This window comes from Aeromonas sp. SER, from assembly GCF_038739615.1.
Lineage (GTDB): Bacteria > Pseudomonadota > Gammaproteobacteria > Enterobacterales > Aeromonadaceae > Aeromonas > Aeromonas jandaei.
The window spans coordinates 1-55,512 of sequence record NZ_JBCGFC010000020.1; the positions used below are offsets into that span (position 1 = coordinate 1).

The 55,512-nt window shown below is 59.4% G+C and carries 47 protein-coding genes; 30 read left to right on the forward strand and 17 right to left on the reverse strand.

Features of this window, described 5'->3' with window-relative positions; all coding sequences use genetic code 11:
- From AAHA41_RS20635 to htpG, 7 genes are all read left to right on the forward strand, one after another.
- Window positions 1–2,042: type VI secretion system tip protein VgrG (locus AAHA41_RS20635; RefSeq protein WP_342697339.1), on the forward strand; the 2,042-nt coding region annotated here is incomplete at its 5' end.
- Window positions 2,018–2,848, forward strand: a complete 831-nt coding sequence (locus AAHA41_RS20640) for a DUF4123 domain-containing protein (protein ID WP_323068987.1) — start codon at window positions 2,018–2,020, stop codon at window positions 2,846–2,848. The genes AAHA41_RS20635 and AAHA41_RS20640, both read left to right, overlap by 25 nt.
- Window positions 2,849–5,926 carry a hypothetical protein gene (locus tag AAHA41_RS20645; RefSeq protein ID WP_323068985.1) on the forward strand — a complete coding sequence of 1,026 codons (3,078 nt, stop codon included), beginning with the start codon at window positions 2,849–2,851 and terminating at the stop codon, window positions 5,924–5,926.
- Window positions 5,913–6,935: a hypothetical protein gene (locus AAHA41_RS20650; protein ID WP_323068983.1), complete on the forward strand. Its 1,023-nt coding sequence runs from the start codon at window positions 5,913–5,915 to the stop codon at window positions 6,933–6,935. The genes AAHA41_RS20645 and AAHA41_RS20650 overlap by 14 nt, the downstream gene beginning before the upstream one ends.
- A gap of 353 nt (window positions 6,936–7,288) precedes the next feature.
- Window positions 7,289–8,311, forward strand: a complete 1,023-nt coding sequence (locus AAHA41_RS20655; RefSeq protein ID WP_323068981.1) for a hypothetical protein — start codon at window positions 7,289–7,291, stop codon at window positions 8,309–8,311.
- Window positions 8,312–8,602: 291 nt separating this feature from the next.
- Complete coding sequence (recR, locus tag AAHA41_RS20660; protein ID WP_005346280.1) at window positions 8,603–9,205, forward strand: recombination mediator RecR; 603 nt, start codon at window positions 8,603–8,605, stop codon at window positions 9,203–9,205.
- A 165-nt stretch (window positions 9,206–9,370) separates the two neighbouring features.
- A complete protein-coding gene (gene htpG, locus AAHA41_RS20665) occupies window positions 9,371–11,284 on the forward strand; it encodes a molecular chaperone HtpG (protein WP_323068979.1) in 1,914 nt (637 codons plus the stop codon).
- 105 nt (window positions 11,285–11,389) lie between these two features.
- Here the strand turns inward: htpG and AAHA41_RS20670 are convergent, their stop codons facing one another.
- The 6 genes from AAHA41_RS20670 to pspF form a co-directional block, all read right to left on the reverse strand.
- A complete protein-coding gene (locus AAHA41_RS20670) occupies window positions 11,390–12,175 on the reverse strand; it encodes an ABC transporter ATP-binding protein (protein WP_033114706.1) in 786 nt (261 codons plus the stop codon).
- Between the two features lie 32 nt (window positions 12,176–12,207).
- The gene (locus AAHA41_RS20675) at window positions 12,208–13,206 is read right to left on the reverse strand and encodes an oligopeptide/dipeptide ABC transporter ATP-binding protein (protein WP_041210364.1); all 999 of its coding nucleotides are present in this window, start codon (window positions 13,204–13,206) and stop codon (window positions 12,208–12,210) included.
- Complete coding sequence (locus AAHA41_RS20680) at window positions 13,206–14,099, reverse strand: ABC transporter permease subunit (RefSeq protein WP_033114661.1); 894 nt, start codon at window positions 14,097–14,099, stop codon at window positions 13,206–13,208. The genes AAHA41_RS20675 and AAHA41_RS20680 overlap by 1 nt, the downstream gene beginning before the upstream one ends.
- 35 nt (window positions 14,100–14,134) lie before the next feature.
- Entirely contained in the window at window positions 14,135–15,094 is a 960-nt protein-coding gene (locus AAHA41_RS20685) for an ABC transporter permease subunit (RefSeq protein WP_041210362.1), read from the reverse strand.
- Window positions 15,095–15,096: 2 nt separating this feature from the next.
- Window positions 15,097–16,692, reverse strand: a complete 1,596-nt coding sequence (gene sapA, locus AAHA41_RS20690) for an ABC transporter substrate-binding protein SapA (protein ID WP_042032023.1) — start codon at window positions 16,690–16,692, stop codon at window positions 15,097–15,099.
- Between the two features lie 83 nt (window positions 16,693–16,775).
- Window positions 16,776–17,816, reverse strand: a complete 1,041-nt coding sequence (gene pspF / locus AAHA41_RS20695) for a phage shock protein operon transcriptional activator (RefSeq protein WP_323068977.1) — start codon at window positions 17,814–17,816, stop codon at window positions 16,776–16,778.
- 196 nt (window positions 17,817–18,012) lie between these two features.
- On the opposite strand from pspF, the gene pspA reads away from it, so the two are divergent.
- The 11 genes from pspA (at window position 18,013) to AAHA41_RS20750 (ending at window position 27,754) form a co-directional block, all read left to right on the forward strand.
- The gene (gene pspA, locus AAHA41_RS20700; protein WP_041210359.1) at window positions 18,013–18,687 is read left to right on the forward strand and encodes a phage shock protein PspA; all 675 of its coding nucleotides are present in this window, start codon (window positions 18,013–18,015) and stop codon (window positions 18,685–18,687) included.
- Between the two features lie 3 nt (window positions 18,688–18,690).
- Complete coding sequence (pspB, locus tag AAHA41_RS20705; protein WP_041210358.1) at window positions 18,691–18,927, forward strand: envelope stress response membrane protein PspB; 237 nt, start codon at window positions 18,691–18,693, stop codon at window positions 18,925–18,927.
- Window positions 18,924–19,328 carry an envelope stress response membrane protein PspC gene (gene pspC / locus AAHA41_RS20710; protein WP_323068975.1) on the forward strand — a complete coding sequence of 135 codons (405 nt, stop codon included), beginning with the start codon at window positions 18,924–18,926 and terminating at the stop codon, window positions 19,326–19,328. The genes pspB and pspC overlap by 4 nt, the downstream gene beginning before the upstream one ends.
- A 173-nt stretch (window positions 19,329–19,501) precedes the next feature.
- A complete protein-coding gene (locus tag AAHA41_RS20715) occupies window positions 19,502–20,908 on the forward strand; it encodes a YcjX family protein (RefSeq protein ID WP_208736030.1) in 1,407 nt (468 codons plus the stop codon).
- A 53-nt stretch (window positions 20,909–20,961) separates the two neighbouring features.
- A complete protein-coding gene (locus AAHA41_RS20720) occupies window positions 20,962–21,996 on the forward strand; it encodes a TIGR01620 family protein (RefSeq protein WP_185227270.1) in 1,035 nt (344 codons plus the stop codon).
- Between the two features lie 393 nt (window positions 21,997–22,389).
- Complete coding sequence (gene phhA / locus AAHA41_RS20725; RefSeq protein ID WP_323068973.1) at window positions 22,390–23,184, forward strand: phenylalanine 4-monooxygenase; 795 nt, start codon at window positions 22,390–22,392, stop codon at window positions 23,182–23,184.
- A gap of 53 nt (window positions 23,185–23,237) precedes the next feature.
- Window positions 23,238–23,576, forward strand: a complete 339-nt coding sequence (locus tag AAHA41_RS20730; RefSeq protein ID WP_042032032.1) for a 4a-hydroxytetrahydrobiopterin dehydratase — start codon at window positions 23,238–23,240, stop codon at window positions 23,574–23,576.
- Between the two features lie 134 nt (window positions 23,577–23,710).
- Entirely contained in the window at window positions 23,711–25,258 is a 1,548-nt protein-coding gene (gene tyrR, locus AAHA41_RS20735; RefSeq protein WP_041210348.1) for a transcriptional regulator TyrR, read from the forward strand.
- A gap of 182 nt (window positions 25,259–25,440) precedes the next feature.
- Window positions 25,441–26,001: a YfiR family protein gene (locus AAHA41_RS20740; protein ID WP_323068971.1), complete on the forward strand. Its 561-nt coding sequence runs from the start codon at window positions 25,441–25,443 to the stop codon at window positions 25,999–26,001.
- Complete coding sequence (locus AAHA41_RS20745; protein ID WP_323068969.1) at window positions 25,998–27,239, forward strand: diguanylate cyclase; 1,242 nt, start codon at window positions 25,998–26,000, stop codon at window positions 27,237–27,239. The genes AAHA41_RS20740 and AAHA41_RS20745 overlap by 4 nt, the downstream gene beginning before the upstream one ends.
- A 26-nt stretch (window positions 27,240–27,265) precedes the next feature.
- Complete coding sequence (locus AAHA41_RS20750) at window positions 27,266–27,754, forward strand: OmpA family protein (RefSeq protein ID WP_042032037.1); 489 nt, start codon at window positions 27,266–27,268, stop codon at window positions 27,752–27,754.
- A gap of 78 nt (window positions 27,755–27,832) precedes the next feature.
- Here the strand turns inward: AAHA41_RS20750 and AAHA41_RS20755 are convergent, their stop codons facing one another.
- Entirely contained in the window at window positions 27,833–28,567 is a 735-nt protein-coding gene (locus AAHA41_RS20755) for a TerC family protein (RefSeq protein WP_041210344.1), read from the reverse strand.
- Between the two features lie 108 nt (window positions 28,568–28,675).
- On the opposite strand from AAHA41_RS20755, the gene AAHA41_RS20760 reads away from it, so the two are divergent.
- From AAHA41_RS20760 to AAHA41_RS20770, 3 genes are all read left to right on the forward strand, one after another.
- Window positions 28,676–29,791, forward strand: coding sequence for an ATP-NAD kinase family protein (locus AAHA41_RS20760; RefSeq protein ID WP_323068967.1), 1,116 nt, complete (start codon window positions 28,676–28,678; stop codon window positions 29,789–29,791).
- A 99-nt stretch (window positions 29,792–29,890) separates the two neighbouring features.
- Window positions 29,891–30,169, forward strand: coding sequence for a YfcL family protein (locus AAHA41_RS20765; protein ID WP_041210342.1), 279 nt, complete (start codon window positions 29,891–29,893; stop codon window positions 30,167–30,169).
- Window positions 30,170–30,266: 97 nt separating this feature from the next.
- On the forward strand, window positions 30,267–31,931 hold the full coding sequence (locus AAHA41_RS20770; RefSeq protein ID WP_042032040.1) for an AMP-binding protein: 1,665 nt from the start codon (window positions 30,267–30,269) through the stop codon (window positions 31,929–31,931).
- Between the two features lie 87 nt (window positions 31,932–32,018).
- On the opposite strand, the gene AAHA41_RS20775 is transcribed toward AAHA41_RS20770, so the two are convergent.
- From AAHA41_RS20775 to AAHA41_RS20785, 3 genes are all read right to left on the reverse strand, one after another.
- A complete protein-coding gene (locus AAHA41_RS20775) occupies window positions 32,019–33,182 on the reverse strand; it encodes a PLP-dependent aspartate aminotransferase family protein (protein ID WP_323068965.1) in 1,164 nt (387 codons plus the stop codon).
- Between the two features lie 51 nt (window positions 33,183–33,233).
- On the reverse strand, window positions 33,234–34,361 hold the full coding sequence (locus AAHA41_RS20780) for a 2-oxoglutarate and iron-dependent oxygenase domain-containing protein (RefSeq protein WP_323068963.1): 1,128 nt from the start codon (window positions 34,359–34,361) through the stop codon (window positions 33,234–33,236).
- A gap of 444 nt (window positions 34,362–34,805) precedes the next feature.
- Complete coding sequence (locus AAHA41_RS20785) at window positions 34,806–35,444, reverse strand: NAD(P)-dependent oxidoreductase (protein ID WP_323068961.1); 639 nt, start codon at window positions 35,442–35,444, stop codon at window positions 34,806–34,808.
- 101 nt (window positions 35,445–35,545) lie between these two features.
- Between AAHA41_RS20785 and AAHA41_RS20790 the strand changes: the two genes are divergently transcribed.
- The gene (locus tag AAHA41_RS20790) at window positions 35,546–36,430 is read left to right on the forward strand and encodes a LysR family transcriptional regulator (protein ID WP_323068960.1); all 885 of its coding nucleotides are present in this window, start codon (window positions 35,546–35,548) and stop codon (window positions 36,428–36,430) included.
- A gap of 28 nt (window positions 36,431–36,458) precedes the next feature.
- Here the strand turns inward: AAHA41_RS20790 and AAHA41_RS20795 are convergent, their stop codons facing one another.
- The 3 genes from AAHA41_RS20795 to AAHA41_RS20805 are packed head-to-tail and all read right to left on the reverse strand — an operon-like array spanning window position 36,459 to window position 39,315.
- Window positions 36,459–37,685, reverse strand: a complete 1,227-nt coding sequence (locus AAHA41_RS20795) for an MFS transporter (protein WP_323068959.1) — start codon at window positions 37,683–37,685, stop codon at window positions 36,459–36,461.
- Complete coding sequence (locus AAHA41_RS20800) at window positions 37,682–38,518, reverse strand: pirin-like C-terminal cupin domain-containing protein (protein ID WP_323068957.1); 837 nt, start codon at window positions 38,516–38,518, stop codon at window positions 37,682–37,684. Before AAHA41_RS20800 ends, AAHA41_RS20795 begins: the two co-directional genes overlap by 4 nt.
- Window positions 38,519–38,577: 59 nt before the next feature.
- Window positions 38,578–39,315 carry an isochorismatase family protein gene (locus AAHA41_RS20805; RefSeq protein ID WP_041210334.1) on the reverse strand — a complete coding sequence of 246 codons (738 nt, stop codon included), beginning with the start codon at window positions 39,313–39,315 and terminating at the stop codon, window positions 38,578–38,580.
- A gap of 192 nt (window positions 39,316–39,507) precedes the next feature.
- On the opposite strand from AAHA41_RS20805, the gene AAHA41_RS20810 reads away from it, so the two are divergent.
- Complete coding sequence (locus AAHA41_RS20810; RefSeq protein WP_323068956.1) at window positions 39,508–40,437, forward strand: LysR substrate-binding domain-containing protein; 930 nt, start codon at window positions 39,508–39,510, stop codon at window positions 40,435–40,437.
- A 5-nt stretch (window positions 40,438–40,442) separates the two neighbouring features.
- Here the strand turns inward: AAHA41_RS20810 and AAHA41_RS20815 are convergent, their stop codons facing one another.
- Window positions 40,443–41,351, reverse strand: coding sequence for a LysR substrate-binding domain-containing protein (locus AAHA41_RS20815; protein ID WP_323068954.1), 909 nt, complete (start codon window positions 41,349–41,351; stop codon window positions 40,443–40,445).
- A gap of 291 nt (window positions 41,352–41,642) precedes the next feature.
- Between AAHA41_RS20815 and metE the strand changes: the two genes are divergently transcribed.
- Window positions 41,643–43,907 carry a 5-methyltetrahydropteroyltriglutamate--homocysteine S-methyltransferase gene (gene metE, locus AAHA41_RS20820; protein ID WP_323068953.1) on the forward strand — a complete coding sequence of 755 codons (2,265 nt, stop codon included), beginning with the start codon at window positions 41,643–41,645 and terminating at the stop codon, window positions 43,905–43,907.
- Window positions 43,908–44,095: 188 nt separating this feature from the next.
- Window positions 44,096–44,833 (forward strand): transporter substrate-binding domain-containing protein, encoded by a 738-nt coding sequence (locus AAHA41_RS20825; RefSeq protein WP_242526656.1) that lies wholly within the window; start codon window positions 44,096–44,098, stop codon window positions 44,831–44,833.
- 98 nt (window positions 44,834–44,931) lie between these two features.
- Here AAHA41_RS20825 and AAHA41_RS20830 read toward each other — a convergent pair whose 3' ends face one another.
- Both AAHA41_RS20830 and AAHA41_RS20835 read right to left on the reverse strand, forming a co-directional pair.
- Window positions 44,932–46,047, reverse strand: a complete 1,116-nt coding sequence (locus tag AAHA41_RS20830) for a glycosyltransferase family 9 protein (RefSeq protein WP_323068950.1) — start codon at window positions 46,045–46,047, stop codon at window positions 44,932–44,934.
- 70 nt (window positions 46,048–46,117) lie between these two features.
- The gene (locus tag AAHA41_RS20835) at window positions 46,118–46,999 is read right to left on the reverse strand and encodes a LysR substrate-binding domain-containing protein (protein ID WP_323068948.1); all 882 of its coding nucleotides are present in this window, start codon (window positions 46,997–46,999) and stop codon (window positions 46,118–46,120) included.
- Window positions 47,000–47,156: 157 nt separating this feature from the next.
- Between AAHA41_RS20835 and AAHA41_RS20840 the strand changes: the two genes are divergently transcribed.
- From AAHA41_RS20840 to pflA, 5 genes are all read left to right on the forward strand, one after another.
- Entirely contained in the window at window positions 47,157–48,590 is a 1,434-nt protein-coding gene (locus AAHA41_RS20840) for a glycoside hydrolase family 1 protein (RefSeq protein ID WP_323068946.1), read from the forward strand.
- Window positions 48,591–48,807: 217 nt separating this feature from the next.
- A complete protein-coding gene (gene ycaO / locus AAHA41_RS20845; protein ID WP_323068944.1) occupies window positions 48,808–50,568 on the forward strand; it encodes a 30S ribosomal protein S12 methylthiotransferase accessory factor YcaO in 1,761 nt (586 codons plus the stop codon).
- A 392-nt stretch (window positions 50,569–50,960) separates the two neighbouring features.
- Window positions 50,961–51,809: a formate transporter FocA gene (gene focA, locus AAHA41_RS20850; RefSeq protein ID WP_041210327.1), complete on the forward strand. Its 849-nt coding sequence runs from the start codon at window positions 50,961–50,963 to the stop codon at window positions 51,807–51,809.
- Between the two features lie 46 nt (window positions 51,810–51,855).
- Window positions 51,856–54,138, forward strand: a complete 2,283-nt coding sequence (gene pflB / locus AAHA41_RS20855) for a formate C-acetyltransferase (protein ID WP_342697340.1) — start codon at window positions 51,856–51,858, stop codon at window positions 54,136–54,138.
- Window positions 54,139–54,329: 191 nt separating this feature from the next.
- On the forward strand, window positions 54,330–55,070 hold the full coding sequence (gene pflA / locus AAHA41_RS20860; RefSeq protein ID WP_000111043.1) for a pyruvate formate lyase 1-activating protein: 741 nt from the start codon (window positions 54,330–54,332) through the stop codon (window positions 55,068–55,070).
- Window positions 55,071–55,151: 81 nt separating this feature from the next.
- Here pflA and AAHA41_RS20865 read toward each other — a convergent pair.
- Window positions 55,152–55,512: NAD(P)H oxidoreductase (locus AAHA41_RS20865; protein WP_342697341.1), on the reverse strand; the 361-nt coding region annotated here is incomplete at its 5' end.

The following is a 55,512-nucleotide window of genomic DNA, read 5'->3' on the forward strand; positions in this document are numbered from 1 at the left end:
TGCCCGAGAGCACCTTCGTGGTGGCGAGTTTCCAGCTGGACGAGGGGCTGAACCGGCCGTTCAACCTGCGCCTTGAGCTGGCCAGCAGCCAGCCCGATGTCGACTTTGGCGCCGTGCTGGACCAGCCCTGCGAGCTCATGGTGTGGTACAACGGCGAGCTGCAACGCCGGGTGTGCGGGGTAGTGAGCGAATTTGCCCAAGGGGACAGCGGCTTTCGCCGTACCCGTTACCGCATTGAGGTGAAACCTGCCCTGTGGCGACTGGGCCTGCGCCAGAACTCCCGCATCTTCCAGGCGCAGAAGCCCGATGAAATCCTCAGTATCCTGCTGCAAGAGCACGGCATCACCGACTACGCCTTTGCGCTCAAGAACGAGCACGCCCAGCGGGAATACTGCGTGCAGTATCGGGAGACTGACCTCGACTTTATGAACCGCCTTGCCGCCGAAGAGGGGATGTTCTACTTCCACGAGTTTGAAGCAGGCAAGCACCGCATCGTCTTTGCTGACGATGCGGCAGCCCTGACTGCTGGCCCCGAGCTCTTCTTCAACCTTGGCAACCGTTCGCTGGAACAAGGGCCCTATGTGCGCCAGTTCCACTACCGCGAGGCGGTGCGTCCTTCGGATGTGGAGCTCAAAGACTACAGCTTCAAGACGCCAGCCTATGGTCTCTCCCACAAGAAGATGGGCGCAGAGCTCGACCATCAACGGGATACCTACCAGCACTTCGACTACCCGGGCCGCTACAAGCAGGACCCGAGTGGCAAGGCGTTTGCCCAACATCGGCTCGATGCGCTGCGCAACGATGCGGTAGCAGGCAGCGGCAAATCCAACAGCGCCGCATTGCTACCGGGCCAGCACTTTTCACTCACCGAACATCCGAACGGCAGCCTCAACACCGACTGGCAAATCGTCCATATCCGCCACACCGGCGAGCAACCGCAGGCACTGGAAGAGGAGGGCGGCAGCGGTCCGACCGTCTACCACAACGAATTTGGCGTGGTGAAGGCGAGTACCACCTGGCGCGCCCGCATCGGCAGCCCCGAGGCACCCCACAAGCCGATGGTGGATGGCCCGCAAATCGCCATCGTAGTCGGCCCCGAGGGCGAGGAGATTTACTGCGACGAGCACGGTCGGGTGAAGCTGCAATTCCCGTGGGACAGATATGGCAGCTCCAACGACCAGAGCTCCTGCTGGGTGCGAGTATCGCAAGGCTGGGCTGGCGGTCAGTACGGCATGATGGCCATCCCGCGTATCGGCCACGAGGTCATCGTGAGCTTTCTGGAAGGAGACCCCGACCAGCCCATCGTGACGGGGCGCACCTTCCACGCCACCAACCGGCCACCGTATGAGCTGCCTGCCAACAAGACCCGCACCGTGCTGCGCACCGAAACCCACAAGGGCGAAGGCTTCAACGAGCTGCGTTTTGAAGACCAGGCGGGACAAGAAGAGATTTACATCCACGGTCAGAAAGACCTGAACGTGCTGATTGAAAACGATGCGGCTTGGCATATCAAGCACGACCAACACACCGACATCGATAACGAACGGGTGACCCGCATCAAGGCCAACGACCACCTGACGGTGGAGGGTGAGAAGCGTGAGCACATCAAGGCGGACTATTCGCTGACGGTGGATACCTCCCTGCACCAGAAACTGGGTCAATCCCTGTTGGTTGATGCAGGTCAGGAGGTGCATCACAAGGCTGGCATGAAGATCGTGATGGAGGCGGGTGCCGAACTGACCCTCAAGGTGGGCGGCAGCTTTGTGAAGCTCGACTCCGGTGGCGTCACGCTAAGCGGTGGATCCATCAAGATGAACTCCGGCGGTAGCCCTGGCTCGGGCTCAGGGTGGGCGGGTCAGATGCCCGGTCTGCCGATGGGGGTAGCATTAGCGCCTTATGTTGTACCGCCAACACCAGAGATGATCCCGGCCATGTTGGTCGCGGCAAAAGCAGGTGTGGTAGCAATGCCCATGTGTGGCAAGCGCTCTAATGGCACATGTGAACGGGGGGACTGCACATGCAAACTCGATGGGAACAGTTAACGTCTCTACATCGGTTATCTCCTGATAGCTTACCAATCAACTATTTGCTGATTGATGTGGCACGTTGGGAAGAGGCGCAAGAGGTGATCCATCAGCTCATTGAGCAGCCCGAATTAACTCTGCTGTTTGCTGGTACGCACCACCAAGCCTTATTGGATGTGAGTCCCCTTTTGCTTAGCCTCCCTTCCGAGCGCACTGTCAGGGAAACGTTGCTTACGGAAGTGCGAGAGAGGCGCGCAGGCGTTGCGCTGCGCGCATCACTCTCTTGCGAAGAGCTAGCCAACCATTTCAGACAGTTTCTGACGGTGCCTGATGGGCAGGGGCAAAGCTATCTGCGCTTTTACGATCCGGCCATTTGGCTGGCTATCTATGCCTGCCAGTATGATGCCCCCTTGGTGAGCTCAGCGTTGGAGGCGGTGTACTTGCCTGACTGGTGCTCTGCAACGTGGTGTGAAATTGTCAGCGCTGAGCACGAAGCTGCCTTTGAGCAACCGGTGTGTTTGAGTTCGGAATTGCTGACGATGGCTCAGAAAACCCGTCTGCTTTATAGCTTGCAAGCAGCTCGGATTGACCCTGTTTTGTGTTATGGTCTTGCATCTTCGCTTGCATACCTGATTGAGAAAGGCTTGACAGAGCAGTGGGAGCTTATGCCTTGGCTCACCCTGCTTAATGATTATCCTGCTCCCGTGTTGGATGGTCGCATGGCCCAGTGGTTGGCCACCTTCGATATTGAGTGCCATGAGCCGCTGGCTGTGGCAAACCGTTTTTGGCAGCATCAGACCCATCAGCCAGTGGAGGCGTTATAGATGTCCGCACCAACCACGACTACGTCACCTGTAGTTAACAATGTCATTGATGAAGGGCTCTGTCAGTCGCCGACCATGTTGCCTTTTGTTCCGTTGCCAGCTGCTGCATCAAATGAGTCGTTTGCAGCGGTTAAATCCCCCTGCTCGTCAAAAGAGTTTGAAGACATTTTCTACGTCAGCGGCTCCAACTGTTTTTGGCTGGTCGAGAAAAAAGCCTTCAAGAAGATAAAAATGGTGGTCAGTGAGTTTGAAGCCAAGGTGCTTGGCTCATCCAGCAAGCTGCAAGCACTGGCGGCACAGGGTATTCAACTCGATAGCCTGATGATTAGCCCGACACCATATAGCTTCTTGACCCCGGCTCAACAGCAAGAATGGAGCAACATTCAGGCGAGCAGGCCAGCCAGCCCTACCTTTTCGCCCTACGGAGATAACAGCCAGGCTGCGGTTCAAAAGCAATTTATCAATCGTGCCGCTGAAGATGCCAAATGTATCGAGCAACTGGAAAAGCTCAAACGCCAAGGGATTGAGCAAGCCAAGGCGCAAGGGTATGAAGTCGATAAAAATGGCCACTACTATGACCCGCGTCAGGTCAAAATCGGCAAATTGCTGGCGCAATACAACAAGGCCCGTGCCACGTTTGTAGCAGAAAAGCCTCCGGCAGAGCAGATTGAATCGCTACGACAGGCGGTGCTGAAAACCCAGACCCTGATGCAGGAACACAGCAACGATCTGATGTGGCCGAGTGACGATTGGTTTAGCCATCGTCAGGAAACCCTGGCCAAGATGACTACGGCCCAGCAGACCCTCAATCGCTGCATCAGCGAGCTTGGCGCGCTTGGGGTCGCCGTGCCAGAGTTTGCTCTGAGCGGCATAGAGGGGTGCGTGGCCGGTGATAAGTGCTACGCCAGTTGGTACGCCTATCTGGCGCAGAAAAAGCAGGCCGAAGAGGAGCTGGAGAAGACCACCAAGGCCTTTTTGACCGCGCTCGATAGCGGTTATGCCGCCAGCAGCGACAAAGAGAATCCCTTGTTGCCACCCCAGCAGATGTTTCAGCGTCAGCTCGATGCCATTAATGCTGCTCACAAGCAAGCGAACGAGCTGTACGAAAAGGCACTGCTGGCCTGCTCCCGCCAAGTCCCGCCTCGGGTATTGGCATGGGAGGGGGAATATCAGCGCCAACCCATGGACGTATTGACCAAGGGGGATTATCCGCTGCGCGAGATCTGCTCGGCGGCGTTATCGGCAGAGCCGCTCAGCTACTTCAGCCTCTGGCAGTTGCCGGTAGACAAGGTCAAGGAGCGGGCGGGTGACCTGCTTAAACTGGAGCAGGATCCGGTGCTGCTCGCCCTGCTGGCACAAGATGGCATTACCCCTCTCCCCCTACAAAAGGGCTGGTTCTACAAAGAGAGCGGCGCCCTCAATTTTGACAAGGTGGCCGACTACCTGGAGCAGAAGAACATCAAGGTGAAGGCGCTGGATTCATGGCGTAGCCGCTTTGCTGGACACCTTGGCACACTGCTCTATCGCTCTGACAAGCAGGTGGAGTTTGGTCCCTTTGATGAGTCACCCCAAGCGCAGCTGATGCGGATGATGAGTTACAGCGACTGGAAGGGCAAACTCAGCAGTTCCGGCAAGATAGACCCCCCGCCGATGACACTGACCTATCAGGACGGCACCGTCTCCATGCCTGGGCCGAGCGCCAGCTTGTCGGTCACGGCGGAGTTTTATCCTCTGCGCGGCGAGATCGACCTGTTCAGGATCACCTTGCCACGAGGCGCGAAACCCACGATAGCAACCCTGATCGCCCCCAAGAGTGGCAACAAGTACCAGATCAATCTGGGTACCTGGGCCGTAGATGTCCACGCCAAGGCGTGGGGCAAAGCGGGCGCCATGCTCAAAGCGGGCCGTGAGGCATCGCTCAATGCCAGCGTCGGGGGCATTAGCCTCAGCGGGCTCGATGTGGCGGTCAAGGCTGAAGAGAAGGGGGAATTTACCGCCGAGGTTGGGGCTGAGGTGGGCTGCAGTCTGTCAGGACGCCTGCTTTGGACGCCGGATAACAGCATGATCCAGCGTCTGGGGATAGATGGTCAAGCCGCCAAGCTGCCACTGCAGTTGTGCAAGGCCACCACCGAGCTGAAGGCCGAAATCAAGAACACGCTGAGCGAGTTCCCCTTTATCCTGAGCTGGCGCAATAACCGGATGCGGCTGGGGGTCAAAGCCGGGGTGCTGGGGGGCAGCGCCAAGGCCAAGGGCTATTTTGAATTTGAAGTGGATTGGCAATCTACCGGTTATGTGGTGACCATGTTTCAGGATCTGCTACGCCGCTGCAACTACGAGCGGGTCGAAGTCTTCGCCGATGAGGAGAGTTATCAGCGCCTCTCCAGGGCCAGTCAGTTGGCACTGCTGCTGGGGGTCAATATTGGTCAGATAGTGGCGGCTGAGAAAGACTTTGTCGACCGGATTTATGGCAAGCTGAATCGCAGCCAGAATGCGGGTCTGGTGGCGTGGACGTTGTCTCATCACTTGTTGCCGAAACAGGCTAATCCCAATCCGGCTTTACGCCCGGATACGGCTGGCGATGCCAAGGTCAATGCAGCAACGGAGGCCAAGTTAAAAGAGTGGGCCAACGGTCTACTGCCAGAGGCATTGGGGTCGTTATTGGGAACCTTGGTGGCTAATGCTAAAGATCTGCGTGTTAAGTCGTTAAATGTCGATTTGCCCGATACACAAGTTCATGTGTTACAGCAATTGACCATCGCTCGCTTGGTTGATTGGCTCTATAGCGGTAAAGCCACTCCTGATAATCGCCATAAGTTTCAAGAGGCGATAAGCCGTATGAGCGATATCAATGTGCAAGATCAGATTTACTCTTATAAGAGTAACCTTAGCACACTAGATAAATATATGAATTCGCCTGCGGATAGTAGAAATGACGACCTTAAGTCAACATTAATTAAATATTGGCGAGCTCGCAATTCATTATCAAATGTTGATTGGGAAAAAGCGCAGCGTAAATACAAGATTTCTAATATGTATGGTCGTTCTCAGATTCAGGATGGGTGGAATGTTAAGAGTTAAGCAGTTTTCAATACTTGTGTTGAACGCACTATTCGCAGTCTCATTTGCAAACGCAGCTGTTGATAAGGTGGCTACAGCAGATGAGCTTTATCAACAAGCGGTTATCCCTTATGAGCAAGGTTGGCGGAAAGGTGTTGACCTGATGATCCAAGCCGCCGATTTAGGCAGTGAGCAAGCGCAATGCTGGATTGCAAAAAGTGCAGTTGACTCGGTCTGGGTTTGGTCTGATATGTCTTACAAATATTTTAAGATGGCAGCAGATCAAAGTGCACTATGTGGTTTGTTAGCCTTATCTGTTGATGAAGAAGGTGGCATTGCAATTATGCGCCCAAAGGCATTTATTGTTGATGGGGTAAGTGTCAATGCATATAAGGAAAGATTTAATGCCGCTTTATCGTTAGGTATCTCTAAAAATAATATAGAAGCACTGAAATTAAAAGGTTTTCTTAGTGACAATAAAAATGAAGAGTGCAAGTGGTTTGAAAAGGCTGCGAAGTTTAATGATGCTGACGCCCAATTCCGCCTTGCTAATAAAATAAAGAGTGGCTGTGGATGGTACGTCATCCCTGGCTCCCGTGAAAAAGCTGTACGCCACTGGATTGAACAAGCCGCCAATCATGGTAATCCAAGAGCTATGGAGGTTATGTCCAGCTATGCTGAGAAAGACAACGATATTGTAGAGATGCTGGCTTGGCTCGAACGTGCAGCCAATACAGGGAATATTAACTCGATAAGGATCTATAGCACTTATCTGATGGGAGGCGATGAGTTTACCATTCCAATTCCTGCTGATATGCAAAGCAATAAAAAAGCTTACGCTTGGTTATATATATTAACCCATCAACTACCGCCAGAAACTGAGGAGTCAGCCTATTCCCGCTCTGTTAAAGAACTCAGTGTTCTTGAAAAAAAACTCTCAGTGAACGAAATGGAAGAGGCTAAATCCTGGGCTAATGAATGGATGAAAACGCATCAAGTTAGAAGTTACTTCCTAGAATTCGGAATGTAACAAAGCTTGTTATTACTGTAAAAACCACCTGACAGGCAAGGCTAATGGCCAGGGAAGGCGCTTCATTAGCTTATAGCGGTCATGTCACTCCTGATAATCGCCATAAGTTTCAAGAGGCGATAAGCCGCATGACCGATATCAATGTGCAAGATCAGGTTGACGCTTATAAAAAAAATTAATGCTTCTCGATGAATACATGAATTCAATAGTGAAAGGAAGTAGTGAATCACGTATTGCATCATCTATGTATCACAGGGCAAGAAATGCACTGTCAAATATTGATTGGGAAAAAGCGCAGCGTAAATATAAGATTTCTAATATGTATGGTCGTTCTCAGATTCAGGATGGATGGAATGTTAAGAGTTAAGCAGTTTTCAATGTTGATGTTGATTACGTTATTTTCAATGTCATATGCAAACGCTATGGAGGATAAGGCTGCAAGCGCCGAGGCCCTTTATCAGCAGGCGGTGATCCCTTATGAACAAGGTTGGAATAAAGGGCTTGATTTGATGTTGCAAGCTGCTAATGCAGGAAATATCAAGGCGCTATGCCTGATTGCCAGAGGTTATCAAGGTACATCTTTGATTGTTAATGCTGATGCACAAACATATTTTAAAAAAGCAGCAGAATTAGGCGGGCTATGTGGCATGCAAGCATTATCTAATCTCGGTAGTGGCCCCATTTTAGATGCGTCATTATCAGATCATTCCGGCGATCAAAATTGGACCGAAGTTTTGCTTGAGACAGCTAAAAAAAGAGCAGACGAAGATCAGTTGGATGGTCTGCGGTCGTATGCGTTGATACAGGCAGCCAAAGGGAATGGCAATGGTTTCTGTAAATGGATGGAAAAAGCGGCAGATTTAGGGGATGCTGATGCCATGAACCAATTGGCAGGAGCAATTCGTGATGGCTGTGGCTGGTATATTATTCCTGGCTCACGTGATAAGGCTGTGCGTCACTGGATAGAACAAGCCGCCAACAATGGAAATCCAAGAGCAATGGATCAATTAGCTGTCTATTATCAAGAGGCTGGAGATATAAAATCGATGCTTCATTGGTATGGCATGGGGGCAAACATTGGCAATGTAAACTCCATTTTATTTTATTCTGGTTATTTAATGTCCGCACTTGAGTTAGGTGTTGAGGTTCCCCTTGAATTACAAGATAAAGTAAAGGCCTATGGGTTGTTGAATGCCGTTGTAAGCCAAATTACTGAGGATGATAATGTGTTCTCCGCTTATCATCAAGCTATTGAACGTATGCGTTTTTTAGAGAAAGTTTTGACTGCTGAAGAACTGGATGAAGCGAAAAAGTGGTCCAATGAATGGATGAAAACACATCAAGTAAGAAGTTACTTCCTAGAATTCGGAATGTAACAGAGCTTGTTGTTACTGCAAAAAACACCAGATAGGTGTACAGATCTGGTTATCACAAGACACCGGCCTTAAACCGGTGTATTTTTTACGCTACTTTCATGCGCTCCTCCTTCGGTATCAATTTCAGACCCTTTTTGAACATGTGGGCTGACCACTACAAAGGGTTTTCAGTCTCATCGGATAGCGCGCTGGCACGGGCTCGGGTATAGTCCTGCGCCAGTTGCGTTATCCAGTTCAGCTGACCCGCGGTTATCCAGAGAGTGGTGCGGGTTGGCCAGTGTGAGGTGTGTTATGAAATTCAGTCCCCTGCTCGACGAGATGATGAAAGCCCTGCAGGTACTGCCGGGGGTAGGGCCCAAATCGGCACAGCGGATGGCCTTTACCCTGCTCGAGCGCGAGCGCAGCGGCGGTTTGCGGCTGGCCCAGCTGCTCTCCCGCGCCCTGACCGAGATTGGCCACTGCAGCCACTGCCGCACCTTTACCGAGAATGATCGCTGCGATATCTGCGCCAATCCCAAGCGGGAAGAGAACGGTCTGCTCTGCGTGGTGGAGAGCCCGGCGGACGTGGCTGCCATCGAGCAGACCGGCCAGTTTTCCGGTCGTTACTTCGTGCTGATGGGCCATCTGTCGCCGCTCGATGGTATCGGCCCTGAGGAGCTGGGGCTCGATATTCTGGAGCGTCGCCTGAAGGATGAGGCGATCAGCGAACTGATCCTCGCCACCAACCCCACCATCGAGGGGGATGCCACCGCCTGGTATATCGCCGACATGGCCCGTGCCGCCGGGGTGGAGGTGAGCCGCATTGCCCATGGGGTGCCGGTGGGGGGCGAGCTGGAGCTGGTGGATGGCACCACGCTCTCCCACTCCCTGATGGGGCGCCAGCGCCTCAAATAAGGGGCTGGATAGGATTGTGCCATTACGGCCTGATCAGAAAATCGGCAGTTGAATGGAAAAAGGGGGCGAATGAGCAGGATTGCACATTCACCCCCTTGATATTTGGATCCCTGTCCCCATCTAGGTTGGGCGTATGTTCAACCCGATGTTTCTGAGGATTGGTCAATGACCCAAAGTGTTCATGCCGAAACCCACGGCTTTCAAACTGAAGTCAAACAACTGCTGAGCCTGATGGCTCACAGCCTCTACTCCAACAAAGAAGTATTCCTGCGCGAGCTGATCTCCAACGCATCCGATGCGGCGGACAAGCTGCGCTTCAAGGCGCTTTCCGATGCCTCTTTGTTCGAAAACGACGGCCAGTTGCGTGTGCGCCTGGTGGTGGACAAAGAGAAGCGTACCCTGACCATCTCCGATAACGGGATCGGTATGACCCGTGATCAGGTGATCGAGCACCTGGGTACCATTGCCAAGTCCGGCACCGCAGAATTCTTCAAAAACCTCTCTGGCGATCAGGGACGCGACTCCCAGCTGATCGGCCAGTTCGGGGTCGGTTTCTACTCCGCCTTTATCGTTGCCGACAAGGTGACCGTGGTGTCCCGCGCCGCCGGTACTGCTCCGGAGCAGGGCGTGCAGTGGGAATCGGAAGGCGAAGGTTCCTTCACCGTGGCTGACGTGACCAAAGCCGGTCGCGGTACCGACGTTATCCTGCACCTGCGTGCCGAAGAGGACGAGTTCCTCGACGACTGGCGTCTGCGCTCCGTGGTGAGCAAATATTCCGACCACATCAGCGTGTCGGTCGAGATGTACAAAGAGGGCACCCCGGATCGTGAAGAGGATGGTGAGACCATCGTCGGCACTCCGGGCGAGTGGGAGCAGGTCAACCGCGCGACTGCACTGTGGACCCGCAACCCGAAAGATATCAAGGACGAGGAGTATCAGGAGTTCTACAAGCACGTCGCCCACGACTTTGAAGATCCGCTGCTCTGGGGCCACAACCGGGTGGAAGGGGCGCAGGAGTATACCAGCCTGCTCTACGTACCGGCCCGCGCACCGTTCGACCTCTACAACCGCGAGCAGAAGCACGGTCTGAAGCTCTACGTACAGCGCGTCTTTATCATGGACGACGCCGAGCAGTTTATGCCGACCTACCTGCGCTTCGTCAAAGGGGTGCTGGACTCCAACGATCTGCCGCTCAACGTCAGCCGTGAAATCCTGCAGGACAACAAGGTGACCGCCTCTCTGCGCAAGGCTTGCTCCAAGCGCGTTCTGACTATGCTCTCCAAGCTGGCGAAAGACGATGCCGAGAAGTACGCCAAGTTCTGGAGCGAGTTCGGCAATGTGCTCAAAGAGGGCCCGGCCGAGGATTACGCCAACCGCGAAGAGATCGCCAAGCTGCTGCGCTTTGCCAGCACCGCTGGTGAAGGCGAAGCCCAGACCGTCTCTCTTGAGGATTACGTTGGTCGTATGAAGGAAGGTCAGCAGAAGATTTACTACATCACCGCTGACTCTTATGCCGCAGCCAAGAACAGCCCACACCTCGAGATCTTCCGCAAGAAGGGCGTCGAAGTGCTGCTGATGTGGGAGCGTGTCGATGAGTGGCTGATGAGCCACCTGACCGAGTTCGACGGCAAGCAGCTCATCTCCGTTACCCGTGGCGAACTGGATCTCGGCGATCTGGAAGATGAAGCATCCAAGCAGGCGCAAGAAGAGGCCGAAAAAGCCAACGCAGGTCTGGTTGAGCGGGTCAAGAAGAGCCTCGGCGAAGCGGTTAAAGAGGTGCGTGTCACCCATCGTCTGACCGACTCCCCCTCCTGCATCGTGACCGACGCCTACGGCATGAGCACCCAGATGATCAAGCTGATGCGCGCGGCCGGCCAGCCAGTACCGGAGCAGAAGTATATTCTGGAGCTCAACCCCGACCATGCGCTGGTGAAGAAGCTCGATACCATTCAGGACGAGGCGCTGTTCGGCGAGTGGGTCACCCTGCTGCACGAACAGGCCCAGCTGGCCGAACAGGGTGGGCTGAACGATCCGGCGAGCTTCGTCTCCCGCATCAACCGCCTGCTGCTGCAAGCCTAAGCTGCGACTCCGATAACAAAAAGCCCACTGCATGCAGTGGGCTTTTTTGATCCTGCCGTGTGAGAACGGTGAAACACAGCAGTAGGGGAGGCGGCCAGCTCCTCTCTATTTGCGATATTCGTTGTTGTAGTTCTGGATGAGACGGCGGGTCACCTCGTGCTGGGGATCGGCAAACACCTTGAGGGTCTTGCCGCGCTCCACCACCCGCCCTTCATGCATTACCAGCACCTCGTCGCTGATATGGCTGACGATGCCCAAATCGTTGGCCACCAGCACATAGCTCAGCCCCATGGTCTCCTGCATCTCCAGCAGCAGGTTGATGATCTGGGAGCGTACCGAGATATCCAGGGTGGTGAGAGCTTCGTCGGCCACCACGATTTTGGGGTTGAGGATCAGAGCCCTCGCCAGTGCGACCCGCTGCTGCTGACCGGAGGAGAGCATCTGCGGGTAGAAGAGGGCGTGATCGGGCAGCATGCCCACCATGCGCAGGGTCTGCACCACCTTTTCACGGCGCTCCTCTTCGGTCATTTCGGTGTTGAGGCGCAGCGGCGTCTCCAGAATTTGGCCAACCCGGATCTTGCGGTTCAGCGAGGTATTGGGATCCTGAAAAATCATCCGCAGCAGCTTGCAGCGAGTCTGGTAATCCCCGTGCACCATCAGCTGGCCGTCGATGGCGATGTCGCCGCTGGTGGGCTCGATCATCCCGGCCAGAATGCGGGCCAGGGTGCTCTTGCCGGAGCCCGCTTCACCGACGATGGCGAGGGTCTGGCCCACTTCGAGATCGAACGAGAGGGGCTTGATCGCCTCCACGGCCTGACGACGGAACAGGCCGGTACGGTTCTGGTAGGTTTTGCTCAGGCCCCTCACTTGCAGCAGGGAGGGCTCAATCACATGCGCCTCTCTGGCGGGGGCGTTGCTGGTCATCATTTTTTCGGCTCCTCCATGTTCAGCGGGAAGTGGCAGCTGAACTGGTGTCCCTTCACCTTGTTCATCACCGGGGTCTGCACGCACTGCTTCTGGGCATAGGGGCAGCGCGGGCCGAGCCGGCAGCCGATGGGCAGATGCTGCAGCGGCGGGATGACGCCGGGCAGGGTTTCGAGGCGCGACTTGTGGCGCACCAGCTTGTCAAAGTCGGGGATCGACTTGAGCAGCGCATCGGTATAGGGGTGATGCGGTGTCTCCAGGATCTGCTCGCGGGTGCCAACCTCCACCATCTGGCCACAGTACATCACGTTGATGGTATCGGTCAGGTTGGCGATGGCAGCGATGTCGTTGCTGATGATCAGGATGGTGGTGTTGCCCAGCTTGTTCATCTTGTCCAGCAGCCGCAGGATCTGCGAATGGGTGGTGGACTCCATGGCGCTGGTGGGTTCGTCGGCAACCAGCAGGCGCGGTTGGTTGGCAATCGCCATGGCGATCATCACTTTCTGGCACATGCCATCCGACAGCTCATGGGGATAGGCGCGCATCACCTTGCGGTGATCCTTGACCCCGACCCGGTGCAGCAGGGCAATCGCCCGCTTCTTGCGCCACTGGAAGCGCTGCCAGAACTGTCCCTCGAACGAATCGGTCGGGATCGCCTCTTCCAGCTGGGTGCCGATCTCCTCGGAGGGGTCGAGACAGCTGATGGGATCCTGAAAGATCATGGCGATCTCGCGGCCCATGATGCGGCGTCGCTCGCGGGGCGCCATGGTCAGCAGATCCATGTCGTTGAAGCGCATCCGGTCGGCGCGCACCGTCCAGTTATCCTTTTCGATGCCGACGATTACTTTGGCAATCAGGCTCTTGCCCGAGCCGGATTCGCCGACCAGTCCGCGGATCTCCCCCTCGTTGAGGGTGAGGCTCACCTTGTCCACCGCCTTCACCTTGCCCTGTGGGGTGTCGATCTCGATGGTGAGATTGCGAATATCTAGCAACGGCATCAGTCATTCCCCTCTTTGAGCGCTTCGCGGATGCCCTCACCAACCAGGTTGGTCACCAGCACGCTGAACAGAATGGCGATGCCGGGCAGGGTGACGGTCCAGGGGGCGAGATAGATGAGATCGCTCGAGTCAGCCAGCATGGCGCCCCACTCCGACTGGGGCGTCTGGGCGCCGAGGCCGAGAAAACCGACCGCGGAGATATCGAGGATGGCGGCCGAGAGGGTGCGGGTGGTCTGGGCCACCAGGGTCTCGACGATATTGGGCAAAATGGCCAGCCGCATGATCCGCAAGGGGGGCGAACCGTCGAGCCGGCTGGCGATGATGTACTCCTTCTGCATCTCGGCATGCACCGCGTTGTAGGTAGCCCGGATAAACGGCGGGATCAACGCGAGGGTGATGGCGATCAGGGTGTTGCCAAGGCCCGGCCCCATGATGGCAACCATGATGATGGCCATCAGCAGGGAGGGGATGGAGAGCAGGGTATCGAGCAGGTGGTGCAACACGCTCGATTTGAGCCCCTTGCTCATGCCGCCGAGGATGCCTATGGCAGAACCCACTACCATGGCGATCACCACCACGATGAGGGCGCAGCCGAAGGTGAGCCGCGCGCCGACCACCAGCCGGGAGAGGATATCCCGTCCCAGATCGTCGGTGCCGAGGAAGAAGTCGATATTGCCGTTGTTGGCCCAGGAGGGGGCCAGCAGCAGATGCTCGGCATGCTGCTCATCGATGCCGTAGGGCACCACCAGCGGGCCGAACAGGGTGATGATCAGCAGCAGCAAAAAGCCCCACAGTCCTGCCATGGCAAGCGGATTACGGCTGTAGGAGGCCCATGTCTGCTCCAGCGGCGAGAGGATCTTGAGCTCGGGATAGATGTTCGATTTATCTTGCATAGGGTACCTGGCTCCTGGTCACGCCATGAGCGCGTTCAATCTTGTTTGGCATAGAGCTCTTTGCGCCGTGCCGGATAGATAAGGGTGGTGAGCAGCTCGGTGCTGACACTGATCAGGATGACGAAACTGGCGATGACCAGGGTCGCGCCGCGAATGGCAGCATAATCCTGCAGGGCGATGCTGCTGACCAGCCAGCGACCGATGCCATGCCACTCGAACACCACCTCGGTGATCATGGCGGAGGTGAGCACGCTGCCCAGCTGCAGACCGAGCAAAGGCAGTACCGGGGGCAGGGCGTTTTTCAGGCCATGGCGCCAGACGATCTGCCACTTGGAGAGGCCACGGCTCGCTGCCGCCCTGATGTAGTTCTGTTTCATTACGTCGATGAGCGAGCTGCGCACATGGCGGATCACCTCGGTCGTCGGCACCACCGCCAGCACCAGCGAGGGGAGGATAAGGTGGCGCAGGGCATCGTGCAGCGCCGCCTGACGCCAGGGCTCCTGACTCAGCAACACGTCGATGACGGCGATCCCGGTGATGGGCGGCACATCATAGAGCAGGCTGATCTGGCCCGATGCCGGCAGCCAGCCGAGATCGAGCGAAAAGAGCATCACCACCAGCAACGCCAGCCAGAACACCGGCACCGCATAGCCGATAAGGCCGGCGGTCATGATGGAGAGATCCAACGGCTTGCCTTGTGACAGGGCGGCCAGGGTACCGAGCGGGATCCCCACCAGCAGCGAGACGGTGAAAGCGGCCAGACAGAGGATCAGGGTCGCCGGGAAGTAGTGGCGAATTTCGTCCAGTACCGGCAGGCCGGAGACGCTGGAGAGACCGAGATCCCCGGCCAGAATATGGCGCAGGAAGTCGGGGTAGCCGCTCCAGAAACTCAGCTGATGGCCGAGCAGGCGATAGTCCAGCAGGTAGGCGACGAATGTCAGGGCCAGCAGGGTGATGAGCAGCAGGTTGATGCGACGCAAGGTGTATAAAAGCATGCTTACTCCCGGTGAGCCTGATTGAAGGAGGTGCCGCCAAAGGGCATCAGGATCAGCCCCTCGATGTCACTGCGGCTGACCTGGGTGCGCAAAGCGTGTGCCAGCGGAATGAGAGGCAGCTGCTCGTTGAGCAGGGTCTGGGCGTAGTAGTAGTTGCGCAGCCGGAAGGCCAGCTGGGGCGTGGTGACCGCATCGTCCAGCAGCTGATCGAAGGCCGGGCTGCACCAGCGGCTGTAGTTGTTGCCCCGCTCGACCGCCGAGCAGCTCAGTAGCTGGCGGAAGAAGTTGTCCGGGTCGGCGTTGTCGGCAATCCAGCCAGAGAGCAGGCTGTCGTACTGACCGGCGGCCAGGCGCTTCTCGATGACCGGCCACGCCTGCTGGACAATCTTGAGCTTGATACCCACCTTGGCCAGATCGCTTCGCATCAGCTGGGCGGTCTTGAGCGCATCCGGGTTGTAGGGGCGGGCGTCCGGTTGCACCAGCACCTGCATCTCGAATCCCTTCTCGAGCCCTGCTTCCTTGAGCAGCTTGCGGGCCAGCGCCAGATCTGGCTTGCGCATCGGCAGGCTGGGGTTATAGCCCCACGAGAGCGGTGGCAGCAGGCTGTTGGCCGGTAGACCGGTATCGAAATAGACCGCTTGCAACAGGTTGTCGATATTGATGGTGCTGGCAATGGCCTGACGCACCTTGACGTTGTTGAACGGCGGCTTGCGGGTATTGAGGGCCAAAAATGCCACGTTCATCCCCGACTGTACCGAAAGGCTGAGGTCGGGATGTTGCTTGATCACCGAGAGCTGGCTGGCGGCTGGCGTGCTCATCACGTCGCACTCGCCGGTCAGCAGTTTGGCCAGCCGCTTGGACGAGCGCGGGGTGATGTCATAGACCAGTTGCTCGATCTGGGCTGGGCCGTTCCAGTAGCCGGGATGGCGCAGATAGCGGATGAACTCGTTGTGGCGATACTCCTTGAAGCTGAACGGGCCGGTGCCGATGGGGCGGGTATCGAGCAGCGCCGGGGTTCCCGCCTTGAGCATCTGCTCGGCGTATTCGGCGGAGAGGATCACCGCATAGTCGCTTGCCAGGGTCGCGAGGAAGGAGGCGTTGGGCTGGTTCAGCTCGAACACCACCTGCTGCGGCCCCTTCTTATAGACCCGCTTGATCAGCTGATCCTGCCCCAGGCTGTAGAAGAAGGGGTAGTCGCCGCCCGAGACGTTGTGATAGGGGTGGTGCTCGTCGAGTTGACGGGCATAGGTAAAGACCACGTCATCGGCATTGAGGGTGCGGCTTGGCTTGAACCAGGGGGTGTGGTGGAAACTCACCCCCTTGCGCAGAGTTAGGGTATAGGTGAGGCCATCCTCGCTCACATGCCAGTTGGTGGCGAGCGCCGGCTCCAGTGCCAGAGTATTGGGGTTGACCTCCAGCAGACGGTCGTAGAGTGGACGAGCGCTGGCATCCAGCGTAACCCCGGTGTTGGAGACATGGGGGTTGAAGGAGAGGGGAGAGCCCTCAGCGCAGTAGATGAGTCCGGTCTTGGAAGCTTCGGATTGCTTGTTGCAGCCGGTGAGCAGAACCAGCAGACCGAGCAGCAAGGGTGTGAGCATTCTCATTGTTGAACCATGTTTTTGATACGCATCTGTTTTTATATGAATACGCCAGCACTGTGCTGGCTTTGTCGGTGCCGGTGTCAGTCGGACTCTTTCTGGTCTTGTTCCGTATCGTTGTCGCCATCCTGCAGCTGATACTTGCGTAGCATGCCACGAAACTGGTGATAGCTTAAGGCCAGCAGTTGGGCGGCTTTGCGCTGATTATACTGGGATTGCTGCATCGCCTGCTTGAGTAAATTAATCTCGAACTCCGCCACCGCCTGCTTGAGATCGAGCGGCAACGCCCCGGTTGTCACACCTTGCGGCTCGCTTTTACTCTCCTGACTGCGAGCGGCTACGGGCCGCCAGGGGGAGTCAAACGGATTGATCACCAGCTCGGCCAGCGGCAACTGGGGATTGCCCTGGCGGTAGATGCTGCGCTCCACCACGTTTTTCAGCTCCCGCACGTTGCCAGGCCAGGGGTAATCGAGCAACAGCTGGGTTGCTTTACGCGAGAAACCGGCAAAGAGCGGATAGCCCAGCTCCCGGGTCATGCTGTGGGCGAAGTGCTCCGCCAGCATCAGGATATCTTCCCGCCGCTCCCGCAAGGGGGGGAGGGTAATCACATCAAACGCGAGTCGGTCCAGCAGATCGTGGCGAAACAGCCCCTTGTCGGCCAGTGCCGGGAGATCTTCGTTGGTCGCGCAGACCAGCCGCACATCCACCTTGAGGGGCTTGGCCCCACCCACTCGCTCGAACTCGCCATACTCGATGACCCGCAGCAGCTTCTCCTGCACCCGGGCGCTGGTGGTGGCCAGCTCGTCGAGGAAGAGGGTGCCGCCATCGGCCCGCTCGAAGCGGCCCTGATGGCGCTTGGCCGCACCGGTAAAGGCGCCCGCCTCGTGACCGAACAGCTCGGTCTCCAGAAGGCTCTCGCTCAGAGTGGCGCAGTTGATGGTGACAAAGCTTTGATCCCAGCGCGCCGAGAGATAATGTAGGCGGTGGGCGATGAGCTCCTTGCCCGTTCCCCGCTCACCGATGATCAGCACGGGTTTGCGCAGCGGGGCGAGCCGTGAGGCCTGCTCGATGATCTCGAGGAATGCGTTGGATTCCCCCAGCAGGCTTTCCGTGGCCGTGGTCATAGTGATCCCTGTTGGTTGTTAAAGCTGGTCAATCTTACCAAAAGTTGGTGATTTTTATCACCACTTGCATGGCATCTATTGAAACGGGGCAAAGCAGCCCCATATAAATCAACAAGTTAAATTTCGCTCCAGATTGGCACACAAGTTGCCATTGTCAATGGAGAAACAACGCCATGCCATTAACAGGAGTGCAATCATGAGTATTTTTTCCCGTCTGGCCGACATCATCAATTCCAACCTGACGGCCCTGCTCGACAAGGCAGAAGATCCCCAGAAGATGGTGCGCCTGATCATCCAGGAGATGGAGGACGAGCTGGTCAAAGAGCGCTCCAATCTGGCCCGCTTCCTCGCCAGCCAGAAAGAGATTGGCCGTCAGGTCGCCCGTCATCAGGAGCGGGTCGATGAGTGGCAGGCCAAGGCCGAGCTGGCCCTGACCAAGGGGCGTGAAGATCTGGCCCGCGCCGCCCTTATCGAGAAGAAGAAACAGAGCGAGTTGTCAGAGACCCTCTACCGCGAGCAGCAGGCGGTCGACAGCGGCATCGAGAAGCTGGGTGAAGAGATCCGCCAGCTCGAAGCCAAGCTGGAAGATGCCCGTGCCCGCCAGAAAGCGATGGCCATTCGCAGCGAAGCGGCCAGTAGCCGTCTCAACGTGCAGAGCCAGGTTGCCCGTGGTGACAGTCAGGCGGTGGTGAGCAAGTTCGAGCGGATGGAGCGTCGCATCGACGAGATGGAGGCTCGCGCCGATCTGGGTCAGTCTGACAAGGCGCTGGCGCAGCAGTTTGCCGAACTGGAAGTGGACGATCAGATAAGCAAAGAGCTTGAGGCGATGCGCCAAAAGCTGGGTCAGCGTGATGGCCAGCAGGGGGAGTAAGCGATGGAGAGTCTGCTGGGTGTATTGATGGTTCCCATGGTGGTCTTCATGGTGGTGGTGGCACCCATCTGGCTGGTGCTGCACTACCGGGCCAAGGGGCGCATCGGCGCCGGTCTTGCCGATAGCGAGCGGGAACAGCTGCAAGGGTTGCTGGCCCGTACCGAAAAGATGCAGGAGCGAGTCGGTGCGCTGGAGTCGATTCTGGATGCGGAAGTGCCCGGTTGGAGGAACAAGGTATGAGCAGTACAAGTCGTGAGGGGCGCAACCTCTATCGCGATCCCCGGCAGGGTAAGATTGCCGGAGTTTGCGCCGGTTTGGCAGAGTATTTCGGGGTAGAGACCTGGATCGTGCGGCTGCTCGCCATCAGCGGCCTTATCTTCGCCGGGTTCATCACCTTCACCGCTTACATTGCCGCCTGGTTCTTGCTCGACAAAAAGCCGGTCACCCTCTATTCCCACGAGGATGCCGATTTTGCCGAGGTGCGGATGAAGGCGCGCAGCTGGCAGGCGGGGGTCACCCCCCAGCAGGTGCTGAGCCGTGTCGCGCAGGAACTGGATGCACTGGAGCCCAGAGTTCAGCGTATCGAGAAGCTGGTGACCTCCCGCGAGTTCACCCTGCAGCGGGAATTTCGCAAGCTGTAGTGCCTGTACGAAAGTGCCTGCCGAAGCACTCAATGTCGATGGTGGTGCCTTCAGTGATGCCCCATCATCGACGCCACTCAGGCTGATTGACCATCCCGATGCGGATAGCCAGTTTGCCTTGTCGCACGGCCAATCACGCCGGATGCAACCACCAAGGGAGAACGGGTCAAGCCTTGATACTCAATAAACTGGAACAGAAGTTGACTCGCCTGCAGAGCAAGGCGAACGACGTGGTGAACCGGGTGCGGGATCGCCATATCCGGCTGGCGGTAACCGGCCTCTCTCGCAGCGGCAAGACCGCCTTTATCACGGCGCTGGTCAACCAGCTGGAACATGCGGCCATCGATGGCCGCCTGCCCCTGTGGGATGCCCTGCGTCAGGGGCGCATCCTCGGTGCCCGCCGGGTGCCGCAGCAAAATGCCCATATCCCCACCTTTGCCTACGAGCGTGGCCTCGACTCCCTGTTTGGCGATCCGCCTGCCTGGCCTGAGCCCACCCGCGGCGTGGCGGAAGTGCGCCTCGAAATTCGCTACCGCACCCGTCACCCCCTGCGCAAGCACCTGGGTGAGATCTCCACCCTCTACGTGGATCTGGTGGACTACCCCGGGGAGTGGCTGCTCGACTTGCCGCTCCTTGAGATGAGCTACGAGCAGTGGAGCGAACAGGTGCGCGAGCAGCTGAGCCGCCCCGAGCTGCAGGCGCTCGCCGCCAGCTGGCTGACCCCCGGGTGGCAGGCAACGCAACCTTTTGCCGAGCGACCGGTGGCAGAGCTGGCCGAGCGCTACACCGCCTATCTGCACGCCTGCAAACAGGAGCTGGGGCTACACCTCATTCAGCCCGGCCGCTTCGTCTTGCCGGGGGAGTATGCCGGAGCCCCCATGCTGCAATTTGTCCCCTGGGTGTGGGAGATGCCTGCCGGCGAGCCTGCCGATGGCACCCTCTACGCCACCCTCAGGCAGCGCTTCGAGCAGTACAAGCAGCATCTGGTGCAGGGTTTTTATGAGCAGCACTTTGCCGGCTTTGATCGCCAGATCGTGCTGGTGGATTGCCTGCAGCCCCTCAACGCAGGAGCGGCCAGCTTTGGCGATATGCAGCAGGCCATCGCCCGCATCATGGAGAGCTTTGCCTACGGCAAGAGCAACTGGTGGCGGCGACTCTTCTCGCCCCGTATCGACAAGCTGCTGTTTGTGGCGAGCAAGGCCGATCACGTCACCCCCGAGCAGCATGGGCCCATGGTCTCCCTGCTCCAGCATCTGGTGCGCAGCGGCCGCGGCCAGGCCCGCTTTGAGGGGATCACCACCGAGTGTCTGGCGCTCGCCGCCATCAAGGCGACCGAGGTGGGCAAGGGGGTGGCCAATGGCCGCGAGTTCCCTGCCATCCGTGGCACCAGCCTTGAGGGTGAGCCGCTGCTGCTGTTCCCGGGGGAGGTGCCGCCCCATATTCCGCCTGCGCAGTGGTGGAACAGTCAGGGCTTTGATTTTCAGGCGTTTCGCCCCATGCCCATGAGCGCCCATCAGGCGCTGCCCCATATCCGGCTCGATGCGGCGCTGGAGTTTCTGCTCGGGGATCACCTCGAATAACGGTGTGCGGTCTTGGCACCTGAGCCGAAGGCTGCGCACAGGAGAACAATGCGATGAACGATCAGATAAAAGAGCGGCCACCGTTGCAGGGCAAGGTGATCCTTGAGCCTGCCTTGACGGTGGCCAGTGACGAGCGCCCGCCCGCACCGGCCCAGCGGCTGGAGGAGGCGAGCTTCGAGCGCCTCGACGAGCTGGACGATTTCACCGAGGTGGAGAGCGCCCTCGTCATCAAACCGCGTCGCCGTCATCGGCTACTGGCGTGGGGGCTGGGGGCGGTCGGTCTGCTCTCGTTGGGCCAGTATGGCGCCTTTCTTTACGATCAATTTCTCACCACCCCGCTCTGGGGCAGCGCCTGGCTGACGGCCTCGGCGTTGGTGGCGGCGGGGACCGCCAGCGTGGTGGGGCGCGAGTGGCTGCGGCTGCGCACCCTCAAGCGGCGTCAGGATGTGCGCTCGCGCGCAGAAGATCTGCTGGCCCATCAGGGGGTCGGCCAGGGCCAGGCCTTCTGCGAAGGGTTGGCGGTCAAAAGTGGCGACAAGGGGCGTGAGGGGTATCAGACCTGGCTGGCCCAGCTCGACGAGAGCCACAGCGATCGGGAGGTGCTGACCCTCTACAGCCAGCTGGTACTCGGCGAGCGTGACAAGCTGGCGCAGGCGCGGGTGGCCAAATGGTCGGGGGAGGCCGCTGTGCTGGTGGCGCTGAGCCCGCTCGCCACCGTCGACATGATGCTGATGCTGTGGCGCAACCTGCGGATGATCGAGGACATCGCCGATGTCTATGCCATCGAACTTGGCTACTGGAGCCGCATACGCCTAATCCGTCAGGTGTTTCGCAACATGCTTTACGCCGGTGCCACCGAGCTGGTGACCGAGGTGGGGATGGACTTGCTGGGGGCCGAGCTTACCGCCAAGCTCTCTGCCCGCGCGGCGCAAGGGGTGGGGGCGGGCCTGCTCACCGCTCGCCTTGGCCTGCGCACCATAGAGGCGTGCCGCCCGCTGCCCTGGTGTGCGGACGAGAAGCCAAAACTGGGCGAGCTGCGCAAGCGGCTGGTGGGTCAGCTGGCCGGTTATCTCAAGGGGACGAGCTAACCCCGGATCGGAGCTCGGCAGTTGGCGCATCCTGATGGGGCCCGGTATGTCGAGGATTTACATTGTTTTACTGGTGAAACGCGCATCCACTTTTTTCGGCGTTTTTTGCAACAATCTGCGCCGGGTGGATGGGCTATCACGGTATAACGCGGGCAACGGGCTTGCTCCGCTTTTATCCCGTCTCCTTCAGGGATGAGGCTTACAAGGGGTACCAAGGGTTTGGCTCACTCTGAATGAGTCAGCTCGCCATCAGGCTTGAATGTCACATTTTATTTACATATCTCGCCAGCAGCCGACCACCGGGTCAGCTGCTTTTTTTGTTGCCGGTTCGTTACAGTGATCCTATGACCCAATGGCAAGGCGCCTCAACCGGCGCAGAGGATGGAACCGCTTATGGCAACCCTTTATACCGCTCACCAGCCGGATGCCCGGGGGATGATCCACTACTCGGCCGAAGAGCACGGCACCTGGCAGATCCTGATCGAACGCCAGCTGGCTGCGCTTGAAGGCAAAGCGTGTGACGAGTATCTGGCGGGCCTTGAAAGACTGACGTTGCCGCGAGATCGCATCCCCCAGCTGGCGGAGCTCAACGAGGTATTGCTGGCGACCACCGGCTGGTCGGTGGCAGCCGTGCCTGCGCTTATCTCGTTTGACCGCTTCTTTGCCCTGCTGGCCAACCGCCAGTTCCCGGTCGCCACCTTTATCCGACGCCGCGACGAGCTCGACTACCTGCAGGAGCCCGATATCTTTCACGAGATCTTTGGCCACTGCGCCATGCTGACCAATCCCGCCTTTGCCCACTTTACCCACCTCTATGGCCAGCTTGGCCAGCAGGCGAGCAAGGAGGAGCGGGTCTTTCTGGCCCGCCTCTACTGGTTCACCGTGGAGTTTGGCCTCCTGGCCACGGCGGACGGGCTGCGTATCTACGGCGGCGGCATTCTCTCCTCCATCGGCGAGACGGCCTATGCCCTCTCCGGCAAGCCGCTGCTGCAACCCTTCGATCTGCTGGAGGTGCTGCGCACCCCCTATCGCATCGACATCATGCAGCCCACCTACTTTGTGCTGCCCGAGCTCGATGCCCTCTACCGGCTGGGGGAGGCGGAGATCATGAGCGGGGTGGCGCAGGCGCGCCAGCTTGGTCTGCATGCGCCGCGCTTTGAACCGGTTGCAGGCAAGCAGGCGAGTTGAGTTATCCGTTATTTCACATCAGATATTGCACATTCAGAACAGAGGAGAGACCCATGTCCGAACTGGCCAGCCAGCAGTGTGAAGCGTGCCGCGCCGATGCTCCCAAGGTGAGCGATGAGGAGCTGCGCGAGTTGATGCAGCTTATCCCCGACTGGCAGCCGCTGGTGGTGGCGGGGGCGTTGCAGCTGCGGCGGGAATTTGCCTTTCGCAACTTCAAGGAGGCGCTGGCGTTTACCAACCGCCTGGGGGAGCTGGCGGAGGCGGAGTTCCACCATCCGGCCATTTTGACCGAGTGGGGCAAGGTAACGGTCAGCTGGTGGACTCACAAGATCGGTGGGCTGCACCGCAACGACTTCATCATGGCGGCACGTACCGACCAGCTACTCAAATAAGCGGCAACAACTGACTCGGGCCTGCCCGGCGAAAGCGGGGCAGGCCCGCATTTTTGTGGGCTAGCGCTCGCACTGGGGGGATCGAGTCTGTATTATCCGCTCATTCATAGAGTTAGCTAGGAAGTGTGTCCCGAATGCGTCTTGAAGTCAGCTGTGAAGACCGCCTGGGCCTGACCCGGGAACTGCTCGACCGCCTGGTGGAGCACAATATCGATCTGCGCGGCATCGAAATCGATACCTCAGGCATCATCTATCTCAACTTTCCCGAGCTGGAGTTCAGCGATTTTCAGCATCTGATGCCGGAGATCCGCCGCATTCCCGGCGTCTATGACGTCAAGACCATCCCCTACATGCCCTCCGAGCGGGAGCACCACGAGATTGAGGCGCTGCTCAAGGCGCTGCCGGATCTGGTCTTCTCGCTCGATGCCAAGGGCAAGGTGACCCAGGCCAACCAGTCGGCCCTCACCACCCTCGGCTTGCCGGTGGAGGAGGTGCGCGGCGTGGCGCTCGGCTCGCTGGTCAAGGGCTTCTCCTTCAGCCGCTGGCTGGAAGCGAGCGACATCCGGCCACAAACCTGCAAACTCAGCTTCAATGGCGAAGAGTATCTGGCGGATCTGCTGCCGCTCTTTGTCGATGAACAGAAGGGTAAGCAAGCGCTGGCGGGGGCCGTGGTGGTGCTCAAATCGGCCCGTCGGGTTGGTCTGCACTTCAGCGCGCTCCACGCGGTGGAGGCGGAGGGGTTCGAGCATCTGCAGGGTGAGAGCCCCAAGATGAAAGAGGTGCTGGCGCAGGCGCGCAAGCTGGCGATGCAGGACGCGCCGCTGCTCATCGTCGGCGAGACCGGTACCGGCAAGGAGCTGCTGGCCCGTGCCTGTCACGCTGCCAGCCTGCGATCCAGCCACCCCTTCATGGCCCTCAACTGCGCCGCCATGCCGGATAACGTGGCCGAGAGCGAGCTGTTCGGCTATGCCCCCGGCGCCTTTGGCAACAATACCGAGGGCAAGCGCGGCGTGCTGGAGCTGGCGAGCGGCGGCACCCTGATGCTGGACGAGATCGGCGACATGTCGCCCCATCTGCAGACCAAGTTCTTGCGGGTGCTGCAAGATGGCGTGTTCCGCCGGGTCGGTGACGAGCAGGAGGTGAAGGTCAATGTGCGCTTTATCTGCACTACCCAGAAACAGCTGCTCGATCTGGTCAACGATGGCTCCTTCCGTGAGGATCTTTACTACCGTCTCAACGTGCTGAGTCTGGCGCTGCCGCCGCTGCGCGAGCGCAAGGCGGATGTCATGGTGCTGGCCCAGCAGTTTGTCTCGCGCTTTGCCAGCGAACTGCAGCGTCCGCGCCCGCGTTTTACCCGCAACATGGCCGACTATCTGACTGCTTATCGTTGGCCGGGCAACGTGCGCCAGCTGCGCAACTGCCTCTATCGCGCCATGACGCTGCTGGAGGGGGACGAGCTTGGTCCCGAGCAGATCGATCTGCCGGTAGCGGCTGATACGGCACCGCTTATCGACGAGTGGTTCGAGGGCAACCTCGACGATGCGGTGAAGCGCTTCGAGAGCCAGCTGCTGGCACGGCTCTATCCGGCGTTTCCCTCGACTCGCCAGCTCGCCAAACGACTGGGTGTGTCGCACACCGCCATCGCCAACAAATTGCGGGAGTACGGGATCAGCAAAAAGTGATACCCTGTCCGTTGAGGTGAACAGAGAGCCCGTTGCAAAACGGGCTCTCTGTTTTTATTTACAGCTCTGTCAGCTGAGTCTCACGTCAAGGCTTGTCAGGCTGTTGTCCGGCCACTTACTATCTGAGTTCATGTACCCGAACCGCGCTGCTGCGGTGTTGTAGAGGCGCCTATCCCCTGATCATGTCGTCACACTTCTCATTTCGACTCGTCGTTGCGTTGCTGGTGCTATTGCCCGGGCTGGTTTGCTCCCGTGCCGCGCTTGCCGACGCTCAGACCACTGCAGAGAGCCGGGCCAATGCGGTCAAGGAGCTGGTGCTCGATATTCTGAGCTACACCCGCTGGCCAAAGGAGCCGCCGGTGCTGCATCTGTGCATCGCCGCGCCCACTGAATATGCCGGTGTGCTCTCCACCATTACCCGGCAGGGCAACGGCCGGCCGGTGCAGGTCAATCGCTATGAGGTGACGGATCCGGCCATTGCCGGCCAGTGCCATGTGCTCTATCTGGGGGTGATGGACGAGTCAACCCGGCTGGCGCTCTTCTCCCGTTTGAAGGGGCATCCCGTGCTCAGCATCAGTGAGCAGAACCCGGAGTGCAGCAGCAGTCCCGTCTTCTGTCTGCAGCCGGACAGTCGTAGCGGGCGGTTGCGTTTCAAAGTGAATCTGGATGCGCTGGCGCTCAGCGGTGTGCGGGTGCATCCGGCCGTGCTCAAGCTGGCCATGGCTGATCGGGGTGTGCCATGACGCCATCGTCCGATCGTCATGACGCGCGGCTGACCCTGCGCCAAAGTCTGGGGCGTACCCATCTGGTGACCGCCTTTACCTCGGCTTGCGTGGCGGGGATCCTGCTGACCCTGACCGCCCTGCTGGTGATGCGTTTTTACGCCGACCACAATCTGGAGCTGGTGGCACGCGCCATCAGCTATACCACGGAAGCGGCGGTGGTGTTTCAGGACGAAGAGGCGGCGGGTGAGGCGCTGCGGGCCATTGCCGAGCGCGAGGAGGTGGCCGAGGCGCGCATCTATCTGCCCGATGGCAAGTTGCTGACCAGCTGGTCGCGCACCATGAACACCCCGATCGCCGAGCTGGAGGGTTATCTTGCCCAGTTGATCCTGCCCGGGCCGGTGCGTGAGCCCATGCTGCGTGGCAGTGAAAAGATCGGCGAGGTCGAGCTGATCGGCCATGGCGAGTCGCTGCTGATCTTCCTGATTGCGGTGCTGCTGGTGATGCTGATATGCCTGCTCTTGAGCGCCATGGGGGCCCTTTACGTGGCGGGGCGGATGCAGGTCTCCATCATTGGCCCCCTGCGAGAGCTGGCCCGAGTGGCCCACTCGGTGCGCCGCCAGCGAACTCTGGGGATGCGGGCACCGCCCGCCGGTATTGTCGAGCTCAACGAGCTGGGGGATGACTTCAACTCCCTGCTTGACGAGTTGCAGGCGTGGCAAGCCCATCAGGCGCGGGAAAATGCCAGCCTGCTTCATCAGGCCACCCACGATGTGTTGACCGGATTGCCCAACAGGGTCTTGTTTGACGCCAGGCTGGCACAGGCGATCACCGAGGCTGAACAGGGTGAGGGGGACTTTGCGCTGCTTTACCTCGATTGCGATCGCTTCAAACAGATTAACGATACCCTGGGCCATAACGCCGGTGACGATGTGCTGATCACCCTGGCAAGGCGGGTGGAGCATCAGCTGCGGCCGCAGGATCTGGTGTGCCGTCTGGGGGGGGATGAGTTCGCTATCCTGCTGAGCCCTGTGCATCTGCAACAGGATGTGGAGGAGGTGATCAACCGCATCCAGCAGGCGATGAGTGAACCCGTGGTATTGCGGGATGGGCAGCAACTGGTGGCTGGGATCAGCATCGGTTATGCCATTCATCAATCCGGGGTCAGTGCCAGCGAGCTGTGCGAGCTGTCAGACAAAGCCATGTATTTGGCAAAACGTGCGCGCCGCGAGGAGGTGGATGCCACCGAACCGGCGTGAATTGATGTCGTTAAGGAGACATAACAATGAAAATATCCCTCTCCCTCAAGACCTTGCTGCTGGGGTTGATCTTCTCTCTGCTGGCAGGTTGTCAGAGTGCCCCGAAGGGGCTCACCCCTGAACAGCTGGCGGTATTGAAGGAGCAAGGTTTTTATCTGACCGACGAGGGTTGGACGCTGGATCTGGCCAACCGGGTGTTGTTTGCCAACAACGTCGGGGAGCTCAATCCCCAAACCCGTCAGACCGTGGAAAAGCTGGGCAAAGCCTTGCTTGGGGTAGGGCTCGACAAGGCGCGGGTTGACGGTCACACCGACAACACCGGCGAGAGCAGCTACAACCAGCAACTCTCCCTGAAGCGGGCCCAGTCGGTGGCGGATGTGCTCGTCTCGGTCGGGATGAAGCCAGCCAACCTGGAGGTCCGTGGTCGCGGCGAAACCGCGCCGGTGGCGGACAACAAGAGTGCTGCCGGACGGGCCGAAAATCGCCGGGTGGCCATCGTTATCGCCAACCAGTAAGCGACTGTCCCGCCAAGCGTGCCGTGTGCATAGCAAAAGAGCGCCAAAGAGGCGCTCTTTTTGATCCGGCCGGCGAGCTTATGATTCGCTCTGCTCGTTGGCGTCGGTGTGCTTGCGCAGGCGGATGTTGATCATCTCCACCACCAGCGAGAAGGCCATGGCGAAGTAGATGTAACCCTTCGGAATGTGCAGATCCATCCCCTCCGCCATCAGGGCGAAGCCGACCAGGGTGAGGAAGGAGAGGGCCAGCATCTTGATGGTAGGGTGGTTATCGACGAAATCGCCGATCGCCTTGGCGGCAAACATCATGATAAAGACGGCGATCATGATGGCCAGCACCATGACAGGAACGTGATCAGCCATGCCGACGGCGGTGATCACCGAATCCAGACTAAAGACGATGTCGAGAATGGCGATCTGGATCAGGGTGCTGATAAAACCGGAGGCCGCTCCTGCGACCTTTTCCGGCTCTGCCGCCCCCTCAAGGGTGGCGTGGATCTCCAGCACGCTCTTGCCGATCAGGAACAGACCCCCCAGCAGCAGGATGAGATCGCGGCCCGAGATGGCCTCGCCCAGCACGGTAAAGAGCGGAGCCGTGAGACGCATGACCCAGGCCAGCGAGAGCAGCAGCAGGATGCGGGTACCCATGGCGAGGGCCAGACCCAGAATGCGGGCGCGCTGGCGCTGTGCCTCGGGCAGACGGCCGACCAGAATGGAGATAAAGATGATGTTATCGATGCCCAGCACGATCTCGAGCAGGGTCAGGGTGGCGAGCGCCACCCAGGCAGAGGGATCCAGAACCCATTCCAGCATGATTGAACCTTGGTTGAAAAAAAGAAGCGGAACATTTTAGCAGGGGGGAACCGCTTGTCCCAGTGGGGCGAAAAGATAAAAATGGTCGCCATCGCAAGGGAGGAGTGCATGTTTCGATTAGGGCTCATCATAAATCCGGTCGCCGGAATTGGCGGCGCAGTAGCGCTCAAGGGGAGTGACGGCGTAGTGGCCGAGGCGCTGGCTCGCGGCGCTGTGCCCAAAGCGCAGGAGCGCACCCGTCAGGCTCTGCTGCCGCTGTGTGAAGTGACTGCGCCGTTCGAGCTGCTGACGGTGGCTGGCGACATGGGGGAGCAGGTGGTGCGTGAACTGGGCTTGCCGCATCGCATCGTCTATCAACCGGCCGGGGAGCGTACCTCTGCCGCCGATACCCGCCATGCGGCAGAGCGGATGCGGGATGCGGGCGTCGATCTGCTGCTGTTTGCCGGTGGCGATGGCACGGCGCGGGACATCTGTGCCGCGGTGGGGGAGTCCTGCCATGTGCTGGGGATCCCGGCTGGCTGCAAGATCCACTCCGGCGTCTACGGGGTGACGCCCGCCGCCAGCGGGCGGGTGGCGGCGCGGATGATCGCAGGTGAACTGCTCAGCCTTATCGATGCCGAGGTGCGCGATATCGACGAAGAGGCGTTTCGCGCCGGCAAGGTGCGGGCTCGTCACTATGGCCAGCTGCTGGTGCCCGGCGATCTGCGGTACGTGCAGGCGGTCAAGCAGGGAGGGCGGGAGTCCGAAGAGCTGGTGCTGGCGGATCTGGCGGCCGGCGTGGTCGAGCAGATGGAGTCAGATACCCTCTATCTGATGGGCTCTGGCAGCACGGTGGCTGCCTGCATGGCTGAGCTCGGTCTGGAAAATACGTTGCTCGGTGTGGATCTGGTGGAAAATGGCAGGCTTATCGGGCAGGATCTCAGCGCCGCCGAGATCCTGACCCGGATCCGTGGCCGTCGCTGCCGGCTGATCATTACCCTGATTGGCGGACAGGGACATCTGTTCGGGCGCGGAAATCAGCAATTGAGTCCTGAGGTGATTCGGAGTGTCGGGCTGGAGAACATCCAGGTGCTGGCAACCAAGAGCAAGCTGGCTTCCCTGCAGGGGAGACCACTCCTGGTCGATACCGATGAGCCTGAATTGAACCGGGCGTTGAGTGGTTATCTGCGCATAACCACGGGATACAAGGATCAGGTCATCTACCCGGTGGCCAGCCCGGAATAGGACGCCATGGAAGCTGCTGGCCTGGCGCCAGAGAGCTGCATTCAACCCGAGTGCGGTTCCATACCCCCGAATTATTTGCCGCAAATGAGGCTGCGTTACATGACGATTCACGATTTTGAGCACAAGTTGTTGGGACTGATCGACGGCATGGTTGCTACTGCGAGCGAAGATGAACTCTTTGCCGGTGGTTACCTGCGAGGCCATATTTCGCTGGCGGTCGCCCGTGCCGAGCTGGAGGGCAAGACCCTGGTGCGGGATGTCAAAAGCTATGTGTTGCGCAGCCTCAACGAGGCGATTTTGCAAGGCGAGCTCTCCGAGCAGGACGAGCAGCTGGTGCAAGCGATGTGGATTCGTTTGCAACAACAGGCAGAAGCTTGATCGGATACACATTTCAAACTGAAGTTTGAGTTTATTCTTCCCTGAAGTTAGTGAAAGGTTAATAATAAGTTTCGCCTTTTGTTTCAGGGATTAAACTATGGCTTCAGCCTCACGTATTGCCAAAAAACTGCCGCTCGAGATGCTCTATCACTGGGAGCGGCAGTGTCCTGATCGAACCTATCTGCGTCAAACCATCAACCGCGAATATGTCGATTTCACCTGGGGTGAAGTGGCCGATGAAGCGCGGCGCATGGTGACGGCCCTGCGTCATCTGGGGCTGGTTGCCGGCGATAAAGTGGCGCTGCTCTCCAAGAATTGCGCCCAGTGGTTTATCGCCGATCTGGCAATGCAGATGGGGCAGTACGTGAGCGTGCCCATCTACCCGACCGCCAACGTCGATACCATCGAATATGTGCTGCGCCACAGCGAGGCCAAGGCGATCTTCGTTGGCAAGCTCGATGACTGGAAGAGTCAGGAGGCGGGGGTGCCTGCCGATCTGCTGCGCATCGCCTTCCCCTATGACACCATGCCGGCCAGCTACCAGTGGGATGATCTGCTGGAAACACATGAGCCCATCCCCGACAGCCCGGTGCAGGAGCCCGATTCCCTGCTGAGCCTGGTCTATACCTCCGGTAGTACCGGCAAGCCGAAAGGGGCCATGCTGACCGTCGAACGTTATGCGTGGTCGTGCGAGAAGCTGGTGGAGACGGTGAACCTGACCCAGGCTGATCGCGGTTTCTCCTACCTGCCGCTCGCCCACATCACCGAGCGGGTCTACATCTACGGCGGCAGCCTGTTTGGCGGCGCCACCATCGCCTTCCCCGAATCCCTCGACACCTTCGTCGAGGACGTCAAGCGCTGCCGTCCTACCGTATTTATCTCGGTACCGCGGCTGTGGGCCATGTTCCGCATCAAGATCCACGAGAAGCTGCCCCAGAAGAAACTCGAACTGCTGCTCAAGATCCCGCTGGTCTCCAGCCTTATCAAGAGCAAGCTGAAGAAAGGGCTGGGGCTGGATCAGGCACGGGTGTTGGGCTGCGGTTCTGCACCGGTCTCCCCTGCGCTGCTTGAGTGGTATCTGAGCATCGGTCTCAAGGTGACCGAAGCGTGGGGCATGACCGAGAACCATGCGTTTTCGACCATCAACTACCCGTTTCGCGCCGACAAGATCGGCACCGTCGGCAAGGCGGGGCCCGGGGTGACCATCAAGATCTCCGACGAGGGGGAGATCCTCTGTCGCTGCGAGGGGATGATGGTGGGTTATTACAAGGATCCCGAGCACAGTGCCGAGGCCATCGATGCCGAGGGGTGGCTCCACACCGGCGACATGGGCAAGCTGGACAAGGAGGGTTATCTCACCATCACCGGCCGGATGAAGGATGTGTTCAAGACCGCCAAGGGCAAGTATGTGGCGCCGGTGCCCATCGAAGGGATGCTGGGGCAGGAGCCCATAATCGAGCAGCTCTGCGTGATTGGTTATGGCATGCCCCAGCCTGTCGCGCTGGTGCAGCTGGCCGAGAGCGCTGCCAAAGGAAATCGGGATGAGGTCGTGGCCAGACTGGAGGCTGCGCGGGTGCGGGTTAACGATCAGCTGGAGTCCCACGCCAAGATCCGCGGCATTCTGGTGGTGAAAACCCCCTGGAATATCGAGAACGGCGTGCTGACTCCCACCATGAAGATCAAGCGCCATCTGCTGGAGCAAAAATATGCCCATGTCGGGGAGCGCTGGCCCTCATCGCAAGTGGTGGTGTGGGAGGAGTAAATCCCGCATTTGCCACATCGCGACAAACAACAACGGCCCTTGATGGGCCGTTGTTGTGTTTGGGGGTTATCACTCGCAGCTATGTGGCTAGATCTGCGCCAGCGCAGCTGCCAGATCGGCGATCAGGTCGTCCGCATCTTCCACCCCGATACTGAAGCGGATGAGGTCTTCATTGACCCCGGCGGCGAGACGGCTCGCCTCGTCCATGGCGGCGTGAGTGGTACTGGCCGGATGGCAGGCAAGACTCTCCAAATCGCCCAAGCTCACTGCCTGCACGAACAGTTGCAGGTTGTCGAGCAGGGTGGCGCAGCGTGCAAACCCTCCTTCAAGTTCAATGCTCACCATGCCGCCAAAGCCGCTGGCGAAGGCGCCGAGGGCATCATGGCCCGGATGGTTGGCAAGCCCCGGGTAGATCACCTTCTTCACCGCCGGATGGGCGGCCAGAAACTCGGCCACTTTCTGGGCATTGTGCAGGTGGGCATCCATCCGCAGCGGCAGGGTTTTGACCCCGCGCTGCAGCAGGTAGGCCTCCTGCGGGCCGATGGGGGAGCCGATATGCTTGAGGGCCACAGTGCGGATCGACTTCATCAGAGCGTGGGAGCCCGCCACCACCCCGGCGATGATGTCGCCGTGGCCGCCCAGATATTTGGTGCCGCTGTGCATCACCACGTCGACCCCGAACTCCAGCGGGCGCAGCAGGTAGGGGGTGAGGAAGGTGTTGTCACACACGGTGATGGCGCCCACCTTGCGGGCCGCTTCCACCACCAGTCGCGGATCCACCACCTTGAGGGTGGGGTTGGTCAGGGTTTCGAACAGTACCACCTTGGTGGCGGGGCGGATGTTGGCCAGCAGATCCCGATCGCTCTCGTAAGCGGTGACCTTGATGCCGGCGCGGCTGAAGGTCTGCTTGAGGAAGGCATCGGTGCCGCCGTAGAGCGGGCCGATATAGGCCACCTCATCGCCGCTGTCGGCCAACGCATACATGATGGCGCTCACCGCCGCCATGCCGCTCGCCACCACCAGTGCCTCGTCGGCCCCTTCGAGGGCTGCAAGCTTCTGCTCCAGCTCGGCGGTGGTGGGGTTGCCAAAGCGGCTGTAGATAAAGCCGGGGGCCTGACCTGCAAAGCGCTCCTTGCCCGCCTGGGCGTTGAAGTAGCTGAAGGTGCTGCTCTGGTAGAGCGGGGTGGTGAGGGCGCCGGTCTGGGGGTCGATCCGCTGGCCGCTGTGTACGCTCATGGTCTTGAATTTCATCGTGTTGCTCCGTGATGGCCAGGCTCTGGCCATGACTTGTTTTGTTGTTCGTTACATGTTGTTTTTGTCAGCGCGGGTATGTGCATGCTGCTTGTGGCTTATGCATATACCCGCCTGCGGATCTTTGCGCTGCTTAGGCCGGTACCGCTTCGCTCTCTCTGTGCGCGGGAGGCGAGCGGGTTTCACCAGCCCATAGTGACGCGCCGCCACGTCCGGGTGGGAGCGCAGCCGCCCTTTCAACACGTTCTCCCCAACCTGATAGAAGAGCGGGTTAGTCGGGTCACTCTCCGGCCCTTTCGCCTGCGCTGCAAGCGCGGGGGAGAGGCTGAGCAGCGGCACGGTGGCATCGAGCCGCGCCGCCATAAAGAAGGCGCAGGATAGGCGCGAGACGCCGGGCGGCGGGCTTACCACCCGATGCAGGGTCGCCTTGAGATAGCCGTTGGAGGCCAGCTCCAGCAGCTCGCCGATATTGACCACCAGTGCTCCCTGCAGAGGGGGCGCGGAGATCCAGCCGTTGGCCGTCTCGACCTCAAGCCCCGAATGATTGTCCTGCATCACCAGCGTCAGGTAGCCGGGATCCTTGTGGGCGCCGACCCCCTGACTGCTGCCGCCCGCCTCTTGCCCCGGGTAGTGAATGAGCTTCATGTGCTGGTAGGGGGCGCCGCGGATGCTGTCGTCAAACACGTTGGCCGGTTGCTCCAGCACTTCGGCAAAAGCGGCCAGCAGGGTGAGGGTGATGTCGCTCAGCCGCTCCTGCCACGCCAGCAGATGGGCTTTCATCTCTGGCAGGGCGATTGGCCACTGGTTGGGGCCGATCAGCCGCTGCCAGGGTTCACGGATCAGGGCTGCAGGCAGGGCTTGCGCCTCGTTCATGATATCGAACTGCTCCCGCAGGTCCGGCCGCTGGCGGGTCAGCTCGGCACCGACCCGGTTGTAGCCGCGAAAGTGGGGGCTGTTGACCATCTGCACCGCCAGCTTCTCCTGCTCCGGCAGGGCAAAGAAGCGCTCTGCCAGCGCAAGGGTCTCTCGCTGCTCGGCGTCACTCAGGCCATGTCCTGTCAGATAGAAAAAGCCGACGTCGCGGGCGGCCGCGGCCAGCCTGGCCAACATAGGGCGACGCAGGTCGGGTGCCCCGTTGAGGGCAGCCAGATCGATGATCGGCAGTGGTGAATGTTCCATGTGCACCTCCTCACTCTTTCGTTATCTCTGGTGCCATCTCTTCTGCTGCCTCTGGTGCGGGCAGGTCTGATGAGCGGCAAACGGGATGGCGCGACAGTGTGGCGGTATGCGCTGCGGTGTGGCGCCATCTGGGATGAAGGGGATGCTACTGTTCGGTGTTATAAGACGGAAACAACAAATTATTCTTAGTTATATACAAAATTCGAAATGGAATTCGGTGCATGATGGGCTGACGGGTTTTTGCGCAGCCATTGCGGGGTAAAGGGGAAATGTTGAGGGGGAGAGTGATAAGCAGAGGCAAGCTACCAGCGGCAATAATGACCAAAACAGAAAATGGCCAAAACAGAAGGGAGGCGGATGCCTCCCTTCTGTTTACGCGGGTTATTACCTGACTGAGAGGCAGGCGAGTGACCGCGCATTCTGGCCTTAACCGTTTGCAGGCTCTCAGTAACCCAGGGTAAAGCGCTGGCGCAGGTGAGCCGGTTTTTCCACCTCGTTCAGCACGCCGTCGGCCAGATCACCGACGGTGATCCCGGCAGGCTGTTCGCCACTAAAGAGCACCTGATCGCCACCAATCCGATAGCCGCCGCGCTTCTCGCCCAGCTCCAGGAACACCGGGGGAGAGACAAAGCGCCAGTCGAGAGCGGTTTCACGGCGCAGGGCGGTGAGACCGTCGCGGGCCGCCAGTGCCCCCTGTTTCCACTCGGCCGGGAACTCCGGGGTATCCACCAGTTGCACGCCGGGGGCGACCTCCAGACTGCCGGCGCCACCTACTACCAGCAGCCAGCTGTTGGCCGCTTTGACTGCTGCGACAATCGCGTTGGCTCCCTTGAGGTACTGGTCGTAGATATCCGGTGTGGTCCAGCCCGGGTTGTAGGCGCTGATCACTCGATCGTGCCCCTGGAGCACCTCGGCCAATGCCTGCGGGTTTTGGGCATCCACCGCCACGGCGGAGACCTGCGGATGGGCGGCCACCTTGCTGACATCGCGGACGATGGCGGTGACGTGATGGCCACGGCTGATGGCCTCGTTCAGGATGGCTGAACCGACAAAACCGCTGGCACCGATCAGGGCAATCTTCATGGGGAACTCTCCTTCACTGTTGGAATGGGGCTATCCTACGCCGCCATTTATGATTTAATAATCACCTCAAAAATGTATTCACTTATAAGCTGGATTTAATAATGGAGCAGCTCAGACGTTACGCCATCTTCGCCGCCGTGGTGGAAGCGGGCAGCATGACAGGGGCGGCCAAATCCCTCGGCATGACCCCCTCTGCCGTCAGTCAGCATATCAGCCAGCTGGAGAGCCTGCTCGGGCTGCCCCTGCTCCATCGCTCCACCCGTCGTCTCAGTCTGACCGAGGCGGGAGAGGTGGTGTGGCAAGGGTGCCGGGCGTTGCAGCAGACCCTGAACGAGACCGAGCTGCGCCTCTCGGAGGTGCGCGACGCCCTGCTCGGGGAAGTGCGGATCACCGCCCCGGTTGGAATGGCGGGCCAACCGCTGGCTCTGGCCCTCTCGCCGCTGTTGCAGGCCCACCCCGGCCTCACCATCCAGATCATCGCCGACGACGAGAAACGGGATCTGATTGCCGAGCGGATCGACGTGGCACTGCGGGTCGGTAGCCTGCCCGACTCGACTTTGGTGGCCCGCAAACTGGGGCAAACCCGGATGTTGCTCTGCGCCGCCCCCGCCTATCTGGCGCGCAAGGGGACGCCGCGCACGCCCGCCGATCTGGCCACCCACGACTGGCTCTGCGGCGACATGCTGGGCAACGGTTTGCTGCTGCTTGACGAGAAGGGGGGCGAGCACAGGGTGAGGTTCAAGGCCAAGGTGCTATGTAACAACGTGTTGCCCCTGCGCCAGTTTGCGCTGGCGGGGCAGGGGATCTCGCTGCAACCCGAGGGAGAAATTGGCGAGGATCTGGCGCAGGGGCGTCTGCTCGAACTGTTGCCCGGTTTTCGGGTGGCGCCGATGGAGATCCACGCCATCACGCCGCAGCGGGAGATCCCGGAGAAGGTGCGACGGGTGGTGGAGGCGCTGCGCAGCTACTTTGCAGGCGCCTCCTGACACATATCAATGCGGCTTGGCCTAGCTGTCAGTTGGGCTCTTGCCCGCCAACGAGCGGGCGGCGCCACAGATAGAGTCCGATTGCCAGCAGCAAGCCGCCCAGAAAGAGCCAGCGAGCGCTTCCCCAATGGCCGCTGTCCGTCATCAGGGCCGCCAGCAACAGGGGGCCCAGCAGCTGACCGAAGTTGGCGAGCTGGACAAAAAAGCCCTGCACGATGGCCAGTTGCACCGGCCCCTGACTCACTCCCTGCGCTGACGAGAGGATAGCTGGCGGCGCCATACCGCCCGACAGGGAGAGGACGAGGCACAATCCATAGGCCCACCACGGCGACAGGCCGGGCCAGAAGGCGAGCATGCCGCACAGCGCCATCAGGCTCAGTGCCCAGCTGATGAGCCGATCTCGCGCTACGCCCCGGCGCAGCAGCCATGCCCCCATCAGGTTGCCGGGAATATTGGCGACCACCGCCAGCGCCGAGAGCAGGGCGATCTGGCTTTGGCCAATCCCGGGAGTGCCTTGCAACATGGTCGGTAGCCAGACAAAGAGCGCCCATAGCATCAGGCTGTAGAGCGTGAACGCCAACCCGTAGCGCCAGAGTGCCTTCTGCCGGAGCACCGTGAGTTGGCGCAGCGGGTGGCCCGAGTTGATCGAGTTTTGGGGGGCCCCGACCCGCAACTTGTCTGCCGAACGACTGGCCAGCAGAAGCAGCAGGGCCGAGAGTTGCAGAGCCATCAGGAGCAGCCAGGCCAGTCGCCAGCCACCTTGCGCCGTGAGCCAGGGGGTGAGCAGCATGCCGGCCGCCGCACCAAGGGGCAGGTTGACCGCCCACAGGCTCAGGGCCAGCCGTTTGTCCTCCTCCCGGGTCACCGCCACGATAAAGGCGGGCATGGCCACCGAGACCAGCAAAAAGCCAATCCCCTCGACAATGCGCGACAGCAGCATCATGGCCAGCCCGGTGGCGGGCAGTGCCAACGCCCCGCCTGTGACGATGACCAAAAGCCCGACAACCCCGGTTTGCCGCCCACTCCAGCGAGTCAGCAACAGGCCGAGAAAGAGGCTGCAGAGGATCGCCAGCGTATTGAAAGCCGAGGCGAGATAGCTGGCTTCAACCAGTGTCAGCCCCAGCTCGCTGCGCAGTATGCCGAGCACGGCGGGCACTTTGCCGAGGCAAAGGGCACCGCTGGCACCGGCGAAAATGGCGAGGAAGACCAGAGGCCAGCGCGTGCTTTGTGGCTGGTGGCCTGCGAGCGTGTTCATGGCCGAGATTGGCCGTAGTGCAGCCACTCATCGTTGAGCTGGCCAAATTCGCCGCGCTGATAGGCATGCAGCCGATCCGCAATGGCGTCGTGGCTATTCATCACGAAGGGGCCATGTTTGACCAGGGGTTCATTGAGCGCCTGGCCTGAGAGCAGCACGAAGTGGCATGGCTCGGTGGCCTCAAGCTGCAGAGCCACCGCCTCGCCGCCGTCGGCAGAGAGGCTTACAGCCATCCCGTGACCTGCCGGGATGAGGTGCCGCTCTCCCTCAGCCTGAAAAGTCAGCGATCCGGTCAGGGGATAGATCATCGCATTCCAGCCTGCCGCCAGCAGATGGGTGAAGCGGCTACCTGGCTCGCTATTGCCATCGAGCAGGGTAAAGGGTTGGGGCAGTTCTGCCGAGTGTGGCGCCGTTATCCCGTTGCTGTGGCCTGCGACCACCCGTACTCGCACCCCTTCGCCATGAAATTCGGGGATGGTGGCAGCGGCTGCGTGGACATAGGGCGATGCCCCCTCCGGCTGCTCGGTATGCACGGCCCCGCGCCCGGCCGCCAGCCAATGCAGCGCTCCCGGTTCGATGGGGCCCTGATTGCCGAGGGAGTCGTAGTTGACGTGGGGGCTCGTCGAGTCCTCGAACAGATAGGTGACGGCAGAGATCCCGGCGTGGGGATGGGGCTCGAAGGTGGGGGCGGTCATCTGAAAGTGATCCACCATCACCACGGGGTCTATCAGACCGTTGAAAAAGTGTTCGCCAAAATGATGTGCTTCAAAGCCGCTGCCAATGCGCAGCGGTTGGCCCTTGACGGGGTCGGAGAGAGTCAGGCGTCTGGTCATCGATATAACCTCTTGAAGACAAAAGAAGCCTTCGGTCATCTGACCGAAGGCGGGGCGAGTTACGACTTCTTGGCACCCTCTTGCATCTGCCACACCAGGGTGGCGAAAGGCATGTCGAGGGCGCTGTAGACATCGTGTGCCTTGGGGTCGACGTTGCTGCGCAGCATCTCGACCGCGGCGGAGGCGTAGTCGGTGACCGGGATACCGGCCCCCAGCAAGCGTTGCAGACCTGTGGTGCGCTTGGCTTCGTTGAAGGTGCCGGAGGCGTCGAGTACCACCCGGGCATCATAGCCGGCAGCCTTGGCAGAGAGGGCCGGGAAGCTGGCGCAGATCTCGAGCGATACACCGGCGATGATCAGCTGTTTGCGGCCGGTCTTCTCAATGGCGGCGCGCACGGCGGGATCGTCCCAGGCGTTGATGACGGTGCGGTTGATCACCTTCACATCCGGCAGGGCACTGGTCAGTTCAGGCATGGTGGGGCCCCACATGCCATCGGGCATGGTGGCGGTCACGATCACCGGCACGCCGAGGGCGCGGGCGGCGTTGGCCAGCGCCACCACGTTGTGCTTGAGCTCGCCCACCGTGGTGTCGCGCACGCCGCTCAGCAAGCCGACCTGATGGTCGACCAGCAGCAGTACCGCATTGTCTCGGGAGAGCATCTCCAGATAGCGGTTGGGTGATACGGTCGGATGGCTGGCAGCCTCGGCGGCCATGGCCGGTGTCGCTGTGGTGGCCAGCGTGGCGGTCAGGGTCGCCAGACCGAGCAGGGTGGCAGAGCAGATTTGTCGCAGTTTCATGGTGAACTCCTTGTGATATCGGAACAGTCAAACGGCCCTTGCTGGTGGGGCGGATTGCCCGCGCAGCAACCGTCTGATGGGGACAGGGCCATTATGATGGCTGCAAAAATGGCGACAATCTGGTGAAATGGATTCTTATCGTTCCATCAATGGAACGATGTAAATGCACCTCACCCTGACCAAGGCTGCCCGATGACACCACTGGAACTTGATTTGAATGATCTCTATCTCTTCACCCATGTGGTGCAGCGGCAGGGATTCACTGCCGCCGCGCGGGCGCTTGGCGTGCCCAAGTCGCGGATCTCGCGCCGGATCCGGCTGCTGGAGGAACGGCTGGATACCCGTCTGCTGCAGCGTACCTCGCGTCAGCTCAGCCTGACCGATGCCGGTGAGGTGCTCTATCGTCACTGTCAGGCGATGCTGGCCGAGGCGCAGGCCGGAGAGGCGGCTGTGCGGCAACGGCAGCAGGAGCCGAGCGGTCTGGTGCGGATCAGCGTGCCCATTACCATCGCCGATGCGCTGCTCGCCCGCTTGCTGCCCGCGTTTATGGCGCAATACCCCAAGGTGAGGCTCGCCGTGCAAGCCAGCAACCGGCAGGTGGATCTGCTGGAGGAGGGGCTGGATGTGGTGATCCGCGGGGTGGCCTTCGAGCAGCCCCCCTCCAGTCTGGTGCAGGTACCGCTCTGCACGGTGCAGTGGGGCGTGCTGGCTGCCCCAACGTGGCTCTCTCGCCACGTGATGCATCCGCGCCAGCTGGAGGGAGAGGATGCCCTGCTCTTCAGCTCGCTGGAGCGTCAGGCCGATCTGTTGCGGCTGCGGCACGATAGTGGGGAGAGTGAGGAGGTGGCGGTCAATGTGCTGTTGCGCAGCGACAATATGCAAACCCTCAAGCAGGCGGCGCTGGCGGGGCTAGGAATGGTGGGCTTGCCACTTTACGCCTGCGTGAATGAGCTGGCGGATGGGCGGCTGCAACAACTGTTGCCCGAGTGGCGTCCCAAAGATGGCAAGCTGGTGATGCTCTATCCCGCGCGGCGCGGTTTGTCACCGGCGGTCAGGGCCCTCATCGATTTTATCAAGGCGCAGTTGCCTGCACTGCTGGCAGAGGTCGGCCAGCCCCGCTGAAGGGGTTATCCCTCCATCTTGGTGCGAATGCGCTCGAACAGGCTCTGCAGGCAGGCTTGATCCCGATCGGCGGCCCGCACCGCGCCGTACATATGGCGACGGATACCGCTGCCGAGGGGGCGGGCGCAGAGCATCCCCTGTCTGACAAACTCGTCGCTGGCCCAGCGTGGCAGGGCGGCGACGCCGAGGCCAGCTGCGGCCATCTGCAGCATCACCGAGGTGTTGTCCACCGGCTTGCAACGGGCGGGCTCCACCCCGGCGGGTTGCAAAAAGCGGCTGAAGATATCCATGCGGCTGCGCTCCACCGGATAGACCAGCAGCACCTCCGCCCCCAGATCGCCCGGCTCGATGCGGCTCTGGTAGCAGAGGGGGTGATCCGGCGCCATCACCAGAGTCAGATCGAAGGAAAACAGCGGCTCGAAGTGGAGATCGCCGCGGGCCTGCACGTCCGAGGTGAGCAGCAGGTCGAGCTGACCGCCGAGCAGGGCATTGATGGCATCAAAACCCGGCACCGACTCCACCTCCAGATCCACCCCTGGCCACTGGCGGCGAAATTCCGGCAACAGCGGGAGCAGCCACTGGATGCAGCTGTGGCAATCAAGCGCCAGATGCAGCCTGCCCGCATCGCCGCTCTGCAGGGCTTGCAGCTGTTTCTCGGTCTGGGCCAGAGCGGGCAGTACCTGACGGGCGAGGGCGAGCAGCTGGCTGCCGGCTGTGGTCAGCACCAGCGGACGGCTTTTGCGCAGGTAAAGCTCCAGATTGAGGCGGGTCTCCAGCTCTTTGAGCTGGTGGGAGAGGGCGGACTGGGTGAGGTTGAGGGTCAGCGCCGCACCGGCCAGCGAGCCCTGTTCGGCCAGTGCGGTCAATGTTTTCAAGTGTTTGATCTCTATCCCTGCATTGCTTGGCACTGCCATAAGATGGCTCCTTGTGAGATTGCGTATGGCGCTGATGTTGCGGTCGGCGGTGGCCTGCTGCGCTTCTCTGTTCCGGCACTTCTTGCACTGCGCTTCTTAACACATGCAAGAACGGGCCTCTGTATCCTCGCTGTGAACCTGACAGGCGGTCAGTTGAGGATTTTTTGAGAGCCACTTGAAGAGGATTCAATAGCCAGCGTCACCTTATCTTGTCATTTTGGATGTGTAAACATCTGGATGGCTAAATCATCCAGTTTCCCATCAGATGAATGAGCATAAGGAAATGAACCTATGACACGAGCACACACCCTGGGCTTCCCCCGTATCGGCGCCAAGCGCGAGCTGAAATTTGCCCTCGAATCCTACTGGCGTGGCGAGACCACTCAGGCCGAACTCGTTGCCGTGGGCAAGACGCTGCGTGAGCGCCATTGGCAGGCCCAGCACGGCGCCGGGGTCAATCTGCTGCCGGTGGGCGACTTTGCCTGGTACGATCAGGTGCTCGGTACCAGCCTGCTGGTGGATGCAGTGCCTGCCCGCCACCGTCATGGCGAGACCGATCTCGACACCCTGTTCCGGGTGGCCCGCGGCCGTGCGCCGACCGGCCCGGCGGCGGCCGCCGCCGAGATGACCAAGTGGTTCAACACCAACTATCACTATTTGGTGCCGGAATTCAGCCGTGATCAGCGCTTCAAACTGGGCTGGAGCCAGCTGTTTGACGAGGTGGAAGAGGCCAAGGCGCTGGGGCTGCCGGTCAAGGCGGTGCTGCTGGGACCGGTCTCCTACCTCTGGCTCGGCAAGGAGAAAGAGAGCGGCTTCTCGCGCCTTGAACTGCTCGATCGCCTACTCATCGTCTATCAGGAGATCCTGGCCAAACTGGCCGCCCAAGGAGTTGAGTGGGTGCAGATCGACGAACCGGCGCTGACGCTGGACTTGCCGGACGAGTGGCGGCTGGCCTACCTCAACGCCTACGAGCGCCTCGCGGGCCCTTGCAAGCTGCTGCTCACCACCTATTTCGGTTCAGTGGCTCATCAGCGCGACATCATCACCAGCCTGAAAGTGGATGGCCTGCATCTGGATCTGGTGGCCGCCCCCGAGCAACTGGAGACCCTGGTGCCGCATCTGCCCGCCCAGTGGGTCATCTCAGCCGGGGTGATCAACGGCCGCAACGTCTGGCGTGCCAATCTGGCCAAGCTGGCGCCGACTCTGAAGGCACTGAAAGCCAAACTCGGCGAGCGGCTCTGGGTGGCCTCATCCTGCTCATTGCTGCATAGCCCGGTGGATTTGACCCTGGAGCAGGAGCTGGATCCCCAGACCCGCAGCTGGTTGGCCTTCGCCCTGCAAAAATGTTTCGAGTTGGGACTGCTCAGAGAGTATCTGGATGGGGGCGAGCTCGACAAAATCACCGCCTACAGCCAGCCCATCGTTGATCGGGAGTCCGACAGCCGGGTGCACAAGAAAGCGGTGCAGTCACGGCTCGCCAGCCTCACCAACGGCGATTTTGATCGCCACAGCCCCTATCCGGTCAGGGCCGAGCTGCAGCGCTCGGATCTCAAGCTGCCGCTGTTGCCCACCACCACCATCGGCTCCTTCCCGCAGACCTCGCAGATCCGGGTATTGCGGCAGGATTGGCGCGCCGGTCGCATCGATGACAGAGCCTACGAGGCGGGCATTAAGGCGGAGATCCGCGATGCCATCGCGCGTCAGGAGGCCATCGGGCTGGATGTGCTGGTGCACGGCGAGGCCGAGCGCAACGACATGGTGGAGTATTTCGGTGAGCTGCTGGATGGCTTTGCCATCACCCGCTTCGGCTGGGTACAGAGCTATGGCTCCCGCTGCGTCAAGCCGCCGGTGATCACCCGCGATATCGACCGCCCGACCCCCATGACGCTCGAATGGACCCGATTTGCCCAGAGCCTGACCGACAAGCCGGTGAAGGGGATGCTGACTGGCCCCGTGACTATCCTCTGCTGGTCTTTTCCGCGGGAAGACGTGAGCCGCGAGCAATCCGCCCTGCAGATTGGCCTCGCCATTCGAGACGAGGTGGCAGATCTGGAAGCCGCCGGCATCAAGATCATCCAGATCGACGAACCGGCGATCCGCGAAGGGCTGCCCCTGCGCAAGCAGGATCACCAAGCCTATCTCGACTGGGCGGTGCGGGCCTTCCGTCTGAGTGCCAGCCCGGTGGCGGACAGTACCCAGATCCACACCCACATGTGCTACAGCGACTTCAACCTCATCATCGAGGCGGTGGCGGCGCTGGATGCGGATGTGATCACCATAGAGACCAGCCGCAGCCAGATGCAGCTGCTCGAAGCGTTCGAGCGCTTCAACTACCCCAACGAGATTGGCCCGGGCGTCTACGACATCCACTCGCCAAACGTGCCGAGCCAGAGCTGGATTGAGGGGTTGCTGCGCAAGGCGGCCAAACAGATCCCGGCCGAGCGGCTCTGGGTCAATCCGGATTGCGGCCTCAAGACCCGCGGCTGGGAAGAGACCGAGGCCGCCCTCAAGGTGATGGTCGATGCCACCAGGGCACTGCGGGCCGAACTGGCGTAACCGGCAAGCCGTGACCACCATCGATAAGGTGGCGTGCTGAAAAACGAACGAGAGAGGGGAATCCATTGCTTCCTCTCTCTTTTTTCGTTGGCCACTTTCTCCACTGGATCGTGAGCCTTGTCGCAGCCCGCTTTGCACTAGGCTCAGAGATGGCAGGAGTGGATGGAGTCGCGGCCATGGGTGTTGGTATGAGGATCGCAATCCTGTGGGGATTGCTGATGTGGCAGAGTGTCTGGGCGGCGCCAGCGGCCGAGTTGAAGATGGTCTATTTTGACGACTTTGCCCCATATTCGTGGCGTGACGAACAGGGCAAGATGCGCGGGCTGATGATCGACGTGATGGAGCGGGTGGCAGCGCAGATGGGGCTGCGGGTGCGACATGAAGGCTATCCGTGGCAACGGGCGCAAAAAATGGTGCGTCTGGCGCAGGCCGATGGTTTTGTAACCATCGCCACTCGGGAGCGGCGCAGCTATGCCCTGATTGTGGAAGAGCCGGTCACCACCACAGTGCTAACCATTTTTACCCAGCGTGCCCATCCCCGAATGGCGGAGTTTCAGCGTGCCAGCCGCCTGAGCGATTTCAAATCGCTCACCTTTCTCGACTATTTCGGTAACGGCTGGGGCAAGGAGAATCTGGCCAGCTTCACCGTTCATCAGACCATCAATGTTGATAACGTCTTCAAAATGCTGGCTGCGGGTCGGGGTGACCTGATGGTGACAGATCCACTGGTTGCACGCTTCAAACTCAACAAGCTGGGGCTGGCCAATCAGGTGGTTGAAGTGCCACTGGTGCTTGACTCGACTCCGTTTAACCTCTGCATCGGCAAACACTCCCGCTTCAATACCCGGATCACCGAGTTCAACAGGGCTTTGCAGCAGTTGCGGCAAAGTGGCGAGCTGGCGCGTATTGAAGCCCGCTATCGTTGAACCCTGATGACACAAGTCGTTTCAACCTGGGGGCTAGAAACGAAAGAGGGAAGGAGCAAGCCTTCCCTCTTTATTTGCATCAACGACAAGCGCCGCATTCAGCACGCTTGCTGCAGATTGAGTGGCTGGGGGGCGGATTGTTTGATTAACAGTGGCGCGGACGGCAGTGATGGGCGCTCACGCTCCAGCACCCTGTTTAGCCACTGGCGGTCGAGGGCGATCTGGTTGCGATCAGTCACCACCAGATTGTGATGCTGGGCTCCGAGGCAGCCGTAGTGGCGCGGATCTGTCTGGGTAAAGAGGCCAAGACAAGGGACACCACTGGCGGCGGCCAGATGCAGCGGCCCGGTATCGCAGCTGACAAAGAGGGAAAGTCCGGCGGTGACGGCCGCAAATTCGCACAGACTGGTGAGCGAGAGGGTGGCATCACCGACCAGAGGCAGTGGCGCAGCCGGGTCGTTGAACTGGAGCATCACCGCATTGGGAGCTTGCCGGCGCAATTGGGCCAGCAGTCGTTGCCACTGAATGGGGGAGAGCCCCTTTCCTTTGCGGGCGCCGGTAAAAAAGCCGATAAGCGGTTGCCCCGGGTGCGCTCTGGCCAGCTCCGCCAGCTGGGGATGGCTGGTCGCCATGGGCAGCCCCAGCGCTATCTGCTGCTCGGGGCCCGCATCCACACCCAGCAGGCGCAGCGGGCGGTAGGCATAGTGGCGATCTTCTTCGATGGGTTCCGGACGGGCGAAGATCGCATCCCCTTTGGCATCGTCAAATCCCCGTTTTTCGCAGCCGCGCACCCAGGCGGCCAGCAGGTGGTCGGTGCTGGAGGCAAACGGCACATATACCCGGTCGTAACGCTGCTGGCGCAGTTGCCAAAGGGCGGGCAGGGCGCTGATCAACCCTTTTCCCTGCAATCTGATCAGATGAATTCGGTGCAACTTGAGGGCAGTAAACAGGGGGAGCAGTGGCCCCTTGCTGCAAACCAGCTCGATCTCGGCGCCGGGGTGGGACTTTTGTACTTGCTGCAGGAAGGGGAGCAAAAAGAGGTTGTTGCCAATCCGGTTGTTGCTGCGAACCACAAGAATGCGGCGAGGGGGCGCTTCACCGGGTGGCAGCAGGGAGCCTCGGGCCAGCCAGGCGAGGAGCGAGCGCTCGATGCCGGATGTCCATTGGCGGCGCTGACCGTCGAAGCGGCGCAGTATGTCTCTGACTTTTTTCATGGGGGCGTACTCGGGCTGAGAAGAATGCCCCCTAAATAGACACAGGGATTCTTAAGAAATTATTAATTTTTTAATCAGAAAGGAGATTTTCCCCCGTTATGTGATCGGTAACCGTCTGCCAGAAGGCGTCAGCCAGTGGCGAGTGACTATTTGGCGGACGGATGAGGCCAATCGCCCAGCATGCCTCGCTCTCCGTTAAAGGCAGGGTGATCACATCCGGGTGCTCTATGGTGGTGGAGGAGGGCACCAGGGTCCAGGCGATCTCTGCGGCGGCGGTGGCGACGCCCGCTGCGAAGTCGTTTACGTACTGGATCCCCTGAAAGCGCAGCCCGCTCTGGGCCAGATAGTTCATCAGGTGATCGTAAAACGACGGCGCCTTGTCCCGGCGCAGGATAGCCAACGGCTTATCCACCAGATCGGCCAACTCCTTCACATCGCGATAGCTGGCGGGCAGCACGGCGACGAAGTGGGCTCGCTCGACCGGCATGGCGTGCCACCCCTTGGGGGCGGGCAGGCGGCAAAAACCGAGATCCAGCTTGCCCTCGCTCAGCGCCAGCAACTGGTGGTGGGTGGAGAGATCGTTGAGCTCAATGGTCACCTGCGGTCGCCCGGCGCGAAAGCGGGCGATGACTGCTGGCACCAGGAGCTTGGTGGCCACGCCAAAACCGATACGCAGGGTGCCGACGTTGCCCGCCAGCACATCGCGGGCGGTGCGCGACAGCTGCTCGCTCTGGCTAACCAGAGTGCGAGCATCCTCATAAAGGGCCCGCCCCAGCACTGTGAGGCGGGTGGTGCTGGCGTTGCGCTCGAACAATTCGCCGCCGAGCTCCTCCTCCAGCCGCCTTATCTGCTTGCTCAGTGCCGACTGGGTGACATGCTGGCGCACCGCCGCCTGGCCGAAGTGCAGTACCTCCCCCAGAGTGACAAAGGCTTTCAGGTCCCGTAGCTCCACAGCGGCTCCTTTCATTCCTGTTAGGAATGTTGAGTGGTCATATTTGTCATTGGACGGAATTCTAGAACTGTTCGATGCTATTGCCAATTCAATTGGGTGCCGCCAGCCGGCGCAATCTAGGTGGCCAGGACCACCGCCGCAGAAGGAGCAACACCAGATGCATCACCATAAGTTCAACGACTTCCCGAGCGATTTTCTGTGGGGCGCCGCCTCCGCAGCCTATCAGGTGGAGGGGGGCTGGAATGCCGATGGCAAGGGGCCCTCGGTGTGGGATCTCTTCACCAAGCTGCCGGGCAAGACCTTTGAGGGGAGCAACGGTGATGTGGCGGTCGATCACTACCACCGCATGGAAGAGGACGTGGCGCTGATGGCCGAGATGGGGCTCAAGGCCTACCGCTTCTCGGTGAGCTGGCCGCGCATCTACCCCACCGGTCGGGGGGAGGTGAACGAGGCGGGACTGGCCTTCTACGAGAAGCTGATCGACACCCTCTTGGCTCACCAGATCGAACCGGTGCTGACCCTTTATCACTGGGATCTGCCGCAGGCGCTGCAAGATGAGTACGGCGGCTGGGAAGACCGACGCATAATCGAGGATTTCGAGCGCTACTGCGTAACCCTCTATCAGCGCTTTGCCGGCAAGGTGAAGTATTGGGTGTCGCTTAACGAGCAGAACTACAACCTGACCAACGCCTATCAGCTCGGCACCCATCCGCCCGCAGTGCAGGACCGCAAGCGCTTCTTCGCCGCCAACCATATCGCGTTTCTGGCCAATGCCCGGGTGATCAAGGCGTTTCGCCAGCATGTGCCGAACGGCCTCATCGGCCCGAGCTTTGCCTACTCCCCTGCCTATCCGGCGTCGTGCGATCCGAAAGATATGCTGGCCTATGAGAACGCCGAGGAGTTCAACAACCTCTGGTGGCTGGACGCCTACTGCTTTGGCCGCTATCCGCAGGCGGCGCTCGCTTACTTGCAGGAAAACGGTGAGGCGCCCGAGATCCTGCCGGGCGATATGGAGTTGCTGCGCGAAGGGACGCCCGACTACATTGGCGTCAACTACTACTACACCCTGACCTACACCGATAACCCCTTGGGCGGTCAGACCCTGCAGCGGATCAACACCACCGGCAAGAAGGGCACCACGCCGTCCAGCGGTATTCCCGGCCTCTACAAGACGGCGCCCAATCCGCACCTTGAGACCAGCAACTGGGACTGGGCCATCGACCCGACCGGGATGCGCATCGCGCTGCGTCGCCTCTCTTCCCGTTACGGTTTGCCGCTGATGATCACCGAGAACGGCCTTGGCGAGTTCGACAAGCTGGAGGCGGGCGACAAGGTGAACGATGAGTACCGCATCGATTATCTGCGCAGCCACGTCAAGGCGTGCCAGGAGGCGATGCAGGATGGGGTGGAACTGCTCGGCTACTGCGCCTGGTCGTTCACCGACATCCTGAGCTGGCTCAACGGCTATCAGAAGCGCTACGGCTTCGTCTATGTGGAGCGTGACGAGCAGGGGGGCTCCCTTCGCCGGATCAAGAAAGCGAGCTTCCACTGGTACAGCCAGGTGATCGCCAGCCAGGGCAAGCAGCTCTGACGATGTATCGCTTCGCCTAACAAGCGGGCCCGGGCAATCCCTGGGCCCGCTTGCTTTGGTTGCCATCTTTGGCCGAGAGAGGAGAGAGCGCTGGGGTCTGCGGGCGCCGGAAGTGGGGCGCATTGCTTATCGTTTGCTGATTTTTGTCCTGCCAAAGCCGGCGACCCCTGCTATTATCTGCGGCCAAACATGAGCCAATAAAAATCAGGATATCGTGATGACTGACCACACTTTTATTCCCGGCAAGGACGCGGCGCTGGAAGACTCCATCGAACGCTTCCAGACCAAGCTGCAAGCGCTGGGCTTTGACATCGAAGAGGCCTCCTGGCTCAACCCCGTGCCGAACGTCTGGTCGGTGCACATCCGGGACAAGGAGTGCTCCCTCTGCTTTACCAACGGCAAGGGGGCCAGCAAGAAGGCGGCACTTGCCTCTGCCCTCGGTGAATATTTCGAGCGTCTCTCCACCAACTACTTCTTCGCCGACTTCTATCTGGGCGAGCAGGTCGCCAACGGCGATTTCGTTCACTACCCGAACGAGAAGTGGTTCCCTATCGAGGGGGAGCAACTGCCAGCCGGTCTGCTCGACAGCTTCACCCGCAAGTTTTACAACCCGGATGGTGAAGTGACCGCCGAGATGCTGGTGGATCTGCAATCTGGCAACGAGGAGCGCGGCATCGTCGCCCTGCCGTTCGAGCGCCAGTCCGATCACGAGACCGTCTACATCCCGATGAACATCATCGGTAACCTCTATGTCTCCAACGGCATGAGCGCCGGCAACACCAAGACTGAAGCGCGTACTCAGGCGCTCTCCGAGGTATTCGAGCGCCACGTGAAGAACAGGATCATCGCCGAGGCGCTGAGCCTGCCGCTTATCCCGAACGACGTGATTGCCCGTTATCCGGGGATTGCCGCCTCCATCGCGGCGCTGGAAGCGGAAGGTTTCCCGATTTACAGCTTCGATGCCTCCCTGGGTGGCCGCTATCCGGTCATCTGTGTGGTGCTGCTCAACCCGAGCAACGGCACCTGCTTTGCCTCTTTCGGCGCCCACCCGCGCTTTGAAGTGGCCTTCGAGCGTACCGTGACCGAGTTGCTGCAGGGCCGTGGCCTCAAAGATCTCGACGTGTTCGTGCCGCCCTCATTCGACAACGAGCAGGTAGCGGATCACCACAATCTGGAGACCCACTTCATCGACTCTTCCGGCCTTATCAGCTGGGATCTGTTCAAGGAAGAGGCCGACTTCGAGTTTGCCGACTGGGACTTCCGCGGCACTTCGCAGGAGGAGTTCGACCACCTGATCGGCATCTTCCACGAGCTGGAGCAGCCGGTCTATATCGCCGATTACGAGCACCTGGGCGTCTACGCCTGCCGTATCCTGGTGCCCGGCATGTCCGACATCTATCCGGCCGAAGACCTGCTGCTGGCCAACAACACCATGGGTGCCCATCTGCGCGAGACCATCCTGGCGCTGCCATCTCTTGATTGGGATGCCGAGCAGTATATGGCGTTGTTTGATCAACTGGACGAAGAGGGGCACGACGAGCGCACCCGGGTGCGTGAGCTGCTGGGCATCGCTGCCGCCAAGGGCACCGCGCTGCACACCCTGCGCGTCGGTGAGCTGAAAGCCATGCTGGCGCTGGCTGCCGGTGAGCTGGAGACTGCTCTCGATCTCATCGACTGGACCATGGAGTTCAACCAGTCGGTGTTCCCGGCCGAGCGTGCCAGCTACTATCGTGCCCTGCGTGCCTGCGTCGAGCTTTTCCTCGACGAGGAGCGCGACCCCGAGCAGTATCGCGGCGTCTTTACCCGCATGTATGGCGAAGAGACGCTGGCACAGGCGTGGGCCAACGCCTGTGGCGAAGCGCGTTTCCACGGGCTGGAGGCGGCTGACTTGTCGCTTGCCCAATTCCCGCTGCACCAGAAGCTGCTGGCGGCTTACGAGAAGCTGCAAAAGGCCAAGCGCGCCCATCAGTGGTCATAAAGATGCATTGACAATGTGTGAGTAAAGGAGGGGCCGGTTGGCCCCTTCTGTTTGATGCAGATAAGCGATGTCGTTGTTATTCAAAGATGAAATAAAAAACAAAAAATACCTCTAAGGGGGTTGCAGGCAGGGCAGGGGGCATGCTTGGGAACTGCAAAGATATCTTGCCAATGCATGGTTTGTGTGGCGAACTATAAATTCTTTAAAATCATTATATTAAAAATCCAACACTTCTGTTTCAGCTGAAACCTGGTGTAAACTGGCGTAGCCATGCGGCTCAAATATTTGTAGTAAAATTACAATCGCACACTGATAAATTTGATCGATGTCAATTTTGGCCATTTGGCCCTTTGTTATGATTTCAACAGGCAAAACATTCAGGTAGATCATAATTGAAAGCTGAATCCCCATTCGATTGTCTCAAGCCCGAAGCCATCGCTGCACTGGCTGAAGACATCACCTACGCCAAGGCTACCAAGCCGGCATACAAGGTCATTCCACTGGCCATTACCGCAGGCGCTTTCATCGCCATCGCATTTATCTTCTACATCACAGTGACTACCGGAACCGGTTCCATGCCTTGGGGTATGGCCAAGCTGGTCGGCGGTCTCTGCTTCTCTCTCGGACTTATTCTCTGCGTACTGCTCGGTGCCGAGCTGTTCACCTCCACCACCCTGACGCTGGTAGCCAAAGCGGCCAACCGGATCAGCTGGGCCCAGCTGCTCAAGAACTGGGGGCTGGTCTACTTCGGCAACCTGATTGGCGGTCTGCTGATGGTGGCGCTGATCATCGTCTCTGCCGAGTACACGGCAGCAGACGGTCAGTGGGGTCTGAATGCCCTGAAAGTGGCTCAGCACAAAATTCACCATACCTTCTTCGAAGCGGTGGCGCTCGGTATCCTCTGTAACCTGATGGTATGTCTGGCTGCATGGATGGCATTTGGTGCCCGCAGCGCGACTGACAAGGTAGTGGTTATGCTGCTGCCGGTTGCCATGTTCGTTGCCTCAGGTTTCGAGCACAGCATCGCAAACATGTTTATGATTCCGGTTGGCATCGCTATCCATAGCGTGGCTGGCCCGGAGTTTTGGCAGGCCATCGGCCAGGATCCGGCAACCTTTGCTGACCTGACCGTATCCAACTTCGTCCTACACAACCTTATCCCCGTGACCATCGGCAATATCATCGGTGGTGGCGTGATGGTTGGTCTGACTTACTGGTTTATCTTCCGTCGTCATCATTAAGGATGATTGCGGGATACTACATCAATACCGTGTGAGGTAATGAAAAATGGCAGAACTTAACGAACAGTTCCAAAAAGCATGGGAAGGCTTCGCGGCCGGTGAATGGCAGACCTCTGTCAACACCCGTGACTTCATCCAGAAGAACTACACCCCGTATGAAGGTGACGAGTCCTTCCTGGCTGGCGCGACCGAAGCGACCACCAAGCTGTGGGACAAGGTCATGGAAGGGATCAAAATCGAGAACCGCACTCACGCGCCGGTCGATTTTGATACTGACCTGCCCTCCACCATTACCGCACACGATGCCGGTTATATCGATCAGAGCCTGGAGCAGATCGTTGGTCTGCAGACCGACAAGCCGCTGAAGCGCGCCATCATCGCCAACGGCGGTATCAAGATGGTTAAAACTTCTTGCGAAGTGTACGGTCGTCAACTGGACCCGATGGTCGAGAAGATCTTCACCGAGTACCGTAAGACTCACAACCAGGGCGTGTTTGACGTTTACACCAAAGACATCCTGAACTGCCGTAAGTCTGGTGTTATCACCGGTCTGCCGGATGCTTACGGCCGTGGCCGTATCATCGGTGACTACCGTCGCGTCGCTCTGTACGGTATCGACTTCCTGATGGCCGACAAACTGGCCCAGTTCAAGTCCCTGCAAGCTGACCTGGAAAACGGCGTCAACCTGGAAGCTACCATCCGTCTGCGCGAAGAGATCTCCGAGCAGCACCGTGCCCTGGCACAGATGAAGGTGATGGCTGCCAAGTACGGTTGCGATATCTCCGTACCGGCCAAGAACGCCAAAGAAGCCGTACAGTGGACCTACTTCGCCTACCTGGCGGCAGTCAAGTCCCAGAACGGCGCTGCCATGTCCTTCGGTCGTACCTCCAGCTTCCTGGACATCTACATCGAGCGTGACCTGCAGAAAGGCCTGATCACCGAGCAAGAAGCCCAGGAGCTGATGGACCACATGGTCATGAAGCTGCGTATGGTTCGCTTCCTGCGTACCCCGGAATACGATTCACTGTTCTCCGGCGACCCGATGTGGGCTACCGAGACCCTGGCTGGTATGGGCGTTGACGGCCGTACCCTGGTCACCAAGAACAGCTTCCGTATGCTGAACACCCTGTACACCATGGGTCCGTCCCCTGAGCCGAACCTGACCATCCTGTGGTCCGAGAAGCTGCCGGTCGGTTTCAAGAAGTACTGTGCCAAGGTATCCATCGAGACCTCTTCCGTTCAGTACGAGAACGACGATCTGATGCGTCCGGATTTCAACAACGATGACTACGCCATCGCTTGCTGTGTATCCCCGATGATCGTTGGTAAGCAGATGCAGTTCTTCGGTGCTCGTGCCAACCTGGCCAAGACCATGCTGTATGCAATCAACGGCGGTATGGACGAGAAGCTCAAGATCCAGGTCGGTCCGAAAACCGAGATGGTCAAGTCTGAGTACCTCGACTACAACGACGTGATGGATCGTCTGGATCACTTCATGGATTGGCTGGCCAAGCAGTACGTTGCTGCTCTGAACATCATCCACTACATGCACGACAAGTACAGCTACGAAGCCTCTCTGATGGCGCTGCACGACCGTGACGTATATCGCACCATGGCGTGTGGTATCGCGGGTCTGTCCGTAGCAGCTGACTCCCTGTCTGCTATCAAGTACGCCAAAGTCAAACCGGTTCGTGACGAAGATGGCGTTGCCATCGACTTCGAAATCGACGGCGAATACCCGCAGTTCGGTAACAACGACGCTCGCGTCGATGACATCGCCTGTGACCTGGTTGAGCGCTTCATGAAGAAGATTCAGAAGCTGAACACCTACCGTGGTGCTGTTGCTACCCAGTCTGTTCTGACCATCACCTCCAACGTGGTATATGGCAAGAAGACCGGTAACACCCCGGATGGCCGTCGTGCCGGTGCTCCGTTCGGCCCGGGTGCCAACCCGATGCACGGTCGTGACCAGAAAGGTGCTGTTGCATCCCTGACTTCCGTTGCCAAGCTGCCGTTCGCTTACGCCAAAGATGGTATCTCCTATACCTTCTCCATCGTACCGAACGCACTGGGTAAAGATATGGAAGCCCAGAAAGCCAACCTGGCTGGCCTGATGGACGGTTACTTCCACCACGAATCCAACGTAGAGGGTGGTCAGCACCTGAACGTTAACGTGATGAACCGTGAAATGCTGCTCGACGCGATGGAAAACCCGGAAAAATATCCGCAGCTGACCATCCGTGTATCTGGCTACGCAGTACGTTTCAACTCGCTGACTAAAGAACAGCAGCAGGACGTTATTACTCGTACCTTCACTCAATCTATGTAATTAGATTTGACTGAAATCGTACAGTAAAAAGCGTACAATAAAGGCTCCACGAAAGTGGGGCCTTTTTTAGCACGAGAGCCTTTTTTGTCAGCTATCTATACTTTAAGGTGACTGCCAAAACAGACTCGACGTAGCCTTCGAGCTGCGCACCAACACGGCCTCAGATGGGCCACATCTGGAGAAACACCGCAATGTCAGTTATTGGTCGCATTCACTCCTTTGAATCCTGTGGAACCGTAGACGGCCCGGGTATTCGCTTTATCACCTTTTTCCAGGGCTGCCTGATGCGCTGCCTGTATTGTCATAACCGCGACACCTGGGACACGCATGGCGGTAAAGAAGTTACCGTTGAAGATTTAATGAAAGAGGTGGTGACCTATCGCCACTTTATGAACGCTTCCGGCGGCGGCGTTACCGCATCCGGCGGTGAGGCAATCCTACAAGCTGAGTTTGTTCGTGACTGGTTCCGCGCCTGCAAAAAAGAAGGCATTCATACCTGTCTGGACACCAACGGTTTTGTTCGTCGTTACGATCCGGTGATTGATGAACTGCTGGAAGTAACCGACCTGGTAATGCTCGATCTCAAACAGATGAACGACGAGATCCACCAAAATCTGGTTGGAGTTTCCAACCACCGCACGCTGGAGTTCGCTAAATATCTGGCGAACAAAAATGTGAAGGTGTGGATCCGCTACGTTGTTGTCCCAGGCTGGTCTGACGATGACGATTCAGCGCATCGCCTCGGTGAATTTACCCGTGATATGGGCAACGTTGAGAAAATCGAGCTTCTCCCCTACCACGAGCTGGGCAAACACAAATGGGTGGCAATGGGTGAAGAGTACAAACTCGACGGTGTTAAACCACCGAAGAAAGAGACCATGGAACGCGTGAAAGGCATTCTTGAGCAGTACGGTCATAAGGTAATGTTCTAATTTCCCCGTAAAGCGGCAACTTTATTGAGTTGCCGCTTTTTTATTCCGCGCTTCATTCTGCTACAGCGTTTTTAACACATCTTATAGTGCATCTACCATATCCCGTACCTGAGATAATAACGACTGATAATAGCTCGCGTGAAGTTCTTCCCCATCGAATACCACTGTATTACACAAGAAAGTGACATCGGCATCTTCAATACCAAGATAACTGCACATATTTTTTAAATAATCGCTTATATTTTTTTCCCAGCCCATCTGGACAAATGATTCTTTGTCTCCTCCAACCAGCGCCACCCAACGAACTTTATTGAATGGTAATTTGTGCCCATCTCCATAAGCCAGCCCATTATTCCATACTCTGTCAATATATCCTTTTAGCATTGCCGGGAAGCTGTACCACCAGAGAGGAAAAACCACCACTAACGTGTCATGTTCAAGC

Coding starts and splice junctions, on each gene's coding strand:
- AAHA41_RS20645 (WP_323068985.1), top strand. CDS start 2,849: ATGTCCGCACCAACCACGACTACGTCACCTGTAGTTAACAATGTCATT.
- AAHA41_RS20805 (WP_041210334.1), bottom strand. CDS start 39,315: ATGAAACTGCGACAAATCTGCTCTGCCACCCTGCTCGGTCTGGCGACC.
- AAHA41_RS20750 (WP_042032037.1), top strand. CDS start 27,266: ATGAAAATATCCCTCTCCCTCAAGACCTTGCTGCTGGGGTTGATCTTC.
- AAHA41_RS20770 (WP_042032040.1), top strand. CDS start 30,267: ATGGCTTCAGCCTCACGTATTGCCAAAAAACTGCCGCTCGAGATGCTC.
- pspC (WP_323068975.1), top strand. CDS start 18,924: ATGAGCAGTACAAGTCGTGAGGGGCGCAACCTCTATCGCGATCCCCGG.
- AAHA41_RS20765 (WP_041210342.1), top strand. CDS start 29,891: ATGACGATTCACGATTTTGAGCACAAGTTGTTGGGACTGATCGACGGC.
- AAHA41_RS20640 (WP_323068987.1), top strand. CDS start 2,018: ATGCAAACTCGATGGGAACAGTTAACGTCTCTACATCGGTTATCTCCT.
- AAHA41_RS20655 (WP_323068981.1), top strand. CDS start 7,289: ATGTTAAGAGTTAAGCAGTTTTCAATGTTGATGTTGATTACGTTATTT.
- AAHA41_RS20760 (WP_323068967.1), top strand. CDS start 28,676: ATGTTTCGATTAGGGCTCATCATAAATCCGGTCGCCGGAATTGGCGGC.
- metE (WP_323068953.1), top strand. CDS start 41,643: ATGACACGAGCACACACCCTGGGCTTCCCCCGTATCGGCGCCAAGCGC.
- AAHA41_RS20810 (WP_323068956.1), top strand. CDS start 39,508: ATGACACCACTGGAACTTGATTTGAATGATCTCTATCTCTTCACCCAT.
- AAHA41_RS20675 (WP_041210364.1), bottom strand. CDS start 13,206: ATGCCGTTGCTAGATATTCGCAATCTCACCATCGAGATCGACACCCCA.
- AAHA41_RS20840 (WP_323068946.1), top strand. CDS start 47,157: ATGCATCACCATAAGTTCAACGACTTCCCGAGCGATTTTCTGTGGGGC.
- pflB (WP_342697340.1), top strand. CDS start 51,856: ATGGCAGAACTTAACGAACAGTTCCAAAAAGCATGGGAAGGCTTCGCG.
- AAHA41_RS20775 (WP_323068965.1), bottom strand. CDS start 33,182: ATGAAATTCAAGACCATGAGCGTACACAGCGGCCAGCGGATCGACCCC.
- AAHA41_RS20785 (WP_323068961.1), bottom strand. CDS start 35,444: ATGAAGATTGCCCTGATCGGTGCCAGCGGTTTTGTCGGTTCAGCCATC.
- pflA (WP_000111043.1), top strand. CDS start 54,330: ATGTCAGTTATTGGTCGCATTCACTCCTTTGAATCCTGTGGAACCGTA.
- AAHA41_RS20780 (WP_323068963.1), bottom strand. CDS start 34,361: ATGGAACATTCACCACTGCCGATCATCGATCTGGCTGCCCTCAACGGG.
- tyrR (WP_041210348.1), top strand. CDS start 23,711: ATGCGTCTTGAAGTCAGCTGTGAAGACCGCCTGGGCCTGACCCGGGAA.
- AAHA41_RS20755 (WP_041210344.1), bottom strand. CDS start 28,567: ATGCTGGAATGGGTTCTGGATCCCTCTGCCTGGGTGGCGCTCGCCACC.
- sapA (WP_042032023.1), bottom strand. CDS start 16,692: ATGCTCACACCCTTGCTGCTCGGTCTGCTGGTTCTGCTCACCGGCTGC.
- pspA (WP_041210359.1), top strand. CDS start 18,013: ATGAGTATTTTTTCCCGTCTGGCCGACATCATCAATTCCAACCTGACG.
- AAHA41_RS20685 (WP_041210362.1), bottom strand. CDS start 15,094: ATGCTTTTATACACCTTGCGTCGCATCAACCTGCTGCTCATCACCCTG.
- pspB (WP_041210358.1), top strand. CDS start 18,691: ATGGAGAGTCTGCTGGGTGTATTGATGGTTCCCATGGTGGTCTTCATG.
- AAHA41_RS20650 (WP_323068983.1), top strand. CDS start 5,913: ATGTTAAGAGTTAAGCAGTTTTCAATACTTGTGTTGAACGCACTATTC.
- AAHA41_RS20745 (WP_323068969.1), top strand. CDS start 25,998: ATGACGCCATCGTCCGATCGTCATGACGCGCGGCTGACCCTGCGCCAA.
- AAHA41_RS20720 (WP_185227270.1), top strand. CDS start 20,962: ATGAACGATCAGATAAAAGAGCGGCCACCGTTGCAGGGCAAGGTGATC.
- pspF (WP_323068977.1), bottom strand. CDS start 17,816: ATGACCACGGCCACGGAAAGCCTGCTGGGGGAATCCAACGCATTCCTC.
- AAHA41_RS20800 (WP_323068957.1), bottom strand. CDS start 38,518: ATGACCAGACGCCTGACTCTCTCCGACCCCGTCAAGGGCCAACCGCTG.
- AAHA41_RS20740 (WP_323068971.1), top strand. CDS start 25,441: ATGTCGTCACACTTCTCATTTCGACTCGTCGTTGCGTTGCTGGTGCTA.
- AAHA41_RS20795 (WP_323068959.1), bottom strand. CDS start 37,685: ATGAACACGCTCGCAGGCCACCAGCCACAAAGCACGCGCTGGCCTCTG.
- AAHA41_RS20830 (WP_323068950.1), bottom strand. CDS start 46,047: ATGAAAAAAGTCAGAGACATACTGCGCCGCTTCGACGGTCAGCGCCGC.
- phhA (WP_323068973.1), top strand. CDS start 22,390: ATGGCAACCCTTTATACCGCTCACCAGCCGGATGCCCGGGGGATGATC.
- AAHA41_RS20825 (WP_242526656.1), top strand. CDS start 44,096: ATGAGGATCGCAATCCTGTGGGGATTGCTGATGTGGCAGAGTGTCTGG.
- AAHA41_RS20730 (WP_042032032.1), top strand. CDS start 23,238: ATGTCCGAACTGGCCAGCCAGCAGTGTGAAGCGTGCCGCGCCGATGCT.
- htpG (WP_323068979.1), top strand. CDS start 9,371: ATGACCCAAAGTGTTCATGCCGAAACCCACGGCTTTCAAACTGAAGTC.
- AAHA41_RS20790 (WP_323068960.1), top strand. CDS start 35,546: ATGGAGCAGCTCAGACGTTACGCCATCTTCGCCGCCGTGGTGGAAGCG.
- recR (WP_005346280.1), top strand. CDS start 8,603: ATGAAATTCAGTCCCCTGCTCGACGAGATGATGAAAGCCCTGCAGGTA.
- ycaO (WP_323068944.1), top strand. CDS start 48,808: ATGACTGACCACACTTTTATTCCCGGCAAGGACGCGGCGCTGGAAGAC.
- AAHA41_RS20680 (WP_033114661.1), bottom strand. CDS start 14,099: ATGCAAGATAAATCGAACATCTATCCCGAGCTCAAGATCCTCTCGCCG.
- AAHA41_RS20815 (WP_323068954.1), bottom strand. CDS start 41,351: ATGGCAGTGCCAAGCAATGCAGGGATAGAGATCAAACACTTGAAAACA.